Here is a 57,671-nt window from a genome sequence, read left to right as displayed (position 1 = left end):
AAGTACCTATCTCTTTGTCATGTTGAAACCTAACGAGATTCAAAATAACAAAGCGTTAGGGGGCCAGTAGTTCATGCATTACTTAACCTACGTTTCGTTAGCTATCTATTTTCTGGTCATGCTTGGCATCGGTTTGTTTGCCTACAAGCAATCTACCAGTGATGTATCTGGATATATTCTTGGCGGCCGCAAGGTTAGCCCGCAGGTTACTGCATTATCTGCTGGCGCATCTGACATGAGTGGTTGGATGTTAATGGGTTTACCTGGCGCGATGTTTTTGGTGGGTTTCGAAACCATCTACATTGCACTGGGCTTATTAATTGGTGCCTTAGTGAATTACCTTATTGTGGCGCCGAAGCTGAGGGTATATACCGAGGTTGCAAATAACGCACTCACTATCCCTGAGTTTTTCGCTAAGCGTTTTCACGCGCCAAACAGTAATGTTCGTATTATTGCAGCGGTCATTATTGTGATTTTCTTTACCCTTTACACTTCAGCAGGGTTAGTTGCTGGCGGTAAATTATTTGTTTCAGCATTTGATTTAAATTATGAATTAGGTCTTGCCGTTACCTTGGGAGTGGTTGTTTCATATACCCTGTTAGGCGGCTTTTTAGCGGTTAGCCTGACTGACTTTGTACAAGGCTGTATCATGTTTGTAGCATTAGTCTTGGTGCCAGTAGTGGCTTATCAAGAGTTTACAACTGCAGACAAAATGATGAATTTTGCCTATGAGTCTATTCCGCACTTCTCTGAAGGCATGCAAAACGTCACCCTATTAGGCTTAATTTCTAGCTTATCGTGGGGCCTAGGATATTTTGGTCAACCCCATATTATTGTTCGTTTTATGGCGATTCGTTCTGTTTCAGACATCAAAATAGCGCGTCGAATTGGCATGAGTTGGATGACCGTCACCATTATTGGTGCACTGGCAACCGGCCTTGTGGGTATTGCCTATGCTAACAAATTCGACATGAAGCTAAGCGATCCTGAAACCATTTTCATTGTGTTTTCTGAATTGTTATTCCACCCGATGATCAGTGGCTTTTTATTAGCGGCAATTCTCGCGGCGATTATGAGCACCATTTCATCTCAACTATTGGTGTCTTCAAGTTCACTGACTGAAGATATTTATCGTGTAGTTTCTAAGAAAGAAGCGACAGAACAAGAAATGGTCAAAATGGGCCGTTATGGTGTAGCTGGCGTTGCTGTCGTGGCAAGTTTGTTAGCGCTTGACCGTTCAAACAGTATTTTATCTCTAGTCAGTAATGCCTGGGCAGGATTTGGTGCAGCCTTTGGCCCACTCATCCTATTTAGCCTATACAAGCATAACTTAACTCATAAAGCGGCTGTTGCCGGCATTATTTCTGGTGCTGCAACCGTTCTATTTTGGATATATGCGCCAGTACTTGCCGACGGAAAAGTACTATCGAGCGTGATGTACGAAATGATCCCAGGCTTTATTGTTAGCAGTGTTGTGATTTGGGTGACCAGTGCAATCGATACCGAACCTTGCGAAAAAACAGTTGATACCTTCCATGAAGCCGGCCGCGTATTAGCTGAGCAGAAATAACCGAGAGAATATAATGTCAACTTCACATTGGAAACGCATTGTCATTAAAGTCGGCAGTGCACTTATTGCGCCTAATCAACAGGGCTGTAGCAGTCGTTATCTATTGGGTATTGCCCAATTTATTGCAACGTGTCGTGCCCAGGGCTGCCAGGTCGTATTAGTGTCATCTGGCTCAGTTGCCGCTGGTAAGCATCGATTCCAAGATACAGCAGAGCCAAGCGTATCGCTTAAAAAAGCCATGGCAGCTGCAGGTCAAGCTGACATGATGGCCACTTGGGATAAGTTATTTGACTTTCCTTCGGCTCAGCTACTGGTGACTCATGGCGATCTTCGTGATCGTGAGCGTTATGTCAGTATTAAAGACACCATTTTTACGTTGCTAGACCACGGTTTGTTACCCATCATCAACGAAAATGATGCCGTGACAACCGACAAGTTACGTGTAGGAGATAATGATAATTTATCTGCAATGGTTGCTGCGGCGGCTGATGCAGATGCGCTGATTATTTGTTCTGACGTAAAAGGGTTATATACCAAAAACCCTAATTTGCATGATGACGCTAAACTGATAAAACAGGTTAGTGACATAAACGAAGACATTTATGCGATGGCAGGCGGCGCAACTAGCAGTGTCGGTACGGGCGGAATGCGTACCAAAATCCAGGCGGCGGAGAAAGCGATTTCGCACGGGATTGAAACCATGATTGTAGATGGGTTTGATGCAGATACCTTTAACCAGCTATTGAAAGGCCAAAACCCAGGTACATTATTCACTCCTTACGACGAACCAATGCAAGAACACTTACATTGGATGACACATACCTCACAGGTACAGGGCGAATTAATTGTTGAAAACGATTTTGACGCTAACCTTGAAGAACATGATACGCAACTCACCAGTGACGATGTAGTGGCTGTTAAAGGCAACTTTTCCGTCGGTGATACTGTATTAGTGCGCAAAGGCGATGGCACTAAATTGGCAAAAGCCAAATCAAATTACAGCAGTTGCTTACTTCACTTTATTTCTGATCAAGAAGACCGCGAGTTTGCCAATAATGCGCAACAGAAAACCGGACCATTGATTTCAGACAAGAACATCGCCATTTTGGAGCAAATATGAGCTTGATTAAGACCTTATCTCAAAATGCCGCTATTGCAGCACAAACACTTGCTGTATTAGATGAGCAAGTAAAAAATACTATTTTACTCGACATGGCCCGCGCTCTTCGCGCACACAGTGATGAAATTATTAAGGCTAACAAATTAGATTTAGCCAATGCAGAAAGTGCCAACATGGGCTCAGCAATGTTAGACCGTTTAACCTTAAATAACGACCGCATTGAATCAATGGCCGCTGGCATTGAAACCGTGGCATCGCTTCCCGATCCTGTAGGCATTCAACGCGATCTAGGTGACAGACCCAATGGCTTAAGCATTCGTAAAATGCGCGTACCATTAGGTGTTGTGTGTATGATTTACGAAGCACGCCCAAATGTGACAGCCGATGCCGGTGCCTTATGCTTTAAATCAGGTAATGCGGTTATTTTACGTGGCGGTAAAGAAGCGCTGCACTCAAGTAAAATGATTGCCTCTATTTTGCAAAAAGTGCTCGAGGTGTATCAGTTACCACCCGCCCTCATCACGGTAGTGCCAGATCCTGATCGCGCCTTAATGATGGAACTGATGCAACAACGCGAGTATATCGATGTGATTATTCCACGTGGCGGTGAAGGGTTAATTAACTTTGTCACCGACAACAGTAAAGTGCCCGTTATTCAGCACTTTAAAGGTGTTTGCCATTTATATGTTGATAAGGATGCTGATCTCGAGATTGCAATGGCATTATTACTCAACGGTAAAACCCAACGTACCGGTGTATGTAATGCCCTAGAGGGACTGATTGTTCATCAAGATATTGCAACAGCTTTTTTACCAAAAGTGGCTCAAGCATTAGCTGAACACAAGGTAAGGATTAACGCATGCCAGCAGGCTAAATCATACTTTGATGCTTGTAACGTCATGAATGATGACGACTTTGGTCAAGAGTATTTAGACCTCGAAATTGCTATTAAGCAAGTAGATGACTTCGACGGTGCGATTAACCATATTCGTCGTTTTGGTAGCCACCATACTGAAGTGATTTGCACTCAAAATGACGTTACCGCCGCACGTTTTCAACGCACAGTTGATGCCTCTGTAGTGATGGTGAATGCATCATCTCGCTTCTCTGATGGCAGTGAGCTGGGTCTTGGCGCTGAAATTGGTATTGCTACCAGCAAGCTGCATGCTTACGGTCCTATGGGACTTGAGTCACTTACCACCGAAAAGTACCTTGTAAGTGGTGTTGGCCAGGTGCGCGCATAATCTTATCTAACATCAGTCTGTTAACACAAACTGATAAATACAAGCCGATAATAGGGTGATAACCCTATAACAGTTCTTGTTTAATTAGCTTTAATAAAAAGGTCTCTCGTTCTATCGAGAGGCCTTTTTGTTGCTGTTTGCCATAGTGTCGAGATTATGTTGAATCGCGGCATCAATATCCATCCACACTGGCACCATGCCATTATTTATTTCATGAGCCTCAAACTGGGTTTCCCCCAGCTCGTCAGCAATATTGCACACATAACAGTAAGACAGCATGTTTACCGACTCAAAGCCATCTCTGCGCCACGGACGATATTCTTGATATAAGCCAAACGGAATGACATCACCCACTACTTGCGCGCCGGTTTCTTCTAATACCATTGCGCGTTAGTAAGTGATTTCTCAGCGAGAATTTAAAAGGGCTTAAACAAGGCGAATGACTGAATGAATAGTTATTCTCTTTCGAAGTCATGCAACGCAGTGTAAGCCCTTTTAAAACTCGCCTGAAAGGAATGCCCCCAGCGGCTTTTGCTCTGCGTTCTCGCTATTTGAAAGGGAACAACCATTACTACATAGCGACGCCTTAATCAAAAACCGCTGGACGCATTCTGAGTGCGTCACTTATTAGTGCGGAATGGTATAACTCACGAATTAAGCCCTGCTCAATATGCTCACCGTCATCAACTCCACCACCGGGTAATGAATAGTCATGATAGCGTTGAGTAAATACCCAATCGACCTGAAGATACGTGTTTCAGAGCTTCACCGTGTTTTCAATACTAGGCGCGTTAATGTAGTAATGTAGGTACCTTAAAAATTAGCGCAACAACGTAGTGGGAACACGGTGAAACTCCCAGAGGGCAAGTTTTACACGCGTTTATGCTGTTGCTTTTGTTAATTTAGCTGATTTTGGAAAGGGAACAACCATTCCCCGCAATCAATGCCTTGCCTAAACGCGTGTAAATTCTTGCTGAAATCGAGCATCTTCAGGTTGATTGGGTATCCAACATCAAAATCTGATTACCGCGCAGCACAATCGCTCGTGCGGCCAAACGCGTTAGCATGGTCGATGGATTATTATTGATGAAATCGACAGGCGTTTCAGGATGATAACGGGTAGTTAAATGGCGCATAATTTGTGAGTTATAACTTGGGGTTAAATCAAAAAACGCATCATATGTTGCTAGGCACTGCGATTCAACAATCAAGATAGTTCAACCCGCGATTGCTTATCTTCAGCCTTAGTGGTTATGCCTCCACTCACTTATAGCCAAAGAACGCTAGCCTCGATTTAAGTAGCATTAATCTAGCCCAGACTTGGGCTTATAAGCAAAGTTGCCTGATAGGAATAGTGGCAGCGCCAATACACACTGGGTATTTTTCAACACCAGAAACCACAATTTTAGGCAGGGGACGTTTCGCGCCACGCCTAAATTGAGCATACACATCAGTACGCGCTATCACCTTTTGCGCCAACGCTTTAGGAATATGACCGCCAATAATAATGGCTTCAGCGTCCAACAAGGCTGAACAGCAGGTGGCAACTAAATCAAATGAATCTTGTACTTTAAAGACCCATTCTTCAACACCCGGGCTGTCGACGTCAAAGTCATCATTCATTTCATAAATAGACGGCACTTCAACACCGTTCTTTTTAAGAATACGTTTCAATAACTCTAAATTAGGGTGGGCGTATAACTTAGGGGGCAACATATCGCCCAACTCACCAGCATTGCCGTAAGTGCCAAGTAACACTTCAGATTTATTGACAATACCCCCACCAAATGCTGATGACACAAACAAATAAACAAAGTTTTTATAATTGCGACCAACACCCGCAACGCCCTCACCTGCCGCGGCACTGGTGCCATCATTAAGGATCCATGTGGGTAATGAGAAATGGCTGGAAATTAACTCTACAATATCAATTTGCGACCACTCTTCTAACATGTGATGAGTGTTCATTTTACCGTCCATTGAGCTAAAAAATCCCGAAATACCAACCCCCATACCCAATACTTTCTCTGGATTGATGTTGCATTCTTTGGTTATTTTAGCCACTAACTTTTCTGCACAACTGAGTACATTTGCAATACTCATATCTGACATTTCTTCAAGGTGAGCTTCAATCACATTGCCAGAAAAGTCCATCACTGCAACGCTAATTGCATCGAGTAAAATAGACAACCCAAAGCTGTAAGCATATTCAGGATTCAGTTTGATTCCTGCACCGGGCTTGCCTTTCAAATTAGGTAAAAAAGTATCGGTTTGAATTAGCACGTGTTGTTGTGTTAACGATTTAAGCAAACGAGACACCGTTTGCTGTGGAATTTTGGTTTCACTGATAATACGACTTTGGGTGACCATTTTCTCCCAAAAGACAACACGAATAATATCACGCTCAATATCTTGAAACAGCTTATCGCCTTTGCCTAAGCTAAAACCAGAACGCAATAACTTACTGTTGTTTAATGAAATCATCTGTCATAAATCTACTATTTAATGGATCTTAAGATTACGTGATAACCCCATAAAGAACAACAATAGTGCCACGCTAATTTGTTAAACCTTATATAAAAAATCCATCGCAATCACTGAGTTCAATGACTTGCGACGGACAAGATGGAACATCTATCGTAACTAATATGGTTACTCAGTAGCTCCTAGTGCAATTTATGCAAAAATATGCGGTATTGCTAAACAGATAGCCACCATGGAGGCGAACATCCCAAGTAATAATATCGTGTCTTTACGGGTTAAAATCGACTGCCCCTGGCTGTCGAGTTGTTCGCTCTTATCCTGTAGTTTTACGACTCGAGGAAATGCTCGGCTAGCAATAAAGGCTATCACTGAGGTGACAACAAACCCGATGAAATTCCACCAAAACCAAAATATTTCAGGTAATAACATTGAGATCAATAAGTTGAGTAACACGCCAGAAATTAAGCCAATATTGACATGCAAAGCAGTGCAACGCTTACTCATTACAGCCATGAGGAATACGGCTAAAATTGGACCATAGAATAATGAGCCCACTTTGTTAATGGCCTCAATAATGGTTGGCGCAATATTGCCAGCATACAGAGACAATACTAAGGTGATCACACCCCACACTAGCCCCATATATTTAGCCAATTTTAGATACGATTCTTGCGGTAAGTCTTTATTGGTAATACGACTGTAATCTTCAATGGTCACCGCTGCGAGTGAATTAATGGCAGAGCTAAGTGATGACATTGCCGCTGCCAAAATCGCTACAACGAGTAAACCGATCAGACCATGAGGCAGGTAGTTAAGAATAAATACTGGCATCATCCAGTCTGGGTTATCACTGGGAATTTTAGCTAAAAATGTCGAATCACTCATCGCTAAGGTGCCAACGATTAATCCTGATAAGCAATAAAGCAAAGTGATCGGAAAACGCACCACACCGTTAGCTAAAATCATATACCGTAAGTTTTGGGTGTTTTTAGCCGATAATGCACGCTGAGCCTGGGTTTGGTCACAGCCATAATAAGATGCATATAACACCACACCACCAAAAATCATCGGTAAAAAGCCAAAACCATCACCACTAAAGCCAACAGATTCAAACTTAATCGCGGTTAAACGGCTAGAGTCGACATTGGCTAAAAAGGTATCTACGCCACCTAAGTGATACAAACCAAATCCAATACATGCAATCGTACCTAATACAATAATCACCATCTGTATCGCATCACCATACACTACAGCTTTCATGCCGCCTTGTAATGAATACAACACCGTAATCACACCCGTTAATAAAATAGCCTGCCAGGCTTCTATGCCCATGGTGCCTTGTAAAATCAGTGATACCGCATAAATCATAATGCCAGTGGCAAATGCCCGGCTAAATTGAAATACAATACTAATTAACACACGAGTTGAACGACCAAAGCGCATCTCAAGGTAATCATAAATACTCACAACACCAGCGCGGTACAATTTAGGTAAGATTGTGGCTAAGAGTAAAATCATGGCCAACGGCACCCCAAGCTCATACGACAACCATTGCATGCCGCCGCCTTCACGTAAGCCGACAAACGCAGGAGCAGAGACAAAGCTAATCGCCGACAGCTGAGTGGCCATCACTGATAAGGCTAATGGTTTCCAGCCTAAGCTTTTACCCCCTAAAAAATAATCACTTTTATTGGTTTGGGTTCTAAACATAAACCCCATGACCAACAAAGCGGCTAGGTATAAAACGACAATCCCATAATCGATGATATTCATATTATTATTCGCATATATGCCAGACGAAAAAACCACACCGTCTAAAAAAGGAAATCTTGGTTACATTTGCTATGCCGTGTCGTTACCACGGTGCAATATAACCAAGTGAATAGGTTGTTTTAATTAACCTAGGGTTTCGCTATGTCCACCCTAGGCTTGAGACTCGTTAAAAGTCATACTTTAGTCTTAAAGTGACACGTCTTGGTAAAATGGGTCGGCCAACAAAGTAAGCGTCATCCGCACTTTGATTATTGCCTAAACGTGGTGAGCCTTCAGTAATACCATCAGAATCAAACACGTTAAACACACCAATACTCAAACGTAGCTTCTCATTATCAGCAAAGCGCCAGTTATAACCCGCATCCAGTCTAAATAAATTGAATGAATCAAGCTGTACACTGTTAGCATCGTTGGCGTAGTTGTCTCCGACAAAGCTGTGATAAAGCGTGGCATCCCAATCGTCAGTGGTATAACCAATAGAGGTGTTAATCATTAAGTTAGGCTTACGACGCAGTTCATTACCTACGATACTTGGGTCTGAATCAAACTTTGTAAACTCATGATCTGTGTAGGTTAAGTTGGCATCCAAGTTCCACTCATCTGTAAGGTCATAATGGCCTGTTAGCTCTACACCGGTTGCTTTAGTCGACTGCATAACAGGTAGTTCAATCACGCCGCCTAAACCATCATTCACAAAGTCAACGCTACGTCGATCGGTTAAATCGGTTCTAAATAGCGCCACGCTACCGTTAAAGTCGCTATTAAAGAACTTAACGCCAATCTCCCCTTGTTCAATGATTTCGGCTTCATACTTAGCAGGCTGACCTAAAGAGTTAAATTGCACTCCACGCAACTCAGGGAAGAAAAAACCACGTGAAGCGTTAGCATACACATTTAAGTTATCGGTTAAGCGGTATAATGCCGCACCCGATACCGCAAAATCTGATGTCGATACTTCACCGTAAGTAATTTGGCCATTACCTGTGGTGTTAACTTGTAAGTTAGGTGCAAGTGATGGATCGTCATTAATTTGAACAACCTGACTGCCTTCACGATTAATGGTGCCATCGATTTCTTCCCAGCGTACGCCAAAATCAAAAATCCAGTCTTCGTTCTCAACCTGATCGGCAATATATATGGCACGGCGAGTCGCTGCGATAGTCTGATTTGTGTAAGACACTCCAGGGCCACTAACACCATTTTGGGTGTAACTCACGGTTGAGCCAGGTGTGCCGCTTACACTGCCATCGATATCAGTAAAGGCAACATCGACCAAACGAGGTACATTATTAAACTCCCCCAAATAGGTGGTAATTACACTGTCATCATCAGCTTCTGCGTGTGAAAAGAAGGTACCAAAAGTGATGTCATGGCTAAAGTCACCAATTAGCATGCTTTTTATGAGATTAATCTCACCTGAGAAATCTTCTGCTGGACGGTCACGATCCAATACGCGGTTAGCGAACAGTAAATCGTCTTCTGGCAATAGTTGGCCAGAGTCAGTATAGGTAAACGTGGCGTTACTGACATCACCCAAACCACGGGCGCTCAAAAAGTCAGCTTGGGTTTCTGGGACGTTAACAATGCCGTCACCGTCTAAAAACAAGTTAAATTCGTGCTGATATTTCGCATATTTACCGCGGATTAACAACGCATAATCGTTCGCTAAGTCTTTGTTAAAATCAAAAGAAACAGAGCTACCTTTGGTTGACGCGCCATTAGTAATTGGAGACTCATAACGACCATTAGCCGTAGGATAAGACAAGCTAGAAGCATGAGCGGTTTGCAGCGATTCCACTTCCTGGCCATCATTACCGATCAATCGCTCACGACTACTGGCATCAAGCGGAATGGGTAGATAAAATTGTGCCTGGTCGTCAATATACTGTCCATAAACAGTAAAGGAACCAGAGCCATCATCAAACTCTTTGTGAATATTGCCGCGCAGTTGAGTGCCTTTTGTTGGCAAGCCAGTGTCTAGCGGGCCTTCGTCATAACGGTAAAAACCAGATAACGCATAATACAAACCATCATCATTTAGCGGCCCACTAGTGGCAAAATCTAAACGAGTGCGGCTTTGATCCGACATTTCTACCTGAACAGTACTTTGCGGATCGTCTGTACCCACTTTAGAAATGTAGTTAATGACCCCAGCAACAGACCCCGGACCAAATAAGTTGGATACCCCACCACGCACAAACTCGACCCGCTCGATCCCCAAATCGTTGCGGTAATACACGTCAAATGCAGAAGAGTTTAAACCAAAGGTGCTGAATGTCGGCGAGCCGTCATACATTAATGGTGTGAACTGGAATTGACCAGAAGAAGGTAGCCCCCGGACTTGTAAGTTAGTCGCAACCTCACCGCCCCCACCTTCAACTTTAATACCAGGAATGTTACGCAACACATCAGCCTGGCTACTAGAAGATAGCTTGTTAAGCTCGTCTTCACTAATTGCCGTCACCGATTGAGGCGTGTCAGAGATGATACGACCCTTACTCGTACCTGACACAATAATACGTTCGATATTTTTATCTTTTACAGCAGCATCTTGAGTCGTGCCATCAGCCGCAAACGCGCCCTGGGCAATGCATAGGGAAACAATAGAGGCGATCGTTGTTTTTTTCACGGGTATTCTCCATTCTTTTATTGATCAACTTACAGCCTTGTTGAAGTGAAATAAAATCTTTATATGTTGTTCTTTTGTTACTTCGATTTGGATTTAAGCACAAAAAAAAACCATTTACAACCCAAAATGAGTGCTTTAATATATCAAACTATAAAAATAACCCACAACGAGAACTCAATATGATTGATTCAACTGCGGTAACTATCGACAAAGCAACGGCGTTATCACTAAAAGAACTCGCTAAACAGACATTAAAAGATAACGACCTAGGTGGTTATACTGTACCTACACACGGTTTGTATCCGTTTCAATGGAACTGGGATTCAGCAATTACCGCATTAGGTTGGATGAAATTTGATGAACCTCGCGCATGGCAAGAAATAGAAATTTTATTCTCAGGCCAGTGGGACAACGGCATGGTGCCGCACATTTTGTTTCACAAAAACTCAGAGACTTACTTTCCTGGCCCAAACATATGGGGAGCTAATCGTGCCATAAAAAGCACTTCAATATCGCAACCACCAGTGTTAGCCACCGCGATAAAAGAAATGCTCGAAACCGCCAAAGACTCTGCGTTAGCAACTGAAAAAGTCACTCAACTTTTCAACAAGTTAGTTGAATATCATTTGTGGTGGTACAACGACCGTGACCCACAAAACACCGGCCTTGTGGTGACATATCACCCATGGGAATCTGGTATGGATAACAGCCCTGCATGGGATGACGCCTTACATGCTGTCCCTTGTGTTGACTGGGAATACACCCGCCGCGACACCAGCCACGTAGATCCATCACAGCGCCCACATAAAAGTGAGTACGACCGCTTCTTATATCTAGTCGACTTTTTTAAGCGTCACAACTTCGACAGCCAATATATTTTTGATAACTGCCCATACAAAATGAATGATTTAGGCATTATTGCCATTCTTCATCGCGCAACAAAAGATTTACTCATTTTGGGTGATAAATTAGGTCTAAACGATGAACGAACAGAATATTTAGCTAAGCGCGCCAAAATGACAGAACAAGCAATTGGCAGTTTGTGGTGTGAATCAAGCAACTATTTTTATTGCCGTAATGTGTTAACCAACAGCCTAGCCAAAGTCAAAACCTCAGCAGGTTTACTTTGCGTATATGCAGGGCTTGCCACTAAAGCGCAAACAGAATCATTAAATAACACCGCACAACAGTGGATAGAGGCTAGTCAATTTAGCATCGCTTCAACGCATCCGTCTGAAACCTGTTACGAGCCACAACGATACTGGCGCGGCCCAATTTGGCTGCACATTAACTGGATGATAGCCCTAGGATTTGCCGAGTCAGGCTTCACCAATACCGCTAACCATATACAGCAAGACACTCGAAACTTAGTACTAACCTCTGGTTATTACGAATATTTCAACCCAGAAACTGGGGCGGGATGTGGCGGTAAAAATTTCTCATGGACCGCAGCAATCGCGCTTCACTGGTTACTTGATTAATAAATGGTTCAGGCGAAACAACAAAAATATCGGCCAAGGTGTTGGCCGCTTTTGTAATAGGTAACACATAATGAATACAACAATATGCTTTGGTGAAGTACTCATCGACATGCTGTCAAATAAGCTTAGTGGTGAGCAAAACCAACAAGAGACCTTTACTAAATTTGCTGGCGGAGCACCTGCAAATGTCAGTGTTGCTATCGCTAAGCTAGGCGGTGAAGCGTATTTTGCCGGAATGCTCGCTAAAGATATGTTTGGCGACTTTCTCTACCAAGCACTCAAAAATGAAGGGGTAAAAACTGATTACATGCGATTTAGCCCAACCGCTAAAACTGCCCTGGCTTTTGTATCTTTAGACAGCGATGGCGACCGCACCTTCGAATTTTATCGCGACAGCTCAGCAGATTTGCTTTTTTCGCCACAAGACTTTGACAAAAATGGGTTTAACAACAATGTTATTTTTCACTTTTGTTCAAATACATTAACTGAACAACACATCAGAGACACCACGCTACACGGTGTTCTCCTGGCAAAACAACAGCACAGTATTGTGAGTTTTGACATTAACTTGCGCCTCAATTTGTGGGCAGGTCACAGCACACCGCGCGATCATATTTTGCCGTTATTACCGCACTGCGATGTGATAAAAGCCTCCAAAGAAGAACTCATTTACCTCGCCAATGACAACACACCCGAGCATTTTATTCAGCAAACACTGAGTCAGGGTTGCCAACTATTTATTGTCACCGACAGCAGCAATCCTGTTGTTTGGTATACGAAAAGTGGCAATCAAACTTACAACCCCAAAAAAATCATCATGGTCGATGCAACCGCAGCAGGTGATGCATTTGTTGGCGGCCTGTTATACCAATTAAGCTTACAGCAACTTAATCCAGACTCATTTACTGCCTTGTGTGCCGATAACAGCACCTTGTCAAAAATGATTGAATTTGCCTCTTTATGCGGCGCCCATGCTGCGTCTTATAAAGGTGCATTTACCTCATTACCGTCAACGCAGTCGCTCAACGACTTTAGGAAAACACTATGAACTCAACCCAACCTAACTTCAGCAGCCCAGCATTTATTAAGCAACATATTGCCGACACATTAGCATTTTACGAGCCCAATGTTGACGACCCGCACGGCGGCTTTTATCAGAACTTTTCTGACAATGGCGAGGTATTTGATCCAAAAACGCGCCATCTCGTGAGCTCAACTCGCTTTGTGTTTAACTACGCCAGAGCCTACTTAACCTTTAATGATGATAAACACTTAGCCCGAGTAAAGTCTGGCGTGGCCTTTATTCGCCAGGCTCATTTTAATCCACAGACACAAGGCTATAACTGGCTACTTAATGTAAACGAAGGCCAGGTTAAGGTACTTGACGATACCAACCATTGTTACGGCTTTGCGTTTGTGATTTTGGCTTATAGCTGGGCCTTAAGAGTAGGAATAACCGAAGCCCGCGACTTTCTTGCTGACACCTTTGACACAATGGAACGTTATTTTTGGGATAACGAGGCCGGTTTATATAAAGATCAATACAACGGCGATTTCAGTGTATGTGACCCTTACCGAGGCCAAAATGCCAATATGCATACTTGCGAAGCATTAATCGCTGCCTATGAAGCCACAAATGACCCACGATACCTTGATAGAGCCATGCTCCTGGCCGACAATATGGTAAATCGCCAGGCTGCCCTAATGGGGGGATTGATTTGGGAGCATTATGACCCGCAATGGCAACCGGATCTTGAATACAACAAACACGACCCTAAAAACTTATTCCGCCCGTGGGGATTCCAACCTGGCCATCAAACAGAATGGGCCAAGTTATTGATGTTTTTGGCCAAATATCAATCTCAACCCTGGTTAGTTGAACGTGCTCAAGCGCTATTTGATGCAGCATTACAAGCGGCATGGGACGATAAGCACGGCGGGATTTGTTATGGTTTTGCACCCGACATGAGCGTATGCGATGGCGAAAAATACTTTTGGGTGCAAGCCGAAACCCTTAGCTGCGCCGCTTATTTACACCACGCAACAGGCAAAGAAAAGTATCAACAATGGTACGACAAAATTTGGCAATACTCGTGGCAACATATGGTCGACCATCAGTACGGTGCATGGTTTAGAATTTTAACCCAGGACAATCAAAAAATAGACGACCAAAAAAGCCCTATTGGTAAAACCGACTACCACACCATGGGTGCATGCTTTGATGTACTAGCATTAATTGAAACTAAATAACTTAGTTAACCTGAGCTCGGGACAAGGGGCAAACTTATGTTGATTAAAATCAACATGCCCCCCCCCCTTTCAAGCTTGTCATTTATTCTACTAACAAGGCGAATTGACGCGTCAATAACTAGCCTATTGTAAGTCGATTCAACGCAGTTAGCTGGCTGGGCAAAGGACTGTTTGACAGGCGTTTATTATCGAGCTCAGGTTAATTTAATAAGACTTCCCCCCGAAAACATAGCCGCCATAGTGACACACAAACTGTGGCGGCTATTTTTATGGGTTATTCAGTGGTACTGGTTTGATAATGCTTGCCATTAATCCGCTCAATAATCTGTGTAGCGCTTAAGTCATGCACCACATTTATCACGGTAGAGGCGGCATCGGTAATCGCCCCTATCACCACTAGAATCGGGATCACCTCCATTGGTAAGCCTAAGGTGGTGACAATAAAAATTTCACCTAAAAACGCCCCACCCGGTACGCCGCCAATCACAAAAGCCGACAACACCGAAATCAAAATGGTCAGCATAAATACATCAGTAGTGAAATCGAGTCCCAATAAAGAATAGATAAACACAATCTTTAACGCGGTAATTGCAGCGGCGCCGCCTTTGTTTAAATTAACCAGTAACGGCAGACTGATTTCAGCAATTTGCTCATTTAATCCCATCTTAGTCGCGCTACGAATAGTCACAGGTAAGGTAGCTAAAGATGAACTGGTACCCAAAGCGGTCACGGCAGGCTCAAGCATGTGTTGCCAAAACTGTTTAACCCCTTTTACTCCGCCACCAATCCACGCATATAGCGTTGAGCCTACGGTTAAATACAGCGCCATGGCAACAAAGAACAACCCCACAGCCCGAGCAAATGTGCCCATCAGCTCAGTGTCTTGGCTGGCCATGGTTGCAGCAAAGTAAGCCCCTAAGCCAATAGGTGCTACGTACATTAATATTGAAATGACTTTCATAATAACCGTGTTAACACTATCCAAAATACGGCTGACTACGAGACCATCTTCACCAGATTGGCCAATGGCTACGCCGCCAATCACCGACATGATGATTAACGCCAAAATATTCGACTTAGACAATAACCCGACAAAATCATTGGTGGTTAATAAGCTCACAAAATCCATACTGCCTGATGCAGCATCGACCGTATTAGCCAAATCCAAGGTCACGCCTTGAGCTGGGTCGTAAGCGAGCGCTAATAGCACGACGCCAACGGATGGCACAATCGCCATGACAATCGACACCGCCATAATCGACACCAATATGGCACCTAACTTTTTTAAGTCGGTCATATGAGCAATCGACGACATCACGCTCACCGCAACTAATGGCACGATGATCATAAACAGCAAATTTAAAAATATTTGCCCAATGGGTTTGAGTTTAATCGCCCACTCAGGAAACAAACCACCAAATAGGCCGCCTATGAGTAACGCACTTAATAAAATAATGGACGAGCGATAAGCGCGTAGGCTTCTCAACATATCAATTCCTAAAACATGAAAAATACAAGGTTAATAGCAGATAAGCTAAATGACGTTAAAATATGACACAAATCTAAAGTGATACCAATCGCAAAAAATTAAGGTTGAGCCTGAATCTCGATAATCAGGTTTTCAGGTCCGCGTACAAAAATTTGTTTCATTAACGTGCCAGGGACTTCGCCCATTCAATAAGCTAAATCGAGCTTAGCAATGCGCTGCATTGTTTCCTGATAATTGTCGCTAGAAAAGCTGACATGATGAACAATATTTTGCTCTTGCTCAGTAGTGGCAGGTGCTTGATGGTTAGCAAAAATATGGATGACATCTTTATCGCCAGCAAATAAAAAGTAGCCGTTAAAGCCTAAACGAGGCCGGCGCCCATGCGTTAATCCGAGTAATGCCATTAAAAAATCACGCATCACTTCTGGCTGCCGTGCACTTAATGAAAGATGATCAAAGCTAATTTGCATACCTGTTTACACCGTTAAATGAATTGAAGCATGATTTTAAAACGCTTCACCTTCGCAATAAACGGCCTAAATAGATAAACATTATCTAATATAAATTGATAATAAGTAGAAATGCCTGAAAATAGGTCAAAATAAGCGGCTTAAAGTTGCGGCTTAAAGTAAGCGGCTTAAATAGATAAAAAACGGGGCAAACCGCAAATAAGCTATAGCGTCGAGTTAACCTCAATTAAACGGATAAACGCTTTCATCGCCACTGACACGCTATATTTACGGGTCATAAATACCGTATCGCCAGACTCAACATCTAATAATGTTTGAGCATGAAGGTTATGTAATTGCTTAGCCGATTTAGCTATTCCGCCACTCACAATCGCATACCCTAGCCCCTGTTTTACCGCACTGACGAGATGAAATAACGAGTCGGTTTCTAATACAATATTAAAGCCGCCTCCAGCTTTTTCTATCGCATTATCAATGTATTGCCTAAATTGCATGTTTTGACTTAATAATATCAAGGGCACAGATTTAAGCTGAGTTAATGGCAACACTTGTTGTGACATGGCATGTTGTGGCGCGGTTAGATCAAGAAGCATAGGCTTAAGCGACAAAACCGCCAAAGGATGACCGGGTTGAGGGTAAAACTGAAGTTGCCTGCGGCTTGATTCGCTAATGCTCTCATCAAAACCTAAGCCAATATCCATTTGATGCAAAGTGAGTTGTTCTAGCAGCTTTTCGTTAGTGGTGACGTGTAATTTAATCGATATATGCGGATGTAACTGAGTAAAGTGTTTAATGATTGGCATAATATCAACACTGGATTGCGGCACAATGCCAATATTAAGCGACCCCTTTAATGGCCCAGTAAAAGCACTGATCTCTTGCTTTAATGCAGCCTCATCTAACAGCATTTTTTCTGCATACAGCTGTACAACACTGCCCGCTTCAGTTAACGCCACAAATTGGCTACCACGGACCACCAGCTCTGTGCCAAAGCGTTTTTCGAGCGCATTAATACTGGCTGATAACGTTGGCTGGGTAATATGACAAGCCTTAGCCGCTTTAGCAAAATGCTTATGTTTAGCCAACTCATGAAAATAATGTAACTGCCGCAGATTCATGTAAGCACGTAACCTCTAATATAAAATCAAGCTATCAATTTAACCTTATTAATAGATAAAAACTATCAATCTATAAAATAGTTTGATTGGAATTGTATTTTAGCTCTCCATAAAATGTGACCCACTTCAAATTTTAAGGCTAAAAGTATGAATGCGTCATATAAATGGTCACCGTCTATTGAACACTTGGTAGAAGAAGCCGCCGCGGCAATTAATCTCAATGGCATCAATTATGCTGTAATGATGATCACCCCAGACAACATTGAAGACTTTGCCATTGGCTTTTTGTTTTCCGAGGCCATTATTCAACATGACCATGATGTTCACGACATTCAAGTCAGTAAATCAGAACATGGATTTAATATCGATGTCACTATCGCAAATCGCTGTTTATACGCATTAAACAGCAAGAAGCGTCGATTAGTGGGAGCGACGGGTTGCGGTATTTGTGGGGTTGAAGCTATCTCCCATGCACTGCCAGAATTAACCATATTACCTGCCACTCGCCCAATTGAATTATTAGATGTCGACGCCCTCAAACTGCAAATTGAAGAGCATCAACTTAAAGCTCAACAAAGCGGTGCCATTCATGCGGCTTTAGCCTTAAATGCCCAGGGCAACATCATTGCTTGCCGTGAAGACATCGGCCGTCACAATGCCTTAGATAAATTAATCGGTATGTTAGTTAGGCAGCCAAGCTCATTGTCTGAGTGCAACGCATTATTAATGACCAGCCGTTGCAGCAGTGAGTTGATTCATAAAGCGGTGCAACTGGGTGTAAATAACTTAATTAGTTTAGCGTCACCCAGCCAGTTGGCGGTAAAACTGGCGTTAAAGTACAACCTCAATATTATTCATATCCCCAAGTATTCAGCACCCATTTATTACTCTAATTTCCAAGCCAAGGTCAATTTAAGCAGTCTGCCTGTTAGTCCATTCGGAGCCATTAATGTCTAACCATATCGAAAAACCCAGCAAAGCCGGTGGTTTTCCCTCAATACAAGCCACATTAAGCCATGTATTACGTAGCCAACGCACCAAGCAAAATCTCAAAAATTTATTACGCGTTAATCAAACCGATGGGTTTGACTGCCCAGGTTGTGCATGGGGTGACAACAAGCACGGCGCATTTCAATTTTGTGAAAATGGCGCCAAGGCCGTTGCATGGGAATCTACGGGCAAAGGGGTTGGCAGTGAGTTTTTTGCTCAGCATTCGGTACGCCAATTAGCAAAGCAAACCGATTACTGGCTAGAGTATCAAGGCCGCTTAACCGAGCCGATGCGTTACAACGCCGCAACCGATCATTATGAGCCAGTGAGCTGGAGCGACGCTTTTAGCATTATTGCCGACAAGCTCAACAGCTTGTCTAGCCCTAATCAAGTAGAGTTTTATACCTCTGGTCGCGCCAGTAATGAAGCATCATACCTTTATCAATTATTTGGCCGTTTATACGGCACTAATAATTTTCCAGACTGTTCCAATATGTGTCACGAAGCCAGTGGCGTCGCACTAACAAAAGCCATCGGTATTGGTAAAGGCACTGTGGTATTAAATGACTTTGATGCCGCTGAAGCCATTTTTGTGTTTGGCCAAAATCCAGGAACGAACCACCCACGGATGATGAATGCGTTACGTAAAGCCGCTAAACATGGCTGTAAAATTGTCACCTTTAATAATCTTAAAGAAGTCGCCTTAGAAAAGTTTGCCAGCCCACAAAGCCCAATCGAACTATTAACCCCTGCAGCCACCACCATTAGCCATCAATATTTAACCCCTAAACTTGGCGGTGATATGGCCGCGGTGCGCGGTATGGCAAAGTACATTATTGAACAGCGCCAGGACAAAATTGATCATGGGTTTATTGAGCAACACAGCGCCTTTTTTAATGAGTATCAACAGAGTGTTAAGCGCACCAGTTGGCAGCAGATTGAACAACAATCAGGGCTCACTAGAGCCGATATTATTAAAGCGGCAATCTTATTTAGCGGCAGCAAATCCGTGATCAGTTGTTGGGCAATGGGATTAACCCAGCACAAGCACTCTGTCGACATCATTCGCGAAGTGATTAATCTGCATTTGTTGTGCGGCCAAATAGGGAAACCGGGTGCCGGCTTGTGTCCAGTTCGAGGCCACAGTAATGTGCAAGGAAATCGCACCATGGGGATTAACGAAAAACCATCGAATGAGTTTATTGCTCACTTTGATAACTTTTTTGATACTCGCCTACCACGACAGGCTGGTCACAACGTAGTAGAAGCGCTTAAAGCGCTACAAACAAAAGACAGTAAAGTGCTTATCTGTCTTGGGGGCAACCTTGCTGCAGCTGCACCCGATACCGACTTTACCTATCAAGCCATCCACAATGCAGAGCTTAACGTGCAAATCAGCACCAAGCTTAATCGCAGCCATTTACAAGTGACACAAGATGCACTTATTTTGCCTTGCCTAGGCAGAACAGAATTAGATGTTCAACGCAGCGGGATTCAAAAAATTACCGTTGAAGACACCTTTAGCATGGTACACGCCTCAACGGGCATGACCGAGCCAGTGTCAGAGCTGTGCTTATCTGAAATAGACATCGTCGCCCAAATGGCCAACGCCACATTCCATCATCGAGATTATCACCACTTTGCAGGTGATCAACAGACTAAGACTCAAAGCGCGGCCACAAAAATTAATTGGTTAGCATTACGAGATGACTACGGGCTGATCCGCCAATTAATTCAAAACACCATAAATGGCTTTGAATACTACAATCAACGTATTGAACAACCTGCCGGGTTTTACCTTGGCAACAGCGCCGCCAGGTTTGTATGGAACACTCAAACCAAACGCGCAGAGTTTAACCCGAGCAACTTGCCAGATTCAGTGATTGCCGACTGTTCAAGCGATGCCCAATTACAGAGCTCACAACAGCCGATATTATTGCTGCAAAGCTTACGTTCACATGACCAGTACAACACCACAATTTACGGCATGGATGACAGATATCGAGGCATTAAAGGCAAACGAAATGTATTGTTTATTAACCCACAAGATGCACAAAACCTCAATCTGGTTGAAGCGCAGTTAGTCGATTTACAATCTATTGCCAATGACAATGTCGTGCGTAAAGTGTCTGGGTTTAGCGTGGTACTTTACGATATTCCGCAAGGTAATATTGCCGCCTACTACCCCGAGACAAACCCATTGGTATCAATCAACAGTGTCGGGATAGACTCTTACACCCCTACCTCGAAATCTATCCCGGTAGTCATCACACCCTCCACCAAACCGGTGATTAATGTGGCGCAAGTGTAAGTTATAGCCAGGTAATTGGTTATCGATACAACCTTGTGCAGCTTGCATTGGGTTGTATCGAAAATGGCTGAATGTATAAACGCTAAATGTATAAACAGGAACGCTAGGCCATTAACGCTGAGCCATTAAATCAGTCAGAACTTGCTTATAAGCCTCTACTGGATGCGCTCCGGTTAAAGCACTCGATTGATTAAAAATAACCGTCGGTACGCCCGAAATACCAAGTTGTTGCCAATGTGCTTCCTTAGCGCGAACTTGCTCAGCCACAGCGCTATTGTCTAATAGGCTCAACGCCTCTTTAGCATCAATCCCCACAGAACTAAGCTCTTGAGCAAGAATACTGCGTTCTGAAATATCTTTATGCTCAGTAAAAAAGGCACTAAATAAACGCATTTTTAGCTCAGTTTGCTTGCCTACTTGTTTAGCATATTCCAACAACACATGCACATCTAAGGTATTAACCATTTTCATCTGTTCAAAATAGTCAAAAACAAAGCCATGCTCAGCACCTTGTTGGGTAATATTGGCTCGCGCACGAATGCTACCTTCTGGGGTCGTACCGTATTTTCTGGCCGAATGCTCACGCAGGTTTTCACCTTCTGGCGGCATCGTTGGATTTAACTCAAAAGGTTGCCATTCAATATCGACTTGATCTTGTAGTCCAAGTTCGTTGATTGCCGTCTCTAAATGCTTAAAACCCACAATGCACCATGGACATACTACGTCTGAAATAATATCGAGCTTAATTTTTGTGGTCATTTTACTGTCCTCGTCACTAGAGTTTTTACGATGCTCGAATAAAAAATACCAATGCCATTTTGCGATAACGCTGACATTGGTATTCATTTTATCTATTCACAATATTCACAATAAATGCTGAATTTGTCGCTAACCGTTACTTCCAAGCAAACTTTTTGAATACTTCATCAGTTGGAGTATGGGCAACATGGTTTGTGTAGTTACTGATCACTTTTTGTGACAAACCTAAAATGATTTCTAACACTTGTTGCTGGCCGTAACCTGCTGCATAAAAGGCTTCAAGTTCAGCCTGCGAAATATTACCGCGGCTACGCACAATGCTTAATGTAGCATCATGTAGCGCTTGTAATTTAGCGGTAGGCATAGCAGTTTTGTTACGCAGTGCTTCCGTGATCGCTGGGTCAACGTTCATTGAATTGGCAATCGCGGTATGTGCAGGAACACAATAAGTACATTCATGCTCAACGTTAATGGTTTGCCACACAACAGTTAGCTCTTCTGCGTCAAATGACGAGTCTAAAAAGAACTGATGTAACTGCTGGTATGCTTTTAAAGTGCTTGGTGATTCAGCTAATACGGCAAACAAATTAGGTACCATGCCCATTTGTTTTTTAGCACCCTCAAGGATTGCTTTACTTTCTTGTGGGGCGCTTTCTGCAGTATGGATAGTAAATGAAGTCATAATATTCTCTCGTGTCGATTAATAAATTGTAGTGCTGCGTTTCGAATTGAGTTCACTATAAAACAATTTGAACGTTCGCCCAAGTTTATTTTTGATCGATCACTCAAAAACACATCTGAAATAGGAATTGAATGAATAATTTAATATAAAAATTAGTATATTAGAGAAAAATTGCGTTAAAAAATATATTTTCACTTATGTCCATAAACCTCAATATGTCACTTAAGTTCTGTTGTTGTTTAAGCTATTTTGCTGTTATCCAGCGATCTTTACATTTCTTTAATTGAACATTTAATTGAGATTAATTATCATTACCGCCACTTTTTATTTACCACAATTACAGTATAAAAACGCAATAAAATCAGCTTTTTGTAATGTAATTTGAGCACACAACATGAATATGGTTTCCGCATTAAAATGGTTTCATAACTGGGTAGGCTTTGTTATTAGCATCACCATGTTAATAGTACTGACTACAGGGGTTTATTTAGGCAGCGTAGATTTATTAAAACGCACAGACAGTTTAGGACAAACCTTTACCCCGCTGACCCTAGAGCAAAAAGCCGAGACGGTAGCAACGGTATTTGAACGCTACCCTGAAATGAGCACAGTACGTTTTCCAACAGAACATACGCCTTATATCCAAGCCAGTACACGCGGTAAAGTTATCGCATTAGATAACGACCTCAATGAGCTTGCTAGCAGCGCTTCATTTGACCTGCCTTTTTATGAAACCGCCTTTTGGTTGCATCGTAATTTTTTAATCGACAACGGCGGTAAATACATCAATGCATGGGCCTCTTTGTCTGGCGGTATGGTCACCTTGATTGGGATTTATTTATGGTGGCGAGTACGTAATGGCTTTCGCTTAAAGCAAACGTTGCCCAAAAATACCCGTTCAAGCAGCTTGCTCAAAAGCCACATTCAATTAGGGCTGTTTATCTCAATACCATTGTTTATTTTATGTGTGAGCGGATTTTTAATTACCTACAATAGCTTATGGACTGGGGCGTTAAATCAAAAGCCGGTTGATCAGTCATTTCCGGTAAGCCAGGGCAATAATTGGTTAAGCCAACTCAACAGTGCCCAACAAGTTTGGCCAAACGCAGAGCTAATATCAGTAAGTAAACCACGCTCAAAACCGGGTAAAAAGCCGAGCCCCAAAATGCAGGCCAATGCGAACAAACCAGTGGCACAGATATTCTCAATTCAATTTGACGAACATCCAGGCGTTTGGTTAAGAGAAGCCGATCGCATTAGCATCAACCACACTACGGGCGTTATTGAGTCGGCACTAAAACACAGTGATAGATCTTTACCTGGCAGGATTGCCAGCTTTGTGCGCCCACTGCACGATGGGCTGAATATGCCGGCAAGCTATGTAACGTTGATTACATTCGTCTCATTGATTGGCACAGGTATTTTATCGTTCAGTCTGGTGACTTTTTGTCGTCGGACATTTGGCAATAAAGCGAAAAAAGCCGCATAGCGAAAACGTTAACCGCCAATACTGTGCGATATGTTTCGCGCAATATTGGCGGTTTTACGGCGCATGAACATGCCTAGAACCCGTATAAAGTCACAACCACTGCACCGCCTAGGCCAACATTATGTTGCAGTGCCAGCCTCGCGTTATCAACTTGTCGTTTACCTGCTTGTCCGCGCAAATGCCAGGTTAATTCGGTACATTGCGCAAGTCCTGTTGCCCCGATGGGATGCCCTTTTGACATCAAACCACCCGATGGCCCAATCACATATCGTCCGCCATAAGTATTGTCTCCATCGGCAATAAATTGCGCTGCACCACCTTCAGGACACAGCCCTAAGGCCTCATAAGTAATCACCTCATTTGGGGTAAAGCAATCATGCAATTCAATCACATCAATATCGCGAGGGCCAATACCGGCATCGCAATACACTTGCTCAACCGCTTGTTGAGTCATGGCTCTACCAACTGCATCAATAGGGTCTTGCCACGAAAGTTCGGTGTCGGTGGCCATCGCTTGGGCAATAATGTTTACTTTAGATGTGATGCCGTGTTGGCGGGCAAATGACTCGCTGCACACTATGGTGGCTGCAGCGCCGCATGTTGGCGGACACGCCATTAAACGCGTGAGGTAATTGTCGTATATCACTTTATCGTCGAGCACTTGCTGGTAAGTTAATGGCGTTGAAAACATTGAGTATGGATTATTAATGGCATGCCTACGTGACTTCACGGCCACCTTAGCAAAAAGGTCGGCGCCCACTTGATATTTATCCATATAATGGCGGCCTGCTGCACCAAACGCACGTAACGCAATTGGCCCTTGTGGCGCATTGAATTGCTGTAAAACAGGATCGAGTCGCTCAAATGGGCTTTCTCTGTCTTGCCAGTGTGAACCTAACGCACCAGGCTGCATTTCTTCAAAACCAAACGCTAATGCACACTCAACCTGACCTGATAACACCGCCTGGCGAGCCAAAAACAACGCGGTTGAACCACTCGAGCAATTATTATTCACATTAATAATTGGAATACCGCTTTGAATCACATCGTAAAATGCATGCTGGGCGCAGGTACTATCACCATAGATGTAAGCGCCATACGCCTGGCCAATTGTCTTAGCATGTAAACCCGCATCGGCTAATGCTAACTTAATGGCCTCGGCTGCCATCACCCGATATGACGGTTGCTGACCCGGTTTACAAAATGGGATCATGCCCACCCCAGCGACTCTCACTTTATTCATATCACTCCCGTTAAGACAGCTAGTCTGTCATGCTGAGTTCAGAATACTCGATTCGCCCTAAAAAGTTAATGCAATGTTAAAGCACATCCAGTTGCGGTGCACCAAATTAGCGCTACAGCGCACCAAAATATAACACCCAATATAACACTATCAACTTACCCCGCTATTTTTGCCGCTTAAAATGCTCATTAAATGCACCGTTATTGAGCGTTGTTACGATCATTTCAGCAACATATTCAGACATTTGCACCACCAAAGGTCAATAAGAGCTCAGTATCTTTGCGATTTAGGAACAAGTTTTGCTTTATAAAAGCATGAATTTCAACAGAGAAATGTTTTGTGGAAAATGAAATGAACAATATTAGTGATGCAATTGGGGTTATTGCACAAAGTGCTGACACAGTATTTATCTTACTTGGTGCAATCATGGTACTAGCCATGCACGCTGGATTTGCATTTTTAGAAGTCGGTACTGTCAGACACAAAAACCAGGTTAACGCCCTAGTTAAAATTCTAACGGACTTTGCTTTTTCAGCCATTGCCTACTTTGTCATTGGTTATCAAATCGCATACGGCAGCCACTTTTTTGTGAGTGCTGAAACATTAGGGGCTGATAACGGCTATCAGTTAGTTAAATTCTTCTTCTTACTCACTTTTGCTGCCGCAATCCCAGCCATTGTTTCAGGCGGCATTGCCGAGCGCGGCAGCTTTAGGCCGTTCTTATTTGCCTCGGCCATGATTGTTGCTTTTGTATACCCGTTATTTGAAGGCATTATCTGGAATGGTAATTATGGCTTTCAAAGCTGGTTAGAAAGTCAATTTGGCGCGCAATTTCATGATTTTGCCGGTTCAGTGGTCGTACACGCTATGGGCGGCTGGCTTGCACTAGTGGCCATTTATTTACTTGGCGCTCGCCGTGGTCGTAAACCCGGTATTGCATTCGCCCCGTCTAACATTCCCTTTTTAGCATTAGGTTCATGGGTACTCATTGTGGGTTGGTTTGGCTTTAACGTGATGTCAGCACAAACACTCGATGGCATTAGCGGTTTAGTGGCAGTCAATAGCTTAATGGCCATGGTCGGCGGCACGGTTATCGCACTGATTGTCGGTAAAAATGACCCTGGGTTTATCCATAACGGACCATTAGCAGGCTTAGTTGCCGTGTGTGCAGGCTCAGATTTAATGCACCCTGTTGGCGCATTTGTTGTCGGCGGTGTCGCGGGCGGTTTATTTGTGTGGGTGTACACTAAATTACAACGCAGCAGCAAAATAGATGACGTACTGGGTGTATGGCCACTTCACGGTTTATGTGGTGTGTGGGGCGGCATTGCGGCAGGCATTTTTGGTCAACAAGCATTAGGCGGCCTTGGCGGGGTAAGCATTATGTCACAAGTTATTGGCAGTGTGGCCGGTGTGATTGTTGCTTTAGTTGGCGGTCTTATTGTTTACGGTATCGTCAATAAAGTCGCCAGCTTACGCTTAAGCCAGGAAGACGAATTTATTGGCGCCGACTTAGCCATTCATAAAATTGGTTCAACCAACTCAGACAAGTAGTTAACACATCATAAAAAAGGCAGAATATCGATTCTGCCTTTTTTGTTTAAACGGTATTCGTCTTGATTTGACCTAGGGTCATCAGTGCTTAGACCTAACCCCATTTTTAACCATATCTTGACCTGTTTCAAAAATTTCAGGTGTCACCCAGCGGCCAAGTAAAAGCTTATGGTTATCACCAAATACCGCAACAAAATGACGACCATCAGCATTACTGGTTGCCATACCTACACCAGCAACGCCTTCTAAACCTAAACCACCCTTTTCAACTAACACTAAAAAGCGCTCTAAATCAGCCAAATTATCAATCACAGCATTTTCAATATTCATTTCACTTCCTAACAACTTAATACCCAACTAACTTGGGGGTACTTTAGCGCATTGCCCCTCAATAATCTTCTCTTTATCCGCGGAGGTTTCACTCTTAACATCACTTTTCTCTTTCGTGATTATTTAAGTTAAAAGTGTAACGTGAGATCAATTAGCTGCGCATCATCATCGTATGAATCAAAATTAATCGACAACATTACCACCCCTTTTGTCAGCATGATGTTATCAAAATTATCCTCTGCATTTGGGTATCGCGCTAACAATTCAGACTTAATAGTGGGCAAGTTGTAACTAGCAAGCACTGCATTAAATTCACTCATCGTTTGCTTGCCCAACATGGACTCAGTAATTTTGATTGAGTTAACGACACCTTGGCGGTCAAACCCCAATAATACATTACTATTCACCAGCACTTTGGGGCCGCTGTCTGTCAATTGGATTTGATTGATAAGCTGTTGTGGTTGTAAGGTATAAGCTTGCTTAGATGCTAATGTCAGTAATGTTGCGATATCAATATTATCAAAATTGCCGAAGTTAACCTGATGCTCATCGGTTGTTGTGAATGGCATAATTGCAAAACTGTTAAGCCGAGAAATAGCCGCATTATCTAGACTTTCATTATAGTCTTCAAAGGTTAATAACAAGCGGCTATTTTTACCTGCCACACTGTAAACATCACCTTGCTTTTTAAGCGCTAAATGCGTCTTAACACTATTGAGCTCATCACCGTAACGCACCTGGTTCTCAATCACCCAATTATCGCTATCATAGTTTTCGCTTAAGGCAATTTGGTTTTGACCATGACCATTTAATAGTCCTAAATCTTGAGTAATCATTGCGACACGAGTGTCTTTAATCACAAACCATAAACTGCGCCCATAACCATAAACGGTGGCACCATTGTCGAGTTGCAATTGAATACTGTGAGGGCCTAATGCAGGTAATAAATCATCAACCGAATCACCAATGTGTATGCCATAGGCACTACCTGTAGTAATAAGCGCATCAGGTGCTTGGTGTTTTTGCGCTTTTTTTAACAAATTTCCTTCATTTGGCATCGTCAATTTAACAGTGGTTTGGGTATACGAAACAGCTTTACCCTCACTGTTATAGGGTGTGGGGTCGCTGCTAAGCTGTGTATCGTCACACAAGTTAACGTATTGCACAGTGGTAATAACATGGATTTGTTGGGTGCTCGACTTAACTCGGCTACTGTCATGTTGCAAGTGAATACTTCGATCAATTCCGCCTACCGTTAACCTATCAACAATAACCGCATCAGCTCCTGCTGCTGCGGCTTTGCGCTGTATTTCCACCAAGGCTTGTTGAACATAAACATCACGATGGGATAAAACACCATCACTAGACGATTCCAGCAAGCTTGGGTCAATATCGTAGACTATTTTATCATTGGCAGTATCGATAGTTTTCGGTGTACAAAGTGGGTAAAAATCTAAAATTGGCGGTAGCTCATTGGCGTTAATAACAGGGCTTAACATTGCACAGCTGAGCAAAAAAAGTGAAGATTTCATTTATCGTCCTTGAGTGTCTAAGATTTTGTTTTTACATATTATTAACACCTAATCGTATTCACTACACTAATGTAAAATGCAATCACAGTAAACCCATAGCTTGCTAGGCGCTAAAACAGCGTAAACGATTAACGCTTATGGTCACACTATTGCGATAAGTAAACACTGCCCCAATGGATACTGACTCGATTAATAAAGTGCACCCAATACAGGAGTAATGACCCACACCTCACTTTTATTGACTTGCTGTAGATATCCACGCTATCTGCACAATTTTCACACTTTTGTTCTCTAACATACTGTTAACGAGATTATTTCAATTAACCGTATTACTCAGCATAAACAAATGTTAGGAGAATCTGATGTTTACCAGTAATCATTTATGTCCCACCAACAGGCAGTTTAATCGGCCTATTACGTTACTACTTGCACTTATGCTTACCAGTCTGCTGATGCTAAATGGCTGTGGTGGAAGCGACAGTGATACCGACACTACCGAAACAGTTTCCAGCACAAACACCACCGAAACCGATACCACGACAACTGAAGTCACCGACGCTGATTTTGAAGCGACAGATTGGACAGATGAAACCCACAGTAAAAATGTCGACCCTAACTTTGATGAAGTATTTAATGATACTGAAGTCAAACGACTCGATATCGTTGTCACCGAAGCGCGCTGGCAGAGCATGTTAGATAACATGACCGAGCTCTATGGTGAGTTTGGTAGAAGCGCATCCAATAGCTTAAGTGATACCGATGAAGACCCTATTTTTGTGCCCGCTGAAGTGTTTTATAACGGCACCCAATGGTATCGTGTAGGGATCCGTTTTAAAGGTAACTCATCACTGCAAACCAGCTGGCAGCAAGGCATATTAAAGCTTGCCTTAAAACTCGATTTTGATGAATACGAAGATGATTACCCGCAAATTAACAACCAACGATTTTATGGCTTCAAAAAATTTAGTCTAAAAAACAACTATGACGACGAATCATTATTACGTGAAAAAGTCGCTGCTGATGTGTTTAAAGACGCCGGATTGGCGGTATCACACACCGGCTTTTATACCTTATATGTTGACCATGGCGATGGTCCTGAATATTTTGGTTTATATACGCTTGTAGAAGAAATTGATGACACGGTCATTGATACACAATTCTCAAGTAATGATGGTAATTTGTATAAACCCGAAGATGATGGTGCCATGTTTGTTGAGGGGTCGTTTAACCAAACAGACTTTGAGAAAAAAACTAACGAAGATGATGAAGACTGGTCTGATATCCAGGCCCTATTTACCGCCTTACACGACGACACTCGCACCACAGATCCAGAAACATGGCGAGCTAATTTAGAAGCGGTATTTGATGTTGATGTGTTTTTAAAATACCTAGCCGTTAATGGCATTATTCAAAATTGGGATACTTACGGTGTAATGCCACACAACTATTATTTATATAACGATCCTGACACATCAAAGCTCACCTGGATCCCTTGGGATAATAACGAAGCATTGCAAGACGGTAAGCAAGGTGGTGCATTAGCATTAGACTTCTCTGATCTCAACTCAAGCAGCTGGCCACTTATATCCAAACTGTACGCAGATGATGTATATCGTGAGCGCTACAATGAATATTTACTTGAAGTGATTAGCGATGCATTTGAAACCAATAAGATGCAAGCAAGCTACAATACTTACTCAGCACTTATTGAACCCTATGCGACTTCTGAAGTATCGGGCTATAGCTTCCTAGAAAGCAGCAGTAATTTTTACCGCGCAATTGATGAGCTGTTACAGCACGCTGAAGATAGAGCTGCAGCTGTAGATACTTATTTAGACAAGCAATAATTACTGTAAGCAAGCTGACAACAGAACCACTGACAAAAACAAAAAGCGAACCCAGTTAGGTTCGCTTCTTTTATTATGTTGATTGTTTATCTGTCTAAACGTTACAAACCAGCTTTGATTTTACGAGCCTGGTGTAGTTTTTTATAACTTTCAATTAAACGTAAATGAGGCTCAATACCTTCAAGCTTCATGCTGGTTTTCGTTAGGCCATAAAAACGTACCGTGCCATTGACCGAGCCCACCACATTGTCTATTACTTCCTGACCAAACATACGGGTAAAGTTACCGATAAAGTGCTCAAGCTCTAAGTCTTCATCTAGGGTCACTTCAAGCACCGCATTGACTGCTTGATAAAACAAACGGCGCTGTACTGTGTTGTCGTTAAACTGTAAAAATTCTTCTACAAGTTCTAACGCATCTTCATGCTCACCGAGGGCAAGATAAATCAAAATCTTTAATTCGATAATGGTTAACTGGCCCCAAACGGTGTTTTCATCGAACACGATGCCAATCAAGGTTGGGATATCGGTTTGATTATCTAATTGGCTTTCTTCTAAACGGTTTACCAGCTTAGACAAGGCTTTAGTACTTAACGAGTGCAGGTTTAAAATGTCTTCGCGGTAGTTAAGTGATTTGTTGGTATTATCCCAAATCAAATCATCCACAGGGTACACTTCAGAATAGTCAGGCACTAAAATACGGCACGCCGATGCACCTAAATCAGTAAACTCAGCAATGTACACTTCACGGCCCATGTCTTCTAAAATGCTAAACAGCGCGTTAGCTTCTTGCTCGTTAGTACCGCTAAAGTCCCATTCGCAGAATTCATAATCAAATTTGCTGCTAAAGAAACGCCAGGAAATAACTCCAGTAGAATCAATAAAGTGCTCAACAAAGTTTTCAGGTTCGGTCACGGCCATGCTATTAAAGGTCGGCTTTGGCACATCATTTAAGCCTTCAAAGCTACGGCCTTGTAATAACTCGGTTAAGCTACGCTCTAAGGCAACTTCAAAGCTTGGGTGTGCGCCAAATGACGCAAATACACCACCCGTACGTGGGTTCATCAAGGTGACACACATTACCGGGAACTGCCCGCCTAATGACGCATCTTTCACCACAACAGGGAAGCCCTGCTCTTCTAAGCCTTTAATACCCGCTAAAATACTTGGGTACTTCTCTAATACTGCCATTGGCACGTCTGGCAGCACAATTTCTTGCTCAATGATTTGACGTTTTACTGCACGCTCAAAAATTTCTGACAAACACTGAACATGAGCTTCTTGCAGGTTATTACCCGCACTCATACCATTGCTTAAGAACAAGTTTTCAATCAAGTTAGACGGGAAGTACACAGTTTCACCGTCAGATTGACGCGTGTACGGAATAGCACAAATACCGCGAGCTTTATTGCCCGAGTTAGTATCAATTAAATGCGAGCCGCATAGCTCTTCATCAGGGTTATAAATATCCAGGCAATATTCATCTAATAAGCCTGTAGGCAGCGCGTCATCGTCTTCAAGCGCAAACCATTTTTCATTTGGATAATGGACAAATTCGCTATTGGCGATCTCGTCACCAAAAAACTGATCATTATAGAAAAAGTTATTGTTTAAACGCTCAATAAACTCACCTAAAGCCGAGCATAACGCGCTTTCTTTGGTCGCACCTTTACCGTTGGTAAAACACATAGGCGATGCGGCATCTCGAATGTGCAAAGACCATACGTTAGGCACAATATTGCGCCATGATGAAATCTCAATCTTCATCCCAAGATCAGCCAATAAACCAGTCATGTTTTGAATGGTTTGTTCCAGCGGTAAGTCTTTACCTAAAATAAAGGTATTGCTGTCACCATCAGGTTGACCCATCAACATCGCATTGGCGTCAGAATCTAGGTTTTCAACGGTTTCGATTTTAAATTCAGGGCCAGTTTGCACCACTTTTTTAACTGTACAACGGTCAATAGAGCGTAAAATACCTTCACGATCTTTAGCCGAAATGTCGTCTGGCAATTCAACTTGAATTTGGAAAATTTGGTTATAGCGATCTTCAGGGTCAACAATGTTGTTTTGCGACAGTCTGATGTGCTCAGTAGAAATATCACGAGCCTTACAGTACACCTTGATAAAGTAAGCCGCACACAATGCAGACGATGCTAAAAAATAATCAAAAGGACTTGGGGCTGAGCCATCACCTTTGTAGCGAATAGGTTGGTCGGCCGTAACGGTAAAGTCGTCAAATTTGGCTTCGAGTCTCAAATTGTCGAGAAAATTTACTTTGATTTCCATTGAATATTTCCACAGTCGTGCACAGCCAAACGGCCAGCTTGTCTAAATTAGGGGGAATTATCGGTGTTTTTGCCGCAATAGTCTTGGGTTAATTGCCTAAATAATAGTAATTCGCTTAATTGTAAATGATCTGTGAATGATTCTGTTTAGATAATGGCTACATATTGAAACATCTCAATTATCCACACTTCGTTTTAGTGGGATAACATACTTTGATCAGAACGTAATATGTTTAGTGTGGAGAGATCAGAATGACAAACAAAAAGGCCACTTATCGTGACCCTTAATGTCATCAGTAACAGGCAATTATGACTCTTCAGGAAGCCCAACATGCATATGGCCAGACTTATAATCTATGGTTAATACAAAGTGTTTAAGAATGTCATAGCCAACAAGCCCTTTGATATTTTTACCTTTAATTCGCGACAAACCACTTCTATCCTGGCCCGATATAAACTCACTTTGGCCATCGGCAGGCACGCTAGATTGGACATTTTCGATAGTAAACGGACCAAACTTCACTTCAGGTAAACGAAAGTTATCGATGCTAGCAATGTTATTAACACCGTAGCCTGTCCCTGATTGTGCACCATATAAACTTAACCAATTAGAATCTGTAGCCAATGACCGCTTTAAAAACAAACCACTGTTATTACCCGTATCAAGAATAAGCCAGGCGTTTTTCTCACCATTTAATTCAACTTTAACAATAGGTTGGCCTGTTCCTCGATCGATCTGCATATCAATATTCTTAAGCTTTGCTAAATCGATTGAGTCTCGCTCAAATAACCTCAAACGACTATTAGGGTAATCAATTTGAAAAATAAATTTTTCAAGTAAACCCGCCCCCAATAATAACTGCACTGCATGATGACCTAAACGTAAACCAACCAGCTCGTCTAGCTCAAGTTCGGCACCAAATAATTTAACATTCACATTGTTATAAAGTTGGCGAGTTTCAGTGCCATAAACACCTTTAATATCGACTTTGCTTCCCTTAGAGAATTCAAATTTATTTTTATTAATAAAGCTGATATTAATCGCATTAACCTGAGAGCCACTGTCGAGTATCGCCTTTCCCTCAACGCCATTAATCGTCACAGGGAGGTTGATGTGACCATTGATCACTTCAAAATCAACCCAATTAGTTACGGCAAAAGAGTTAAAAGAAGCAGTGGTAACGACCACGAATGTCAGTAATTGCAATAATGTTGAACGCATCGATTTTCCTTAATCTAGCACAAAATTTAGCTCAACAATCTATTAACAAAAAGAGGAGAAGTCAATAACTTAGGTAAATGAAAATCATCATTGGTATGCTTATCATTGAGATAAAAATAGATTTTGATAGGGTGTAATTCACAGAGAGCAATCAGGTGATTACTCTCTGTATTTGTAGCAAATAAAAATAAAATCACTTTCTAGCGAATGGTAATATTTCTGCCAAAATACTCTTCAGCTTCATACTTCTCAATCACTTTTTCCAGTGTTTCATTGTTATTATCCATCACCAACTTATGTGAAATAGCACTCAGTGAAATCAAGATATCCTTACACTCAATTCGCGCTTTCATCACCGAACCAGAAGCGGTTCTGAGCACTTGGGAGATCAATTCATGGTTCTTGCCTATCAAGGCTAAGATAAAGTGAACCATCACTTCAGAACACAAATCTTTGTCTTCAATTTTACTCGGTCTAACGACTTTTTCTAAGTAGTCTTCTTCTCTACCAGCAGGAACAAAACGTTGCACCCAGTAAAAATAATCTTCGTCATAAATAATAGACTGGATAGGCTTCATGAACTTTTCATCTGCTGAAATCTTCTGAAACAGTTCTTTTTTAAGGTCATCAGACACATCAACCAGTTCATCGCCGTATTCGTTATTCAACAACAGAATCACGGCTTGCAACTCTTTTAACAACGATACATTACCCGACGTCATTTGATTGTATGCTTCGCCCACTTCATCGATGTTACGCTGAAACACGCCAATGTATTTATCACCCTCTTCAATGGCATCAAGCAAAGGGATTAAACTATAACGCCTAACCTGGATAAGCTCATAAAATTGGCCCAATTCTTCACGAATAGCCTGCAGGCGGTCCATCGACTTAACTAAAAAGTTACCGTCTCTTTTAATCGCCGCATTTAAGCGAGAAAAATCTAATTGGTCATTAACTTTACGCACCCGGTTATCAATCATATTTTCAAAGGATTGCGTTTCATTAATCAGCACAGAAAACTTGTCTTCCATCTCAAACAGTACATCTTGTACTTTTTTAAGACTGGTCGATCTAACCTGTTGATTGATACCACGTGCTTTTTCAGCTTCCGCTTGCTTCTTTTCACGAATAACCCAGGTAATTGCTGCGCCAACAATTGTCAGACTGGTCGCCATATCAAAACCAAGCTGAACATTAGTAAACCATGGACTCATTTTTTTCCCTTAAATGTCATTTATTTATAGTTCATAAACAGTAATAACGGATCCCATACTGAATGTCACCCGATTAACATTGAAAACTCTTCATAAATCACATAAAAATGTGATAAAAAATGACTTAATATCAAAGATAAATCTAAAAATGATATTTTTAATAACTTTGAAATCAATATAGTAAGCAGATTTAGTCGTATCAGATGATGGTTTCACTCTTTAGTCACCAAACTGCACTCTGTCGAAATCTTTCGCAGTTCAATGAGGTAAAAAATATTTTATTAATTGGCAGAAAAAAACAGAATAAAAAGCTAAAAGCTTAATTTATTTCGACTTAAAATGAAGATTAAATGAAAAAAACAGCAAACTGATACACAATTATTGATTTAATAAAATGGTAGCAAGGTGAGTATAAAAATAAATTACGAGCATAACATATCAAAGCCTTCGGCTTGCCTCAGCTTCACGCATCACTAACAAAAAAGTCAGATACATCTTAGTCGGTAGCGACAAAATCATCCCAAAAGCGACACACATTGCACTAATGATAATGCCGTTTACAGCCATCGCTTCAATCACATCACTAAAATTATGTAAATACACACCCAATAAAATGAGACAGATACCAGTAAAAATGCAGACTTTGAGGCATACCATTAACTTTTCATCTGTCATTGCAGCTTCCTGTAACATTAGCATTATCCACAGCTAATATAATGAAGTGATGAAGACGAATTGGCGTTGATGTAGATCAATATAGAAGTGCGAGGAGAAAAACGAAATAGCCGCGGTGCGAGCAACTCGACAAAGAGTATACCCTTAAAGTTTGATGGTATTAATATTGCTAAAAAACAGGCAAAAAAAAGCGCAAACAGTCGCGAGACTATTTGCGCTATCTTACAAAGTAAGAGTTACTCAGCTACTACGTTAGCAGCTTGAGGGCCTTTTTGGCCTTGCTCAACTTCGAAAGATACTTTTTGGCCTTCAGCTAAAGTTTTGAAACCTTCTGAAGTGATTGAACGGAAGTGAACGAACACGTCAGCGCCGCCGTTATCAGGAGTGATAAAACCAAAACCTTTATCTTCGTTGAACCATTTTACTAAACCAGTAGTTTTAGACATGTTATGTCCCTTATATAATTAAATTAATCAATCTGTCGCGAAAATGCGATGCGCTCAAGCTTGAATTATTGAATGGCACGATAAAGCTAAGGGAAACACAGAGGATAACAACGATAACGAAGATTCTAAGGCTTTTCTTTTACTTGATGTTCATTAATAACTCTGAATGTCAGAGCAAGGCAGATACTACATGAGTTTTAGATATTGTAAAGCGTTTCTTTTAGCTGACGAGATAATAATTTATCTCCCCTCTCTGCGCGGGTATTGGGGGAGTGTTAAAAAGGCCAATTGTTGCTGCCAAAACCTCTATATGTCAGCATTAAAGCGAGCCATTCTCGCCTCAGCAATACTGCATTGAGTCAACGCCATTAACTCCCCCAAAGTGATACCAGGGTTATGGGTTATTAATCGATTTAGCTTAACGTCTAACGGCTCTAACTTATCGGCATGTTCCAGCAATGCCGTTGAGACTTTACTCACCAGATAACGTAATCCCTCATCGCCCAGTGCTTGCAAGCCCGCAACAAACGCTTGCACACTTAACGCGTTACCAACAAGCGCCCAATGTCGAGAGCGACGCACACGCTTAAGCTCACAATCATATTGCACCGCTATTGCTTTAGCTTGTTTGGCTTTGTCACTGCCAATGCGGTGGATAAGCGACGGCAAGCGCACAGTGATAGGTTCATTCATATCGAGTCAGTATCTCTAAATAATGTAATCTACAGCAAGCTTGGACACACAAAACATCATCTATTTAACCTTAAGTCGAGACAAAGGGTGAACTTATACTATTTGAAATCAGCATGTTAACCCACCTCACTTTCAAGCTTATCATTTGTGTTGCTAACAAGGCGAATTGACACGTCGATTCAGCACAGCTAGCAGGACAAAGAATTGTTTGAAAGGCGTTTAATATCTCAACTTGAGGTTATTGAATCCCGTTTTGAGTTATAATACCGCTCGAATAATGATAACCCGGTAAAGAATCAGTCAAGCGTTAGCGAGATTATGCGTCAGTGTAATCAATAACCTTGCATAAAACTAAGTAGAATTGCCCCATGAGCCCAGAACGTTTTGCCCGCATAAACCAAATGCTTGATAACCGCCAAGTCGATCTCACAGTATGTCTTGATAAAGTGCATATGACCAACAACATCGCCGCTGTTATTCGTTCGGCTGATTGTGTCGGCATTCATCAAATTCATGCCGTATGGCCCGACATTGAAATGCGCGTATCGGGTAATACCGCCTCTGGTAGCCAACAATGGGTTAGCACAGTAAAGCACTATACTTTTTCAGAGGCGCATCAAGCTTTTAAAGCGCAAAACATGCAAATACTGACTACCACTTTTTCAGACACCGCAGTTGATTTTCGCGACATTGATTACACTCGCCCCACCGTAATTGTGATGGGTAATGAGCGTGATGGCGTGAGTGATGAAGCCATTGCAGCAGCTGATCAACACATTATTATCCCGATGCGCGGTATGGTGCAATCGCTCAATGTGTCTGTGGCTTCGGCCTTAGTGATGTATGAAGCCCAGCGCCAACGCGAACAAGCCAATATGTACGGTACCCGCAAACTAGACTACGCCTACTGCCAAAAAATGCTGTTTGAACAAGGCCATCCAGTTTATGCCAAAGCCTGTCGTCGCAAGCAAATCCCCTACCCAGCCATTGATGACCAAGGCCAAATTGTTGCCGACAAAGACTGGTGGGACAGAATGCGCGCCCCAGACCCACAAGCTCTCACTGAACAAATAACTTAAAAAAATTATCCACTGCACTCACGCCTGGCAATGCTTTCTATTCTTAAACAATGTCAGGCTTCAATCGTTATAGCACTGTATGCAACGACTTTATTTTTTACCAAATCCCTTCGCCATAAAACGTGCACTGCTTTTAACCACCAATTGGCCAGCAACATATAACTCACCCTCCACTTTATAAAGAGGGTAACGAGAAGAGATAATCTTACCTTTAATTAAAATATCACTATTTAACGGCACTTCATGTAAGTAGCGGATACTCATATCGGCAGTGACCGCTTCTATGTTTTGCTGGAAAAGCGCCTGACACATACCGCTATCGAGTAACGCCGATAAAAAGCCGCCGTGTAAAATCCCCTGGTAACCCTGTTGATGTATCGACCCTTTAGCACGCGCCCATACCTGTTGGTCTGCCGTACTAAAAAATTGCAAATGAAGCCCTAATAAATTCTGCGTACCGCACAACATACAATGTTGATGACTCAATGGCTTAACGACTGCACATAAATCATCTGCTGATGTTTCAGGAGAAACCAGGCTTAAGCTATCAATTAATACCAATTCCATTAATTATGTGACCAATCAGAGTCACTCAGATTGTTCAGTTTGAGGCGCATTGTTGAAATAATGGTTATTCCCTTCTAAGACAATGCAACAAAGAAATGAACGGTCTGAGTGTCTCCTGCAAGGCGGGTTTCTGTGCCTTCTATGCTGCTTAATAGCATTTTGACGAACGACTGCATGGATGCAGGAGGTAGAGCAACGCAGAAGCAGTTGCCGAGAGCAACTATGCCTACAATTCTATTATTTGCCTAGAATACACAGAACTCCCGCTGAATGACCAGATAATTAATGGAATTGGTATAATACCGCTTTTTCAGATTGATGCTGCTGACTCATAAAACCTCACAAAATAAAAACGCAAAACCATTATTGGCATATGCCAATAATGGTTTTAGAATACCACATCCATATCAATTTGAGTAACTTGATGCGTGCTAAAACGTGATGTTTAAGCCAATCATTGCAACAACAAAGGAAATCGGCATGCAATTTATAATAACTTTTACGGTGTTTTTAGTGTTTTTTGCAGTGATGGCATTAGGTGTTTTTTTAGGACGAAAACCCATTCAAGGCAGCTGTGCAGGGCTTGGAAATGTAGGAATAGAAAAGAGCTGTGATTGTGAAGTCACCTGCGAAGAACATAAACCCCTATACCAAATACAAGAGCCCACTCAAAAATAATCATTAGGGCCTGCTGTGCATTGATTACGCCTTAATTTAGGCGACCGTTTACAACAGCCTAAAATTGTATCTTTGATTGTGACTTAGCAATAATGGCCTTGCATTTAACTAAGCGATACCTAACTGGCCATTAAAACAACACGTCGACAATGATTGAATATTGCCACTAAACTCATTAGGATCGGCCCATCGATCGCCAATATGAATCAACACCATGACCACTGAGCTATATTTTATTTTCGACTCGCACTGCCCCTGGAGCTATGCCACTACCCCGCTAGTGAATGCACTACAACAAGCCTATCCAGACATGACAGTCCATCTGCTGCACAGCGCACATTACATTGGTAAAGACAGCGCTGGTGAAGAGCAAATGCAAGCTGCGGCAAAAGCCAGTGGTGTTAAATTTGGTCGTGAACATATTCGTTATGTTAACAGTCCAAAAAACTCTATAAAAACAGCAAACTTTATGGCCTGGATGCAAGACAAACAAGCCAGTAAACAATTGCCAGTGCTTAATGCCATTCAGGCGGCGCACTTTATTGAAGGCAACCCGTTCAACAATAAACACGACTTTAACGACATCGTCGAAAAGTTTAAGTTATCGCCAACCAATAAAGTGTTTAAAGACGAGCTAAGTACCGACGCCGAATACATTTTAGAAGGCATTGAAGAAATTCAACAGGTCATTGGCACCAACAGTTTTCCAGCACTCGTCATGACAGTCAACGATAATGCCATCTTCATCGACCACTCTAAATACCTCAAAAATCCACAAGAGGTTGTCACCGCAGTAGAGCAAGAGATCGCAGCGATCAAACAGTCAAAACATTAACCGCGCTCATCATAGTTAAAGTGAGTCAAACAGCGCATAGCAAAAACCACGGTATTAACCGTGGTTTTTATATATGTAACACTCAATCGCGTTAACTTACACTTTGTACTTGCGAGGCCAGTAACCAAATCGCTAATGCAAAAAACACCACACCCATAAACTTGTTTTGATAAGTACGAAACTTATCATTATTGAGTAATGACTTACCCAAACTCCCCACTAACACCACCAGCAATAAATTAAACGCCAGTCCCATCACATTCAGTAATAGCCCTAACGCCAACATTTGCTCACCAGAACTGGCACTGAGTTGAGTCGACACAAACTGGGGCAAAAACAACACAAAAAACAGTAATGCTTTCGGATTTAATAAATTGCTCATTACTGCACGGCGATAAAGTAATTTAGCTAAGTTGTTCTGCTGAGCAATCTCGGGCGCCTCACTGGCACTGCTGCGCATGCAATCCCAGCCCATTTTTAGCAAATATGCACCGCCTAAAATCCGCAGTAACTCTAATGCCATTGGGTTCATCGCCACCAGCGCCGACACGCCCATTGCCGCAAGTAAGGTTAAAATAAGCCCCGAAGTCGCATTACCAAAACTGGCATACACGCCCACTTTGCGGCCATAGCTCAAACTCGAACTGGCAATCAGCAACATATCAGGGCCAGGAATTAACAATAACGCCACTACAGTCGTTAAATAAACTGGCAGTAATGCCAAATCAATCATCATAAATACACAAATAAGCAGCTAAAACACGGCGCGGATTTTACAGCGATCGAACATGAATGAAAGTCATGATGGCAGCCATTAGGCTTTTAACGGTGAATAGCACTGGCAGGGATTGTTTACGAAAAGAAAGTTATCGAACAAACATCAAGCAAACTTTAACTATTTTAAATAAATCAAACAAATAAAAAAGGCCAACCTCATTGGTTAGCCTGTCATTTTACGCGTCGGTCTGCGAAGTGTATTACTTATAAAATGCTTCAACTTTACCTTTAACTGTCATCGTAAGCGGTTGTCCGCGACGATCTAATGCTTTATGCGACGCAACTTTTACCCAGCCTTCACTGATGCAATATTCTTCTACATCATTACGCTCTTTGCCGTTAAACATAATGCCAATTTCATGTTCAAAAATAGCTTCCACAAAATGTGGGCTACGTGGATTAACGCTAAGGCGATCGGGTAAAGCAGGTTTAGCAGTAGTGTCGTTCATGTTCATATTCTGTAATTAATAAAACGTGCGTTATTGTAGGCAATAGCAGCAAGATGCTCAATAGCGGCGATCATAAATGTGAGCCGCTTAAATGTATCATCGATACAGCGGCAAAGTTAAACGCGTTAACTGTTTGATTTATAGTCACGATAGCATTAGGTTATTGCTATAACTTAAGCTGGTTGGAAATATTCATGTCGAGGTTGTCAAAATACATTAAAGGGACGGTATTAGCGATTATCACTATCGCCGTTATTGTTGTAGCGCTCAATTGGCAAAGCGCTAACCGTTTATACAGCGTCATTAGCTTGTTTGATGAAAAACTCATCGTAAATAACTTTTCCCACATGAATGACATCTTTTTCAACAAAAAAATTGTCCACCAAGGTCAACCTTATACATTTGGCGTCGCTCCAAAAGCCTTGCCAGACACTTTCACCTACAGAGACAACGTCACTAATAGCGAAGCGTTTTTAGCACGCCGAGCCACCACAGCATTACTGGTTATCAAAGACGATCAAATAACCTTTGAGCAATATTATTTAGGCACCCAAAGTGACGACAAACGGATTTCGTGGTCGATGGCCAAATCCTTTGTGTCTATCTTGTTTGGTATGCAAGTTGATGCAGGCAACATTGATATCAACAAAACCGTTGGCTTTTATCTGCCAGAGCTTGCTAACTCTGGTTATGGCAACGTTAAAGTTGAACACGTACTGCAAATGTCGTCAGGGGTTAAGTGGAACGAAGACTACCTAGATTTTAATTCTGACATAAACAAAATGGGCCGAGTGCTGGCCATTGGTGGCTCGTTAGACGACATGACCAGTGAACTGGTCAATGAATCTGAGCCAGGTAAAGCCTTTCATTATGTCAGCATGGACACCCACGTAATTAGCATGATCCTCAGGCGTGTAAGCGGAAAGTCGTTAGTTGAACTGATCCAACAAAACCTGTGGAATACCATCGGCATGCAAAGCGATGCGTTTTGGCTCACCGACTCTCAAGGGGCTGAATTTGCATTAGGTGGCTTAAATGTCACTACCCGTGATTACGCCCGCTTTGGCCGTTTATTACTAAACAATGGCGCGTTTAACGGCAAGCAAATCGTCTCGGCAGAGTGGATAAAAGCCGCCACCACACCGCAAGCCGACTACCTTAAACCGCAAACAGACAAGCTCGGCTACGGCTACCAAATTTGGTTACCGCCACAAGCACAGCAAGGTGAGTTTTTTTGCGTGGGCGTATATGGACAATATATCTATGTCAATCAACAACACAATGTTGTTATTGTAAAAAACAGTGCCGATTTAGGCTTTCAAGATAGCCTAATATCAAAACATGAAACCATCGCGTTTTTCCGCGAAATTGTCGCGTCATTAGAGTAAAAGGCATCCGCTATTAATGGGTATTACGCTAACGTAACAACTCAAGCGCTTACACTCACAACGCTTCAAATAATCATCAAATCCGCAGGCGCTTATTGTTGTAACAATAAACGCTGGCACAGTTTGACAAAATCAGACGAGGTGACAATCCCCTGGACTTGATTTTGCTCATCGACCACAGGCAAGCAGCCTAATTTGTTGTCGATAAAATATTGCACCACAATGGTTAACGGTTCATCTAATCCAAGCTTTTGCACTTGAGTATCCATCACCTCGGCAATTGGGGTGTAACGCTCTTTTCGATCAAGTGCCCCTTGGCCATATTTATTAAGCATGGTTAATACCATCGCAATCATCTTTTTATGTGTCAGCATGCCAATAAACTCACCAGTAGATTCACTGATCACCGGCAAATGGCGCACATTTCGGCTTTGCATTAACAGATGCGCATCTTTAAGGCTCGCCTCATGGCTAATACACACCGGATTAGGGGTCATAATATCGCGCACATTCATGGTTTATCTCCATAATTGACACAGGTTAAATAATAGTCAAAAGTAAAACGTTCGCTAACAACCTTAACTAATGAGCACAGTGCTACACCTTAATACTACTCGCTAATCTGAATGCTAGCTCGGCCGTAAATATCAGCAAATATGTCAGGCATGCGTTTTGGACGACCGCTAGATAAGGCAATACACACAAACTCAGTGCGAGCCGTGAGTAAAGAAACTCCGTCACTGCGGCGAATAAACTCAAAATGGCGCGCCAACTTCAGTCTGCCATCGCACTCCACAATCCAGGTGGCGCAATCGATAACATCATTAAGGTAAGCCGCCGCCAAATAATTAATCTCATGGCGGCTAATCGCCATGCCTCTATCTAACGATTTATATTGCTCAATCGTTAACCCTAGCGCATTAGAATGTGCCCAGGAGGTTTGCTCTAGTTGGCTCACATACGCGACATTATTGGCATGTTGATAATGATCAATTTGATCTGGGCTAACCGTCCAACTCAGTATAAAAGGATCGGCATGCCGCCATTGTTGAGCTGCAATAGTGTTGTTTGAATCGGACATCCATTTCGCCTATTGGTAATTAAAATCGATTAAACGCAAAAACTCATTTTATTGGGGGAGTCCATATACAAATCCTAGCGTTTCAGGGTTATTTTGCCAAACACACTGGCATCAATAAACCCTCTGTTTTTATCGCCATTAACCGGAGTAATCTCATGAGATCCCATAAAATGCTCTCTTACTGGGCTGCCATCATTATCACAATAAGCGAGCATAAAACCGATGATTTTATTTGGCGTTAACAGTAATGGCTTATCTTGCTGGCCTTGTTTAAAATCATTAGGATACAGCTTAATCGCCACCTCCCAAATCACATTGTAAGGCGCTTCACTACTGCGCTGCCAACGACTCTTTAAATGCGACGTATACAGGTGAGCTTGCTTGTCTGGGCCATAATCAGCCGCCTGATTGTCCAGGCCAATATGGTAGGCAAATGCACTGTGGTTAAATTGATGATCGCCACCCGAAGCATCGCTATCAATAAACACCTCTAAGGTGTCATCATCCCAATAATTCACCCTTGGGTCGGCATGGGTATCAAGCAATACATCATCGGTAATTTCAGCTTGCAGATACAAATAGTGCTCATCCCACAGCAGCTTATATTTACCGCTAAAATCACTCGCAGAATCAGGCAACACCCCGTCCATTAAATGCGGCATCGTATGCCACTTAGCTTTCTGCCAGGCAGAGTCAGCAACCCCATCAATCTCGATAGGCGTTGCAGTATATTCAACATCCATAGCAAACAGTGTCGGGCTACTAAGCAGTAATCCCAAAGCAAATAACGAATATTTCATCAGGCTCATCTCTAGTCGGTTAATCTGGCTTTGAAAACAATCATATATCAAATCCGCGTAAATCAAGCGTTGTCTGAATTAAATCGGCCCAACAATCTGGTCAACAGCTCATAGAACTTTAAACGTTTACTCTGACGCCACTGATAAAGTGACTACAAAAAAAAAGCCCTAATCTTTGCAAGATCAGGGCTTAGTTATTGTGTGACGACATAGGCTTACAGCCAGTATTAACGGTGCTGATTAACCAGCTTTAGCTTTCGCTTGAATTCGATAAGCATGTAGCAACGGTTCTGTGTAACCAGAAGGCTGAGATTTGCCTTTAAAAATCAGATCGCATGCCGCTTTAAAGGCGATGCCGTCAAAGTTAGGCGCCATATTAGTGTACAGCGGATCACCAGCATTTTGAGTATCGACCACCGCGGCCATTTTTTTCAACGCGGCCATCACTTGCGCTTCACTGCATAGGTCATGTTCAAGCCAATTAGCTAAATATTGCGATGAAATCCGTAAGGTTGCTCTGTCTTCCATCAAGCCGACATTATTAATATCAGGCACTTTTGAACAACCCACGCCTTGATCAATCCAGCGCACAACATAGCCTAAAATACCCTGGGCATTATTTTCTAGTTCAAAAGTAATTTGCTCATTGGTGAGTGTTACTCCTTCAGCAAGTAAAGGAATGGTCAACAAACTGTCAATGCTAGCACGTGGGCGTTGCTTAATGTGTTGCTGAACATCTGCCACATTAATTTGATGATAATGAATAGAATGCAGCACGGCACCATTTGGCGACGGCACCCACGCAGTGTTTGCGCCCGCTTTAGGATGAGCCGATTTTTGCTCAAGCATTGCTGCCATTTCATCTGGCATTGGCCACATGCCTTTACCGATTTGAGCGCGACCTTGTAAGCCACATTCAAGCCCAATATCAACATTCCAATCTTCGTAAGCACTAATCCATTTTTGCTGTTTCATCACAGATTTAGGCACAAACGGGCCTGCTAACATTGAGGTATGCAGCTCATCACCGGTGCGGTCAAGAAAGCCAGTATTAATAAACACCACGCGCTCTTTCGCAGCCCTAATACACTCTTTTAAATTCAGTGTCGTTCTGCGCTCCTCATCCATAATGCCGACCTTAATCGTATTACGCGGCAGCTTGAGCGCATCTTCTATCTTAGTAAACAGGTCACAGGTAAATTGCACTTCTTCAGGGCCATGCATTTTAGGTTTTACAATATTCACCGAACCTTTGCGGCTATTACTACGACCATTATTGTTACCTTTAAGGTCGTGCATTGCTGCAAGCACAGTGATCATGCCATCAAGTATTCCTTCAGGTACTTCGTTGCCATTTTTATCCAGCACGGCATCAATGGTCATCAAGTGACCCACATTACGCACAAATAGCAAACTTCTGCCGGGTAATGTAACGGTTTTGGCACCCTGGGCATTAGCAGCGATATATACGCGATCGTCATTAAGTTCTCTAACGATCTCTTTACCATTCTTAGTCAACGAGGCAGATAAGTTACCTTGCATCAAACCTAACCAATTGCGATAAACTTCAACCTTATCTTCTGCATCTACTGCAGCGACAGAGTCCTCACAGTCCATAATGGTGGTAACAGCAGCTTCAACCAGTAAGTCTTTAACGCCAGCGCGATCGCTGCCACCAATAACACTGCTTGGATCGATTTGAATTTCGATATGCAGACCATTGTTCACTAACAAAATAGCACTGGGTGCATCGGCATTACCCTGGTAACCCACACACTTATCGGTTTGGGCTAAAGTGGTAGTCGAGCCGTCAGTTAATTGCATCCGTAACACACCCGCATCGATGTAATAACGGGTCACATCGGCATGGCTGCCTTGCGCTAAAGGCGCAGCGGTATCTAAGTGTTGTTTGGCAAAAGCGATAACTTTATTGCCGCGTACTGGGTTGTACTGTTTAGTTTGCTCCGCGCCATCTTCTTCAGATATCGCGTCAGTGCCATATAGCGCATCATACAGGCTGCCCCAACGCGCATTGGCAGCGTTAAGCGCAAAGCGCGCATTTTTAACTGGCACTACAAGTTGTGGTCCCGCTTGTGCGGCAATTTCATGGTCAACGTTTTCAGTGCTAATTTGAAAAGCCTCACCCTCAGGCACCAGGTAACCTATTTCAAATAAAAAAGCTTTATATTTTGCAGGGTCAAAATCTTTGGTGGGATGGTCAATATGCCATTGATCTATTTGCTGTTGTAGTTGTTGTCTTTTTTCTAACAGCTTCACATTAACCGGAGAAAATTCATTAATAATCTCCTCAAATTTTGCCCAAAAGGTTGCTGAATCAATGCCAGTACCTGGGCAAATGTCACTGTCGACCAATTGCCACAATGCTTGCGCTATTTGTAATCCACCTTCTTGAATACGTGCTGTCATGTTTAATCCCTACCTTAATTTCTGTGCGTTGACCGTAAACCAGCCCTAAATCATATGCCTTCAATCATTGGCCCCAAATCATTAGCCCCAAATCATTAGCCAAAAACCATTAGTTCCAAATCACTAGCGCAAACTCATTCCACTGTTAACAGCATACTGTTCATACGCAGTAATACTTTACTCTATATCAAAGTTATCTTATTTATCCAATTTATACCTGTTATCACCACTATTCACCAAAGATATGGCAAAATGGTGTTTTTTGGTTAATTTGCAACATATATGTAACTAAAAACCACAATAACAGTACGATTACACATCGCCTCTATTTATCTCTTCTGCGGTTTTAGTGATCAGTTGACGCATCCATTGATGCGCGGGATTGTGCTGAAGCAAAGGGCTCCAGGCCATAGTTAAGGCAATGGGTTGAATAATAAAAGGCGGCGGCACAATGCTCACCCGTTCATTATTGATATGATGACGTGCCATCTTACTTGGTATGGTTGCGATCAAATCTTGTTGCTCAGCCAACAAACAGGCGGCTTGATAATGGCGAGTAAAAACGGTGATCTGACGTTTTACACCCATTCGCGTTAATGCTTCATCTACCCAGCCCAAACGCTGAACATCATCTGGGTTCATCCCTACCCCAACGCCCATACCTGTTTTACTCACCCACACATGCTTAGCTTTTAAATAACTGTCTAAAGAAAACTTCTTTAAAACAGGATTACCCTTACTAATCAGGCAGCTAAAGTCATCACTCCACAATACTTTTTGATGAAATGATTGCGGAATACTGTCGAAACGATTGATCACCATATCGACTCTTCCTTGTTCTACATCAGGGAAACTGACATCACTTGGGGTCATGATATCTAAAATAATGTTAGGTGCTTGAGTACGAAGCTTGGCAATAAGCGGTGGAATTAACGTCGCTTCAGCATAATCACTTGCCATCACACGAAACACTTTATCGCTTTCAAGTGGATCAAAATTGGCACGCGGTTGTACGGCTTTTTCCAGCCCAATAATCAACTCACTAATAATGGGTTGTAATTCATTTGCGCGTTCGGTCGGCGTCATCCCCTGACTCGTGCGAATAAGTAAGGGATCATCAAACAAGTTTCGTAAGCGTTTTAGGCCATTACTCATTGCAGGCTGGCTGATCCCAAGTTGGTCAGCCGCTTTAGTAACATTTCTTTCACGCAGTAAAACATCTAAATAAACAAGGAGGTTCAAGTCGATACGAGATACATTCATATGGTGAATACCGAAGATAGTAAGCATAAATTAGGTTTATTTAACCAAATCTGGCTATTATTTTCAACGTAATCAATTGCCGCTAATCTATTTGTTAAGGAATAAACACATGACTCACTACAAAAATAATATCGATGAAGCTGCCACCTTGATTAATTCAGAAGGTAGTGCATGGAATGCCATCAACCCAGAGTCAGTCGCTCGTATGCGTCTACAAAATCGCTTTAAAACTGGGTTAGATATCGCAAAATACACTGCCAAGATCATGCGTGAAGACATGGACAACTACGACAAAGACTCGTCACAGTACACTCAGTCTTTAGGTTGCTGGCATGGTTTTATCGCCCAACAAAAAATGATCTCAATTAAAAAACATCTTTTAACTACTAAGCGTCGTTACTTATACCTTTCAGGTTGGATGGTAGCCGCACTGCGTAGTGAGTTTGGCCCATTACCTGACCAATCTATGCATGAAAAAACCTCTGTTGCTGCGTTGATTAAAGAGCTATACACCTTCCTGCGTCAAGCTGATGCCCGTGAACTAGGTGGCCTTTTCCGCGAACTAGATAATGCTAAAGAGTCAGATAAAGCCGCGATTCAACAAAAAATTGAAAACTTCGAAACCCATGTTGTACCAATTATTGCCGACATTGATGCTGGTTTTGGTAACGAAGAAGCCACTTACTTAATGGCAAAACAAATGATTGAAGCTGGTGCTTGTTGTATTCAATTAGAAAACCAAGTGTCAGACGTAAAACAGTGTGGCCACCAGGACGGTAAAGTCACCGTGCCACATGTTGAATTTTTAGCAAAAATTAACGCGGTTCGTTATGCATTTTTAGAGCTAGGTATCGATGATGGCGTGATTGTTGCGCGTACCGATTCATTAGGTGCTGGCTTAACGCAAAAAATTGCTGTCACTAAAGAAGCAGGCGATATCGGCGATTTATACAACAGCTTCCTTGAAGTTGAAGCCGTTGATGCAGCAAAACTTGAAAACGGTGACGTGGTATTCAAGCAAGGTGGCGCATTAGTCAAACCAGCTCGTCTACCAAATGGCTTATTTAAGTTCCGTGCCGGTACCGGTGAAGAGCGTTGTGTACTTGACTGTATTACCTCATTGCAAAATGGCGCTGATTTATTGTGGATTGAAACTGAAAAGCCGCATGTATCGCAAATCGGTGGCATGGTTAACGAAATCCGTAAAGTGATTCCTAACGCTAAGCTTGTGTATAACAACTCGCCATCGTTTAACTGGACGCTTAACTTCCGTCAGCAAGTATTTGATGCGATGCAACAAGCAGGACAAGACGTATCAGCTTACGACCGCGCTAAGTTAATGAGTGTTGACTACGATGGCACTGAGCTTGCTATCCAGGCTGATGAAAAAATTCGTACTTTCCAGGCTGACTCGTCACGTGAAGCAGGTATTTTCCATCACCTTATTACACTACCGACTTACCATACAGCTGCACTGTCTACCGATAACTTGGCTAAAGAGTACTTCGGTGACCAAGGTATGTTGGGTTATGTTGCCAATGTTCAACGTAAGGAAATCCGTCAAGGTATCGCCTGTGTTAAACATCAAAACATGGCTGGTTCAGACATGGGTGATGCACATAAAGAGTACTTCTCTGGTGACCAAGCGCTTAAAGCGTCTGGTAAAGACAACACAATGAACCAGTTCTAAGACTGATTTTATAACTGCTGGTGTAGAAACTAGAAACTAGTAACTAGAAACTAGAAACTAAATTACCCAAATAGTGACTAGCTTAAGCGATGTTTTTGAAGTGAACATGACTAACAGCGAAAACTAAACCCAAAAGGCCTGCTTAAAATAAGCAGGTCTTTTTTATGTGTCACGTACAGGTAAACGTTAGGGTAAATGGTCACTGTGACGCTAACCCATTAAGATACACACTGATATAAGCCATTATTCTGCAATGACATTTTTGACTACTGTAACAGCCCTTTTCGCTCAATTGCGACGCTTAACGATTGATGAAAATTTCCACTTACATTATCGCCAAACTCGGAGTATATTAATCCAGCAGATTCATGGATTTAGAATTGCGACCAACTACTTAGGTCACATTACGTGCAAGGACGACAATGACAAGTTTATCCTCCAGTTTATTATCAATAGGCATATTGCTTTCGAGCATGTTCGTCACCCTTGGGGTGATGTTTGTATTGCTGAAACATCGCGACAGCACGGTAAAACTACCTGTCGACCGAGACCAACTTCAACGTATTCCCGCATTTGGCTTACTGCCACTGTATTGTAAAGACGGCCGCTTATGCTTTCTGTCGTGGAGCAGTTTTAGTCCAACCGAAAAAATAACGCGACAAGCAATACTCTCAAAACAGCCATTCAGCCATTTGTTAGCTATCTGGCGAACATTCACCAACAAAGAACCCACTAGCCAAGTAAATGCACCGTTTTCACTTGTTTGTAGTAGAGAGCTGAAGAATAAGCAATTGGTTAAAACCATACCCTCAATCAGAGCCCAAGCACTCAGCCAACAGCAGGTTGATGCGATTGTTTATCAAGTGGCGCAGAGATGTTTGAGTAAGAGTGAGGTAGTGAAATGATGGAGATAAAAAAGTTTATTTTAACCACAATTATTTTTAGGTGAGAGTATGGATAATATTATAGAAATAGAAAAAAATAATGTAGCTCCATACCTATCAATTTTACTAGGAGCTAAATCTGATAAATTTGAGCCATGCACTATCCATCAGAAAATTGTAGGAATAATACGTGAAGAATATTCAGAAGACATTTCTTTTGGTTCTACAATTACAGAGGAAATAGGTCGACTAGGCATAGCTAAAATAACACCTTACAGCTTATCAAAAACGCCTAGCTGGGCTAAAAATTTAAATTTAAAAGATGTAGAAAATCATGTATTTGTAAGCTTTGTTGTTCGTAATCATTTTGCATTTTATTTTTCCGAAAAAGGAAAGAAAGACTCAATTAGAGATCACTTTGGAAAAACCAAATTACCAAATCTATTTCCAATTCCTATTGGTAAACTTAATGGCTGCTTTATAAACGAAGATGAAATTAGAATGCTATGGCTTTCAGGCATTAATGGACGAGATAATTTCAGAGCCGATTCAAAAGTGTTAGGTGGAAAAAGTGTTGCAGATACATTAGATCCTTTAATCGATCAATCGTATATGATGTCTGCTGTTCGAACTGAACTTTGGGGAGGAAAAACTAAAAGTTCAGTAGGGATAAACCCTTTTAAATCATCCATATGGAGAGGCCCTTGTAAAGACTGGGTAACGTTTGAAAATAGAGTAATTGAAATACTTGATATTTTAGCTGTAAATAGCAAAGAGTCTGAGTGTCCGATCGGTATACTTTCTTACCCAATATCACACCCAAAAGATCTAATGTTACCGTATGATTTCTCCTTGATAGATTATGATTTTTTACCTGAAGAAGATGGGCAACATCGCAAAGAGCTCCTTAAAAAATTACAATATGAATACAGAGCAGAATTATTACCCACCCTGATTGAAAGTGATATAGCACTTGAACTCTATCATAATGATATACGTATCGGAGACATATCACTTGAGGTTGTAGTCGATGATTACAAAGCTATTTTCAAAATAAAATCTGAAAACCCAATAAAAAAAATACATTTCGATTTATATAAACGAGTATTTAGCTATCCTGAATTAGTTAAATGTTGGTTTGAATCAGGGCATGCCATAGTAAATGGCATGGTGTTTAGAACTGGCTATCAAGATGTTGAGTATAATAAGTTTTTGTGGGCTGATTACGAAAAATATAATATCAAGAAGGAAAAGCCTGGTTTAGATCCCAAAAAACCCGAACTAATAAATATTGGGAAAGAAAAGTCTTTGTTTTGTTGGATAAAGAAGCGTTGGAGTGGCAATTGGCTTAGCCCTGATGAATTTAATACAACAGAAAACCCAAAAGGTTGGCTTTACTGTGATGATGGCGCCGGAGAGAAAGCTGATTTCATTCACTATGTAGAGCATCAGAATATACACATAATTTCCCTTATTCATGTCAAGGCTGCAAAAGGAGATTTATCTACGCGTAAAATCTCTGTTGGTGTTCATGATGTAGTATTAAACCAAGCGGTCAAAAATCTAAGATATTGTACTCGAAAAACACTAATTGAAGAGCTAAAACAACGTCATAAAGCTTCTAATTTTAAAGGATGTTGGTTTGATGGCAATTCTTCAAAACCAGAGGACTTCTTTAAGGTTATTGATTCTTTAAAGGATAATAAAAATACAAAAACTCGTGTAGTTGTAGTACAACCACACACACAAAAAAGTGTGTATTTAGCAAGTGCAGGAAATAAAATTAAAACCCAATTAGATGTGCTTTTAGTTAGCGCAGAAAATGCAATAAGATCATCTGGTGCAGATTTTTATATTATCGGATTAGATGATAATAAAATTTGAATAAGTGAGGTCAATAAGTCAGGGGCTGATTCTGAGGGATCCCCACAAAAGAATTAATAGAAATGAATAAATGGGGTCAGAGCCTGACGAATCCCCACAAAAGAATGAATAAAAATAATGAGATAGGTTAAAAACTGAGGAACATTCATGGCATTTGGTGATCAAATTTATCGCCAAACAAAAATTACCACGAGTCAATGCCATGGATGCAAAACACCTTTTATCAAAATGCCTCTCACTTGTCACCCGCCCTTTTATCGCAAAAGATGCACAAAACACTCCGCTTTAGTTTGTTTACTGCCATTGAAAGCTCAATGAATGGTGGCTCGCTTTCTATCACCGGACTTGGCGGTGAAATAAGTAGGGGCAAGAGTCTGATGAATCTCCACTTATCACTATGAATCCATTGATCTGTTGAAGGTTTTTAATAAGTTAAGAAGTCATTAGTAACTTAGCGCCGCACTTAGCATGTGCCGCAGCTGCTTTTCATATTCCTGCGACTCTGGTTTAGCGATACCAGTAAGGTGCAGTGACGCCTCCGCCATACTAATGCCCAGCAACACCACCATAAACAGGGCGGCACGCGTCTTATTACCAATGACTTGCTCAAGGTAGTTTTGCATGGCGATCTTTTGCTGCTCACGAACCAGCTCACCCACAGTTTCATCGTGAGCATTCATTTGTATCAACCGAATGATTGACGGCTGCTCCTCATCTTTGGGAGTGCTCGCCATTATGCTGACGGTCATATCTACCAGCTCAGCGATTCCCGATTGTGGTAAACCATCCGCGACTAAGGCGCCTTCCAGGGTCGCCTCGAATAATCCCTGTTTACCGCCAAAATTACGCGATACCAACGCCACATCGACACCTGCAGCCCTTGATATTTCACGCAAAGACACATTGGAATAGCCTTTGCTCCAAAAGCGAAGTCGCGCATGATGGATCAATTTTTCGCGAGTACTGAGTTCAGCTGTCATATCAATTCGCATCCGTATCAGGTGTAGTCAACACTTGTTGACTTTGTGAAGAATGGATAATAGAGTAGCCGAGTCAACACGTGTTGACAAGCAGTCATAAACATCAATAAACCGTAATCACACACTTAACAGACAACCACACACTATGAATAATAACGTTTCTTATAAAATCCCTTTGTGGGTGAATATTCTTCAAGGCTTGCTGATCGCTATTATGCTTCAGCAGACCTTCATGTTTTTCTTTGATCACCAAGCCATAGCGGCCTCTGGAATTAACGTTGGGACTGATAGCCCAAACCTGAATATGTTGTATGAGTTTGGTGCAAGAACCCTAACCATGGCGCTGGTGTCCATCATTGTGTTAATCACCCAAAACCCACGGTATTTTCTGGTTATTCTGCTGATGAATATAATTAGAGAAGGCTTAGAAACCATCGTTGACCCTATGTTTCCACTAGCTAATGCACCTGCGTCGCCAACGGGTGATTTGATCATACACATCGCGATAGTGGCGATTGAGATCTGGGCATTTATTGTTGTTTATAAGATCGTGAAGCACATGGATGGTGCGGAGAAAAGCGTTGCAAGTTAAATTGTTTGAACGCTCCAACTGTTTGCAATAAGTGGGGTCACATAAGTGCATAAGTGAGGGCAGAGCCTGGCGCCCACTTATCACCACTCAGGCTTGGCCCAAACAAAATGTACTTGGGCCAAATCAAAGCAGGCGTTTAATCAGCGTAAGTTACGGTAATTTTACCAAAGTGCGAACCACTCGCTTGATGTTCAAAGGCTTGTGCTAGTTCATCAAACGTGAAATTTTTATCAAGCACTGGGTGAACGTCATTTACCTCAATGGCGGCTATCATTTTTTCCTGCATTTCTTTGCTACCTACTGCTAGAGCCGACAATTTTACATGCCCTAGAATCAATTGCGGCAGTACCAATTCTGCCGTCATGCCACCTAAAACACCAATTAATGCGATATGCCCACCGACCGCAACAGCGTCCATTGAGTGCTTAATCGTTGCGCTAGCACCAACATCTAATACATGATCAACCCCACCTGAGCGCTCAGCAATCGTCTTACCCCAGTTCACATCGGTACGGTAATTAAAAACCTCATCTGCTCCTAGTGCTTTTAAACGCTCTAATTTTTCATCAGAAGAAGACGTTGCATACACATATGCACCTGCCGCTTTCGCGAATTGCAACGCAAAAATAGACATACCGCCAGTGCCTTGCACCAACACAGAATCCCCTGCTTGTAGATTACCTTCAACCATGAGTGCTCGCCATGCAGTTAGCCCTGCACACGGTAAGGTTGCCGCTTCCTCAAAGGTATAATTATTAGGCATACGCGTTAGCGACTGAGAATCAACACACGAGTATTCGCGTGCAAAACCTTCCGTCGTATCACCACTAATCGCCTCTGTCGCCGTCGCCGAAGGTTTACCGCTTAACCAATTAGGGAAAAATAAACTCACGACCTTATCACCCGCCTTCCAAGTGCTTACTCCCTCACCAACGGCAACCACTTCACCCGCGCCATCCGACATCGGCACGCGACCATCCTCAACAGGAATACCGCCGATACCAACTAAATAGTCATGAAAGTTGAGAGACGTTGCACGCCAGCGCACTAATACCTCACCTGCTTTAGGTTGTGGTATTTCTTGCTCAACAATGTTCAGGTTTTCAAGGCCACCAGGGCTTGTTACTTGGTAAGTTCTCATAACGTATTCTTCCTTTGATTTGTGATCAAAAACGATCGGGTTCTTTGAAATTAGGAAGGAACACTTACTCTGGTTTTCAGTTGCCAATCGGAGATTAGCAAGAGATAATAGAATGATCGTTCCAACTTTTTTAGAAGCTTAATGGAATGATCATTCTAAAACAAGCGATATACAGGAAAATAATGTCTAGACCTAAATCAGAGAGTAGAGCCGCCCTGCTCGACAATGCCCTATCAACGTTCTGGAAAATGGGCTATCACGTCGTCTCGATGGGCGATTTAGTGCGTGAAACTGGCGTCAGTCGCGGCGGCATTTACAGCGACTTTAAAGGGAAACGAGAGTTATTTCATGCCTGTCTGGAACATTATCAAGATACTTTTGTTGGGCCGAGCCTTGCCCCTATTGAGGAAGATGGTGCTGGGATCGCTGCCATCGCAAAGTATTTGGAAACTCTCATATCATCGATTGAGCAGTCTGGAGAGGGGGTTATTGGCTGTCTGGTAGTGAATACCTCGGCGCAACTAGACCCCGATGATACTGATACGCGCGCCTTGCTTGAGAAACACTTCAAACGACAAGAAGACGCATTTCACGCAGCGATAAGTAATGAAAACAACATCAGTAAAAAGCTAAGTGAATCAGAGGTCAAGGCCCTTGCTCAATTTGTGACGACCTCGATTCAAGGGCTTGCTTCACGTTTTCGAAATACGACTGACATGAAACCCCTAAGGCAATATGCTGACTCGCTCATGCAAATCCTAAAAGTACAGCTGTATAACGACCAGTAATTATCTTTCAGATATTCATGGCACAACAAGTGGGGCAAGAGCCTGACACCCCACACAAAAGAACAAATAAAACAATGAGATAGATTAAAAACTGAAGGACATTCATGGCATTGAGTGATCAAATTTATCGCCAAACAAAAATGAGAAGCCTAAAACTCATCTACTCTTTCAGGCTAAAATTAATCAAATCTTCATACCATTTATAGGTTTTAGTGCTGTGCCATTTATAGGTTTTAGTGTTTCACTCACGTGGAGTAGTTATTAACTATACTTAAATAAACTGTATGACACTAAAAGCACAAGCAAACACCTGGATTCCGGCTCAAAAGCATTGCCGGAAAGACGTAAATTTAAGCATTCCTGATGTACCGAAAACAAAAAAGCGACCTTTCGGTCGCTTTTAAATACTAAAACTTCAACTGAAGTCCACTATCACCATAATTACGTCGCTGGCGAAGCCGCTCTTTACAAATACAGCTCTGCGGCAAGCGAACCGAAGGTTCACTTTTTAATGTTCTTACTCAGTATGTTGAACGAAACCCACTTATCAGAAAGCATAAGCAAACACCTGGATTCCGGCTCAAAAGCATTGCCATATAAGACGTAAATATAAACATTACTGGACTGACGTAAATATAAGCATTTCCGAAATAATGAGATGGACCCACCCTTCTAATCGGCTTCATAGTGAGCCATGATAAGTTTGTACACTTTATCAACAAAGGGCGGGTCCGAATATGAAGATTACAACAATTGGTTTAGATATATCAAAAACTATTTTCCACATGTTTGCCGTTAATCAAGCTGGAAAGTTAGTTAAAAAGAGAGCAATTAAGCGTGCCGACTTGCTCAGTGTCTTTGCCCGATTAGAGCCAATGTTGATAGTGATGGAAGCCTGTGGCGGGGCTAACCATTGGGCTCGAGAATTTATTAAATTAGGGCATCAAGTCAAGCTAATTGCGCCTCAATATGTTGTGCCTTATCGTCGTAAAAACAAAAATGATTTTAATGATGCAGAAGCCATTGCTGAAGCCGCACAACGACCAAACATGACATTTGTACCGATAAAAAGCGTCGAACAAGAAGATATTCAAATGGTGCTGCGCATGAGAAAGCGACATGTAAAAACGATGGTCGCAATCAACAATCAAGTTAGAGGCTTTCTTGCAGAATATGGTTTATGCGCTGCAAAGGGAAAAACGGCATTAGCGACTCGGTTGCCTGAATTTATTGATGATGAAAGCAATGAGTTATCGGCATTTGCACGAGAAAGCTTTCGCGAACTCTATGTTGACTTTGTTGCGGCACAAGAGAAAGTTGAGTTTTACACTAAAAAAATAACCGCTTATACAAGAAAGAATCCTATCTGTAAGCGAGTGCAAAGCGTTATAGGTATTGGCCCCATGACAGCGGCAGAAATGTATGCCGCGATAGGCGATGGTAAAATGTTCCATAATGGTCGT

51 protein-coding genes and 2 pseudogenes (1 of these 53 running past the window's edge) are annotated in these 57,671 nt (G+C 42.1%); 23 read left to right on the top strand and 30 right to left on the bottom strand.

The window, feature by feature from the left end; all coding sequences use genetic code 11:
- The 4 genes in view from GQA99_RS20605 to GQA99_RS16900 are tightly spaced (at most 13 nt apart) and all read left to right on the top strand, a layout consistent with a single transcriptional unit that may run on beyond the window.
- A protein-coding gene (locus GQA99_RS20605) for a hypothetical protein (protein WP_170293566.1) crosses the window boundary here: on the top strand, nt 1–70 show its end. Its footprint begins 107 nt before the window's first position; 70 of the gene's 177 nt are visible here — the last part of the coding sequence; the start codon falls outside the window, past its left edge; its stop codon occupies nt 68–70.
- A gap of 3 nt (nt 71–73) precedes the next feature.
- Nucleotides 74–1,570 carry a sodium/proline symporter PutP gene (gene putP, locus GQA99_RS16910; protein WP_160055874.1) on the top strand — a complete coding sequence of 499 codons (1,497 nt, stop codon included), beginning with the start codon at nt 74–76 and terminating at the stop codon, nt 1,568–1,570.
- Nucleotides 1,571–1,583: 13 nt separating this feature from the next.
- Nucleotides 1,584–2,690, top strand: a complete 1,107-nt coding sequence (gene proB, locus GQA99_RS16905) for a glutamate 5-kinase (RefSeq protein WP_160055872.1) — start codon at nt 1,584–1,586, stop codon at nt 2,688–2,690.
- On the top strand, nt 2,687–3,934 hold the full coding sequence (locus GQA99_RS16900) for a glutamate-5-semialdehyde dehydrogenase (protein WP_160055870.1): 1,248 nt from the start codon (nt 2,687–2,689) through the stop codon (nt 3,932–3,934). Before proB ends, GQA99_RS16900 begins: the two co-directional genes overlap by 4 nt.
- A gap of 111 nt (nt 3,935–4,045) precedes the next feature.
- Here GQA99_RS16900 and GQA99_RS16895 read toward each other — a convergent pair whose 3' ends face one another.
- From GQA99_RS16895 to GQA99_RS16870, 6 genes and pseudogenes are all read right to left on the bottom strand, one after another.
- Entirely contained in the window at nt 4,046–4,318 is a 273-nt protein-coding gene (locus GQA99_RS16895; RefSeq protein WP_189386246.1) for a hypothetical protein, read from the bottom strand.
- Nucleotides 4,319–4,577: 259 nt separating this feature from the next.
- Nucleotides 4,578–4,667: pseudogene (locus GQA99_RS20815) on the bottom strand (NUDIX hydrolase); the annotation flags it as partial.
- 256 nt (nt 4,668–4,923) lie between these two features.
- A complete protein-coding gene (locus GQA99_RS20675; RefSeq protein ID WP_189386247.1) occupies nt 4,924–5,145 on the bottom strand; it encodes a hypothetical protein in 222 nt (73 codons plus the stop codon).
- Nucleotides 5,146–5,260: 115 nt separating this feature from the next.
- Nucleotides 5,261–6,418, bottom strand: a complete 1,158-nt coding sequence (locus GQA99_RS16880) for an ROK family transcriptional regulator (RefSeq protein ID WP_160055868.1) — start codon at nt 6,416–6,418, stop codon at nt 5,261–5,263.
- A gap of 192 nt (nt 6,419–6,610) precedes the next feature.
- Nucleotides 6,611–8,191: a sodium:solute symporter family protein gene (locus GQA99_RS16875; RefSeq protein WP_160055866.1), complete on the bottom strand. Its 1,581-nt coding sequence runs from the start codon at nt 8,189–8,191 to the stop codon at nt 6,611–6,613.
- Between the two features lie 166 nt (nt 8,192–8,357).
- Nucleotides 8,358–10,820 carry a TonB-dependent receptor gene (locus GQA99_RS16870; RefSeq protein WP_160055864.1) on the bottom strand — a complete coding sequence of 821 codons (2,463 nt, stop codon included), beginning with the start codon at nt 10,818–10,820 and terminating at the stop codon, nt 8,358–8,360.
- A gap of 179 nt (nt 10,821–10,999) precedes the next feature.
- On the opposite strand from GQA99_RS16870, the gene GQA99_RS16865 reads away from it, so the two are divergent.
- From GQA99_RS16865 to GQA99_RS16855, 3 genes are all read left to right on the top strand, one after another.
- Nucleotides 11,000–12,301, top strand: a complete 1,302-nt coding sequence (locus GQA99_RS16865) for an MGH1-like glycoside hydrolase domain-containing protein (protein WP_160055862.1) — start codon at nt 11,000–11,002, stop codon at nt 12,299–12,301.
- A 70-nt stretch (nt 12,302–12,371) separates the two neighbouring features.
- Entirely contained in the window at nt 12,372–13,349 is a 978-nt protein-coding gene (locus GQA99_RS16860) for a carbohydrate kinase family protein (RefSeq protein WP_160055860.1), read from the top strand.
- Nucleotides 13,346–14,551: an AGE family epimerase/isomerase gene (locus GQA99_RS16855; protein WP_160055858.1), complete on the top strand. Its 1,206-nt coding sequence runs from the start codon at nt 13,346–13,348 to the stop codon at nt 14,549–14,551. Before GQA99_RS16860 ends, GQA99_RS16855 begins: the two co-directional genes overlap by 4 nt.
- 274 nt (nt 14,552–14,825) lie before the next feature.
- On the opposite strand, the gene GQA99_RS16850 is transcribed toward GQA99_RS16855, so the two are convergent.
- The 3 genes from GQA99_RS16850 to GQA99_RS16840 form a co-directional block, all read right to left on the bottom strand.
- Nucleotides 14,826–16,040, bottom strand: a complete 1,215-nt coding sequence (locus GQA99_RS16850) for a dicarboxylate/amino acid:cation symporter (RefSeq protein WP_160055856.1) — start codon at nt 16,038–16,040, stop codon at nt 14,826–14,828.
- A 185-nt stretch (nt 16,041–16,225) separates the two neighbouring features.
- Nucleotides 16,226–16,510, bottom strand: a complete 285-nt coding sequence (locus tag GQA99_RS16845; protein ID WP_160055854.1) for a VOC family protein — start codon at nt 16,508–16,510, stop codon at nt 16,226–16,228.
- A gap of 203 nt (nt 16,511–16,713) precedes the next feature.
- Nucleotides 16,714–17,628, bottom strand: coding sequence for a LysR family transcriptional regulator (locus tag GQA99_RS16840; RefSeq protein WP_160055852.1), 915 nt, complete (start codon nt 17,626–17,628; stop codon nt 16,714–16,716).
- A gap of 147 nt (nt 17,629–17,775) precedes the next feature.
- Here GQA99_RS16840 and fdhD point away from each other — a divergent pair, with 147 nt between their 5' ends.
- Nucleotides 17,776–18,585 carry a formate dehydrogenase accessory sulfurtransferase FdhD gene (fdhD, locus tag GQA99_RS16835; protein ID WP_160055850.1) on the top strand — a complete coding sequence of 270 codons (810 nt, stop codon included), beginning with the start codon at nt 17,776–17,778 and terminating at the stop codon, nt 18,583–18,585.
- Nucleotides 18,578–20,929, top strand: a complete 2,352-nt coding sequence (locus GQA99_RS16830; protein WP_160055848.1) for an FdhF/YdeP family oxidoreductase — start codon at nt 18,578–18,580, stop codon at nt 20,927–20,929. The genes fdhD and GQA99_RS16830 overlap by 8 nt, the downstream gene beginning before the upstream one ends.
- 111 nt (nt 20,930–21,040) lie before the next feature.
- On the opposite strand, the gene GQA99_RS16825 is transcribed toward GQA99_RS16830, so the two are convergent.
- A complete protein-coding gene (locus GQA99_RS16825) occupies nt 21,041–21,688 on the bottom strand; it encodes a DsbA family oxidoreductase (protein ID WP_160055846.1) in 648 nt (215 codons plus the stop codon).
- Nucleotides 21,689–21,824: 136 nt separating this feature from the next.
- Nucleotides 21,825–22,370: a carboxymuconolactone decarboxylase family protein gene (locus tag GQA99_RS16820; protein ID WP_160055844.1), complete on the bottom strand. Its 546-nt coding sequence runs from the start codon at nt 22,368–22,370 to the stop codon at nt 21,825–21,827.
- A 394-nt stretch (nt 22,371–22,764) separates the two neighbouring features.
- On the opposite strand from GQA99_RS16820, the gene GQA99_RS16815 reads away from it, so the two are divergent.
- Nucleotides 22,765–23,859: a PepSY-associated TM helix domain-containing protein gene (locus GQA99_RS16815; RefSeq protein ID WP_160055842.1), complete on the top strand. Its 1,095-nt coding sequence runs from the start codon at nt 22,765–22,767 to the stop codon at nt 23,857–23,859.
- Between the two features lie 73 nt (nt 23,860–23,932).
- Here the strand turns inward: GQA99_RS16815 and GQA99_RS16810 are convergent, their stop codons facing one another.
- Entirely contained in the window at nt 23,933–25,102 is a 1,170-nt protein-coding gene (locus GQA99_RS16810) for a lipid-transfer protein (RefSeq protein ID WP_160055840.1), read from the bottom strand.
- A 351-nt stretch (nt 25,103–25,453) separates the two neighbouring features.
- Here GQA99_RS16810 and GQA99_RS16805 point away from each other — a divergent pair, with 351 nt between their 5' ends.
- On the top strand, nt 25,454–26,656 hold the full coding sequence (locus tag GQA99_RS16805) for an ammonium transporter (protein ID WP_160055838.1): 1,203 nt from the start codon (nt 25,454–25,456) through the stop codon (nt 26,654–26,656).
- Between the two features lie 81 nt (nt 26,657–26,737).
- On the opposite strand, the gene GQA99_RS16800 is transcribed toward GQA99_RS16805, so the two are convergent.
- Nucleotides 26,738–26,986 carry a hypothetical protein gene (locus GQA99_RS16800; RefSeq protein ID WP_160055836.1) on the bottom strand — a complete coding sequence of 83 codons (249 nt, stop codon included), beginning with the start codon at nt 26,984–26,986 and terminating at the stop codon, nt 26,738–26,740.
- A gap of 128 nt (nt 26,987–27,114) precedes the next feature.
- Nucleotides 27,115–28,518, bottom strand: coding sequence for a hypothetical protein (locus GQA99_RS16795; protein WP_160055834.1), 1,404 nt, complete (start codon nt 28,516–28,518; stop codon nt 27,115–27,117).
- Between the two features lie 362 nt (nt 28,519–28,880).
- Between GQA99_RS16795 and GQA99_RS16790 the strand changes: the two genes are divergently transcribed.
- Complete coding sequence (locus GQA99_RS16790; protein ID WP_160055832.1) at nt 28,881–30,365, top strand: CotH kinase family protein; 1,485 nt, start codon at nt 28,881–28,883, stop codon at nt 30,363–30,365.
- 101 nt (nt 30,366–30,466) lie between these two features.
- Here GQA99_RS16790 and GQA99_RS16785 read toward each other — a convergent pair whose 3' ends face one another.
- From GQA99_RS16785 to GQA99_RS16760, 6 genes are all read right to left on the bottom strand, one after another.
- Complete coding sequence (locus GQA99_RS16785) at nt 30,467–32,653, bottom strand: OsmC domain/YcaO domain-containing protein (RefSeq protein WP_160055830.1); 2,187 nt, start codon at nt 32,651–32,653, stop codon at nt 30,467–30,469.
- A gap of 306 nt (nt 32,654–32,959) precedes the next feature.
- Nucleotides 32,960–33,874 (bottom strand): pepsin/retropepsin-like aspartic protease family protein, encoded by a 915-nt coding sequence (locus tag GQA99_RS16780; RefSeq protein WP_160055828.1) that lies wholly within the window; start codon nt 33,872–33,874, stop codon nt 32,960–32,962.
- 200 nt (nt 33,875–34,074) lie between these two features.
- A complete protein-coding gene (locus GQA99_RS16775; RefSeq protein ID WP_160055826.1) occupies nt 34,075–35,091 on the bottom strand; it encodes a hypothetical protein in 1,017 nt (338 codons plus the stop codon).
- Between the two features lie 438 nt (nt 35,092–35,529).
- A complete protein-coding gene (locus tag GQA99_RS16770) occupies nt 35,530–35,766 on the bottom strand; it encodes a hypothetical protein (RefSeq protein WP_160055824.1) in 237 nt (78 codons plus the stop codon).
- Between the two features lie 236 nt (nt 35,767–36,002).
- Nucleotides 36,003–36,212 carry a transcription antiterminator/RNA stability regulator CspE gene (cspE, locus tag GQA99_RS16765; protein ID WP_160055822.1) on the bottom strand — a complete coding sequence of 70 codons (210 nt, stop codon included), beginning with the start codon at nt 36,210–36,212 and terminating at the stop codon, nt 36,003–36,005.
- 306 nt (nt 36,213–36,518) lie between these two features.
- Nucleotides 36,519–36,905 carry a ribosome recycling factor family protein gene (locus GQA99_RS16760; RefSeq protein WP_160055820.1) on the bottom strand — a complete coding sequence of 129 codons (387 nt, stop codon included), beginning with the start codon at nt 36,903–36,905 and terminating at the stop codon, nt 36,519–36,521.
- 368 nt (nt 36,906–37,273) lie between these two features.
- Between GQA99_RS16760 and trmH the strand changes: the two genes are divergently transcribed.
- Nucleotides 37,274–37,984 carry a tRNA (guanosine(18)-2'-O)-methyltransferase TrmH gene (trmH, locus tag GQA99_RS16755; protein ID WP_160055818.1) on the top strand — a complete coding sequence of 237 codons (711 nt, stop codon included), beginning with the start codon at nt 37,274–37,276 and terminating at the stop codon, nt 37,982–37,984.
- Nucleotides 37,985–38,074: 90 nt separating this feature from the next.
- On the opposite strand, the gene GQA99_RS16750 is transcribed toward trmH, so the two are convergent.
- A complete protein-coding gene (locus tag GQA99_RS16750) occupies nt 38,075–38,551 on the bottom strand; it encodes a PaaI family thioesterase (protein ID WP_160055816.1) in 477 nt (158 codons plus the stop codon).
- A gap of 480 nt (nt 38,552–39,031) precedes the next feature.
- Here GQA99_RS16750 and nqrM point away from each other — a divergent pair, with 480 nt between their 5' ends.
- Together nqrM and GQA99_RS16740 are read left to right on the top strand one after the other, a co-directional pair.
- Complete coding sequence (gene nqrM, locus GQA99_RS16745) at nt 39,032–39,229, top strand: (Na+)-NQR maturation NqrM (RefSeq protein WP_160055814.1); 198 nt, start codon at nt 39,032–39,034, stop codon at nt 39,227–39,229.
- A gap of 214 nt (nt 39,230–39,443) precedes the next feature.
- Nucleotides 39,444–40,064, top strand: coding sequence for a protein-disulfide isomerase (locus GQA99_RS16740; protein ID WP_160055812.1), 621 nt, complete (start codon nt 39,444–39,446; stop codon nt 40,062–40,064).
- Between the two features lie 91 nt (nt 40,065–40,155).
- On the opposite strand, the gene GQA99_RS16735 is transcribed toward GQA99_RS16740, so the two are convergent.
- Complete coding sequence (locus tag GQA99_RS16735) at nt 40,156–40,797, bottom strand: LysE family translocator (protein WP_206194585.1); 642 nt, start codon at nt 40,795–40,797, stop codon at nt 40,156–40,158.
- 244 nt (nt 40,798–41,041) lie between these two features.
- On the bottom strand, nt 41,042–41,290 hold the full coding sequence (locus GQA99_RS16730; RefSeq protein WP_160055808.1) for a DUF3297 family protein: 249 nt from the start codon (nt 41,288–41,290) through the stop codon (nt 41,042–41,044).
- Between the two features lie 194 nt (nt 41,291–41,484).
- Between GQA99_RS16730 and GQA99_RS16725 the strand changes: the two genes are divergently transcribed.
- Nucleotides 41,485–42,678 (top strand): serine hydrolase domain-containing protein, encoded by a 1,194-nt coding sequence (locus tag GQA99_RS16725; RefSeq protein ID WP_160055806.1) that lies wholly within the window; start codon nt 41,485–41,487, stop codon nt 42,676–42,678.
- A 92-nt stretch (nt 42,679–42,770) separates the two neighbouring features.
- Here GQA99_RS16725 and GQA99_RS16720 read toward each other — a convergent pair whose 3' ends face one another.
- The 5 genes from GQA99_RS16720 to GQA99_RS16700 form a co-directional block, all read right to left on the bottom strand.
- Complete coding sequence (locus tag GQA99_RS16720) at nt 42,771–43,193, bottom strand: CBS domain-containing protein (protein WP_160055804.1); 423 nt, start codon at nt 43,191–43,193, stop codon at nt 42,771–42,773.
- 95 nt (nt 43,194–43,288) lie between these two features.
- The gene (locus GQA99_RS16715; protein WP_160055802.1) at nt 43,289–43,759 is read right to left on the bottom strand and encodes an acyl-CoA thioesterase; all 471 of its coding nucleotides are present in this window, start codon (nt 43,757–43,759) and stop codon (nt 43,289–43,291) included.
- A gap of 74 nt (nt 43,760–43,833) precedes the next feature.
- Nucleotides 43,834–44,559, bottom strand: a complete 726-nt coding sequence (locus tag GQA99_RS16710; RefSeq protein ID WP_170293565.1) for a CBM9 family sugar-binding protein — start codon at nt 44,557–44,559, stop codon at nt 43,834–43,836.
- A gap of 240 nt (nt 44,560–44,799) precedes the next feature.
- Complete coding sequence (locus GQA99_RS16705; protein ID WP_160055798.1) at nt 44,800–46,986, bottom strand: malate synthase G; 2,187 nt, start codon at nt 46,984–46,986, stop codon at nt 44,800–44,802.
- A 312-nt stretch (nt 46,987–47,298) separates the two neighbouring features.
- Nucleotides 47,299–48,249, bottom strand: coding sequence for a LysR family transcriptional regulator (locus GQA99_RS16700; RefSeq protein WP_160055796.1), 951 nt, complete (start codon nt 48,247–48,249; stop codon nt 47,299–47,301).
- Nucleotides 48,250–48,358: 109 nt separating this feature from the next.
- On the opposite strand from GQA99_RS16700, the gene GQA99_RS16695 reads away from it, so the two are divergent.
- The 4 genes and pseudogenes from GQA99_RS16695 to GQA99_RS16680 form a co-directional block, all read left to right on the top strand.
- Entirely contained in the window at nt 48,359–49,939 is a 1,581-nt protein-coding gene (locus GQA99_RS16695) for an isocitrate lyase (protein WP_160055794.1), read from the top strand.
- 422 nt (nt 49,940–50,361) lie between these two features.
- On the top strand, nt 50,362–50,844 hold the full coding sequence (locus GQA99_RS16690) for a hypothetical protein (RefSeq protein WP_160055792.1): 483 nt from the start codon (nt 50,362–50,364) through the stop codon (nt 50,842–50,844).
- Between the two features lie 48 nt (nt 50,845–50,892).
- Nucleotides 50,893–52,707, top strand: coding sequence for a hypothetical protein (locus GQA99_RS16685; protein WP_160055790.1), 1,815 nt, complete (start codon nt 50,893–50,895; stop codon nt 52,705–52,707).
- A 202-nt stretch (nt 52,708–52,909) separates the two neighbouring features.
- Nucleotides 52,910–53,066, top strand: a pseudogene (locus GQA99_RS16680) (IS4 family transposase); the annotation flags it as partial.
- Nucleotides 53,067–53,150: 84 nt separating this feature from the next.
- Here GQA99_RS16680 and GQA99_RS16675 read toward each other — a convergent pair.
- Complete coding sequence (locus GQA99_RS16675) at nt 53,151–53,687, bottom strand: TetR/AcrR family transcriptional regulator (protein ID WP_160055788.1); 537 nt, start codon at nt 53,685–53,687, stop codon at nt 53,151–53,153.
- Between the two features lie 145 nt (nt 53,688–53,832).
- Here GQA99_RS16675 and GQA99_RS16670 point away from each other — a divergent pair, with 145 nt between their 5' ends.
- Nucleotides 53,833–54,279 (top strand): hypothetical protein, encoded by a 447-nt coding sequence (locus tag GQA99_RS16670; protein WP_160055786.1) that lies wholly within the window; start codon nt 53,833–53,835, stop codon nt 54,277–54,279.
- Between the two features lie 136 nt (nt 54,280–54,415).
- Here GQA99_RS16670 and GQA99_RS16665 read toward each other — a convergent pair whose 3' ends face one another.
- Nucleotides 54,416–55,420, bottom strand: a complete 1,005-nt coding sequence (locus tag GQA99_RS16665; RefSeq protein WP_160055784.1) for a zinc-dependent alcohol dehydrogenase family protein — start codon at nt 55,418–55,420, stop codon at nt 54,416–54,418.
- A 182-nt stretch (nt 55,421–55,602) separates the two neighbouring features.
- Here GQA99_RS16665 and GQA99_RS16660 point away from each other — a divergent pair, with 182 nt between their 5' ends.
- Together GQA99_RS16660 and GQA99_RS16655 are read left to right on the top strand one after the other, a co-directional pair.
- Entirely contained in the window at nt 55,603–56,208 is a 606-nt protein-coding gene (locus GQA99_RS16660; protein ID WP_160055782.1) for a TetR/AcrR family transcriptional regulator, read from the top strand.
- Between the two features lie 737 nt (nt 56,209–56,945).
- A partial coding sequence (locus GQA99_RS16655; RefSeq protein WP_160055780.1) for an IS110 family RNA-guided transposase occupies nt 56,946–57,671 on the top strand: 726 nt, incomplete at its 3' end.

This window comes from Shewanella litoralis (genome assembly GCF_009828585.1).
In the GTDB taxonomy this organism is placed as follows: Bacteria; Pseudomonadota; Gammaproteobacteria; order Enterobacterales; family Shewanellaceae; genus Shewanella; species Shewanella litoralis.
Note: the sequence above shows the minus strand (reverse complement) of the source record. Positions and strands in the feature narration are given on the sequence as shown.

Bases quoted from the DNA above. Each gene is read 5' to 3' on its own strand.
- putP (WP_160055874.1), top strand. From the start codon at position 74: ATGCATTACTTAACCTACGTTTCGTTAGCTATCTATTTTCTGGTCATG.
- proB (WP_160055872.1), top strand. From the start codon at position 1,584: ATGTCAACTTCACATTGGAAACGCATTGTCATTAAAGTCGGCAGTGCA.
- GQA99_RS16900 (WP_160055870.1), top strand. From the start codon at position 2,687: ATGAGCTTGATTAAGACCTTATCTCAAAATGCCGCTATTGCAGCACAA.
- GQA99_RS16895 (WP_189386246.1), bottom strand. From the start codon at position 4,318: ATGGTATTAGAAGAAACCGGCGCGCAAGTAGTGGGTGATGTCATTCCG.
- GQA99_RS16880 (WP_160055868.1), bottom strand. From the start codon at position 6,418: ATGATTTCATTAAACAACAGTAAGTTATTGCGTTCTGGTTTTAGCTTA.
- GQA99_RS16875 (WP_160055866.1), bottom strand. From the start codon at position 8,191: ATGAATATCATCGATTATGGGATTGTCGTTTTATACCTAGCCGCTTTG.
- GQA99_RS16865 (WP_160055862.1), top strand. From the start codon at position 11,000: ATGATTGATTCAACTGCGGTAACTATCGACAAAGCAACGGCGTTATCA.
- GQA99_RS16860 (WP_160055860.1), top strand. From the start codon at position 12,372: ATGAATACAACAATATGCTTTGGTGAAGTACTCATCGACATGCTGTCA.
- GQA99_RS16855 (WP_160055858.1), top strand. From the start codon at position 13,346: ATGAACTCAACCCAACCTAACTTCAGCAGCCCAGCATTTATTAAGCAA.
- GQA99_RS16850 (WP_160055856.1), bottom strand. From the start codon at position 16,040: ATGTTGAGAAGCCTACGCGCTTATCGCTCGTCCATTATTTTATTAAGT.
- GQA99_RS16845 (WP_160055854.1), bottom strand. From the start codon at position 16,510: ATGCAAATTAGCTTTGATCATCTTTCATTAAGTGCACGGCAGCCAGAA.
- GQA99_RS16840 (WP_160055852.1), bottom strand. From the start codon at position 17,628: ATGAATCTGCGGCAGTTACATTATTTTCATGAGTTGGCTAAACATAAG.
- fdhD (WP_160055850.1), top strand. From the start codon at position 17,776: ATGAATGCGTCATATAAATGGTCACCGTCTATTGAACACTTGGTAGAA.
- GQA99_RS16830 (WP_160055848.1), top strand. From the start codon at position 18,578: ATGTCTAACCATATCGAAAAACCCAGCAAAGCCGGTGGTTTTCCCTCA.
- GQA99_RS16825 (WP_160055846.1), bottom strand. From the start codon at position 21,688: ATGACCACAAAAATTAAGCTCGATATTATTTCAGACGTAGTATGTCCA.
- GQA99_RS16820 (WP_160055844.1), bottom strand. From the start codon at position 22,370: ATGACTTCATTTACTATCCATACTGCAGAAAGCGCCCCACAAGAAAGT.
- GQA99_RS16815 (WP_160055842.1), top strand. From the start codon at position 22,765: ATGAATATGGTTTCCGCATTAAAATGGTTTCATAACTGGGTAGGCTTT.
- GQA99_RS16810 (WP_160055840.1), bottom strand. From the start codon at position 25,102: ATGAATAAAGTGAGAGTCGCTGGGGTGGGCATGATCCCATTTTGTAAA.
- GQA99_RS16805 (WP_160055838.1), top strand. From the start codon at position 25,454: ATGAACAATATTAGTGATGCAATTGGGGTTATTGCACAAAGTGCTGAC.
- GQA99_RS16800 (WP_160055836.1), bottom strand. From the start codon at position 26,986: ATGAATATTGAAAATGCTGTGATTGATAATTTGGCTGATTTAGAGCGC.
- GQA99_RS16795 (WP_160055834.1), bottom strand. From the start codon at position 28,518: ATGAAATCTTCACTTTTTTTGCTCAGCTGTGCAATGTTAAGCCCTGTT.
- GQA99_RS16790 (WP_160055832.1), top strand. From the start codon at position 28,881: ATGTTTACCAGTAATCATTTATGTCCCACCAACAGGCAGTTTAATCGG.
- GQA99_RS16785 (WP_160055830.1), bottom strand. From the start codon at position 32,653: ATGGAAATCAAAGTAAATTTTCTCGACAATTTGAGACTCGAAGCCAAA.
- GQA99_RS16780 (WP_160055828.1), bottom strand. From the start codon at position 33,874: ATGCGTTCAACATTATTGCAATTACTGACATTCGTGGTCGTTACCACT.
- GQA99_RS16775 (WP_160055826.1), bottom strand. From the start codon at position 35,091: ATGAGTCCATGGTTTACTAATGTTCAGCTTGGTTTTGATATGGCGACC.
- GQA99_RS16770 (WP_160055824.1), bottom strand. From the start codon at position 35,766: ATGACAGATGAAAAGTTAATGGTATGCCTCAAAGTCTGCATTTTTACT.
- cspE (WP_160055822.1), bottom strand. From the start codon at position 36,212: ATGTCTAAAACTACTGGTTTAGTAAAATGGTTCAACGAAGATAAAGGT.
- GQA99_RS16760 (WP_160055820.1), bottom strand. From the start codon at position 36,905: ATGAATGAACCTATCACTGTGCGCTTGCCGTCGCTTATCCACCGCATT.
- trmH (WP_160055818.1), top strand. From the start codon at position 37,274: ATGAGCCCAGAACGTTTTGCCCGCATAAACCAAATGCTTGATAACCGC.
- GQA99_RS16750 (WP_160055816.1), bottom strand. From the start codon at position 38,551: ATGGAATTGGTATTAATTGATAGCTTAAGCCTGGTTTCTCCTGAAACA.
- nqrM (WP_160055814.1), top strand. From the start codon at position 39,032: ATGCAATTTATAATAACTTTTACGGTGTTTTTAGTGTTTTTTGCAGTG.
- GQA99_RS16740 (WP_160055812.1), top strand. From the start codon at position 39,444: ATGACCACTGAGCTATATTTTATTTTCGACTCGCACTGCCCCTGGAGC.
- GQA99_RS16735 (WP_206194585.1), bottom strand. From the start codon at position 40,797: ATGATTGATTTGGCATTACTGCCAGTTTATTTAACGACTGTAGTGGCG.
- GQA99_RS16730 (WP_160055808.1), bottom strand. From the start codon at position 41,290: ATGAACGACACTACTGCTAAACCTGCTTTACCCGATCGCCTTAGCGTT.
- GQA99_RS16725 (WP_160055806.1), top strand. From the start codon at position 41,485: ATGTCGAGGTTGTCAAAATACATTAAAGGGACGGTATTAGCGATTATC.
- GQA99_RS16720 (WP_160055804.1), bottom strand. From the start codon at position 43,193: ATGAATGTGCGCGATATTATGACCCCTAATCCGGTGTGTATTAGCCAT.
- GQA99_RS16715 (WP_160055802.1), bottom strand. From the start codon at position 43,759: ATGTCCGATTCAAACAACACTATTGCAGCTCAACAATGGCGGCATGCC.
- GQA99_RS16710 (WP_170293565.1), bottom strand. From the start codon at position 44,559: ATGAAATATTCGTTATTTGCTTTGGGATTACTGCTTAGTAGCCCGACA.
- GQA99_RS16705 (WP_160055798.1), bottom strand. From the start codon at position 46,986: ATGACAGCACGTATTCAAGAAGGTGGATTACAAATAGCGCAAGCATTG.
- GQA99_RS16700 (WP_160055796.1), bottom strand. From the start codon at position 48,249: ATGAATGTATCTCGTATCGACTTGAACCTCCTTGTTTATTTAGATGTT.
- GQA99_RS16695 (WP_160055794.1), top strand. From the start codon at position 48,359: ATGACTCACTACAAAAATAATATCGATGAAGCTGCCACCTTGATTAAT.
- GQA99_RS16690 (WP_160055792.1), top strand. From the start codon at position 50,362: ATGACAAGTTTATCCTCCAGTTTATTATCAATAGGCATATTGCTTTCG.
- GQA99_RS16685 (WP_160055790.1), top strand. From the start codon at position 50,893: ATGGATAATATTATAGAAATAGAAAAAAATAATGTAGCTCCATACCTA.
- GQA99_RS16675 (WP_160055788.1), bottom strand. From the start codon at position 53,687: ATGACAGCTGAACTCAGTACTCGCGAAAAATTGATCCATCATGCGCGA.
- GQA99_RS16670 (WP_160055786.1), top strand. From the start codon at position 53,833: ATGAATAATAACGTTTCTTATAAAATCCCTTTGTGGGTGAATATTCTT.
- GQA99_RS16665 (WP_160055784.1), bottom strand. From the start codon at position 55,420: ATGAGAACTTACCAAGTAACAAGCCCTGGTGGCCTTGAAAACCTGAAC.
- GQA99_RS16660 (WP_160055782.1), top strand. From the start codon at position 55,603: ATGTCTAGACCTAAATCAGAGAGTAGAGCCGCCCTGCTCGACAATGCC.